The organism is Cecembia calidifontis, assembly GCF_004216715.1.
In the GTDB taxonomy this organism is placed as follows: Bacteria; Bacteroidota; Bacteroidia; order Cytophagales; family Cyclobacteriaceae; genus Cecembia_A; species Cecembia_A calidifontis.
This window is the reverse complement of record NZ_SGXG01000001.1, coordinates 230,069-287,739: the sequence shown is the minus strand read 5'-3', so window position 1 is coordinate 287,739 and position 57,671 is coordinate 230,069. Positions and strand designations below refer to the sequence as shown.

General features: G+C 42.9%; 50 protein-coding genes and 1 tRNA gene (2 of these 51 running past the window's edge). 33 read left to right on the top strand and 18 right to left on the bottom strand.

The features are described from left to right. The 9 genes from ilvD to leuB form a co-directional block, all read left to right on the top strand. Positions 1 to 716 carry the 3' end of a dihydroxy-acid dehydratase gene (gene ilvD / locus BC751_RS01260; protein ID WP_130273963.1) on the top strand. Its footprint begins 961 nt before the window's first position, so only the last 716 of its 1,677 coding nucleotides appear in the window; its start codon lies off the left edge, out of view; the stop codon is at positions 714 to 716. A gap of 22 nt (positions 717 to 738) precedes the next feature. After that, entirely contained in the window at positions 739 to 2,421 is a 1,683-nt protein-coding gene (ilvB, locus tag BC751_RS01255; protein WP_130273962.1) for a biosynthetic-type acetolactate synthase large subunit, read from the top strand. Between the two features lie 16 nt (positions 2,422 to 2,437). Continuing rightward, a complete protein-coding gene (ilvN, locus tag BC751_RS01250; protein ID WP_130273961.1) occupies positions 2,438 to 2,956 on the top strand; it encodes an acetolactate synthase small subunit in 519 nt (172 codons plus the stop codon). A gap of 4 nt (positions 2,957 to 2,960) precedes the next feature. Then, complete coding sequence (gene ilvC / locus BC751_RS01245) at positions 2,961 to 4,004, top strand: ketol-acid reductoisomerase (RefSeq protein WP_130273960.1); 1,044 nt, start codon at positions 2,961 to 2,963, stop codon at positions 4,002 to 4,004. Positions 4,005 to 4,011: 7 nt separating this feature from the next. Next, positions 4,012 to 5,523, top strand: a complete 1,512-nt coding sequence (locus BC751_RS01240; RefSeq protein ID WP_130273959.1) for a 2-isopropylmalate synthase — start codon at positions 4,012 to 4,014, stop codon at positions 5,521 to 5,523. Between the two features lies 1 nt (position 5,524). Further along, positions 5,525 to 6,925, top strand: a complete 1,401-nt coding sequence (leuC, locus tag BC751_RS01235) for a 3-isopropylmalate dehydratase large subunit (protein WP_130273958.1) — start codon at positions 5,525 to 5,527, stop codon at positions 6,923 to 6,925. A gap of 20 nt (positions 6,926 to 6,945) precedes the next feature. Continuing rightward, positions 6,946 to 7,536 (top strand): 3-isopropylmalate dehydratase small subunit, encoded by a 591-nt coding sequence (leuD, locus tag BC751_RS01230; protein WP_130273957.1) that lies wholly within the window; start codon positions 6,946 to 6,948, stop codon positions 7,534 to 7,536. Positions 7,537 to 7,858: 322 nt separating this feature from the next. Next, a complete protein-coding gene (locus BC751_RS01225; protein WP_130273956.1) occupies positions 7,859 to 9,478 on the top strand; it encodes an alpha-isopropylmalate synthase regulatory domain-containing protein in 1,620 nt (539 codons plus the stop codon). Next, complete coding sequence (leuB, locus tag BC751_RS01220) at positions 9,447 to 10,508, top strand: 3-isopropylmalate dehydrogenase (RefSeq protein WP_130273955.1); 1,062 nt, start codon at positions 9,447 to 9,449, stop codon at positions 10,506 to 10,508. Before BC751_RS01225 ends, leuB begins: the two co-directional genes overlap by 32 nt. A gap of 1,153 nt (positions 10,509 to 11,661) precedes the next feature. On the opposite strand, the gene tnpA is transcribed toward leuB, so the two are convergent. Together tnpA and BC751_RS01210 are read right to left on the bottom strand one after the other, a co-directional pair. Next, positions 11,662 to 12,123 (bottom strand): IS200/IS605 family transposase, encoded by a 462-nt coding sequence (gene tnpA / locus BC751_RS01215; RefSeq protein WP_130273954.1) that lies wholly within the window; start codon positions 12,121 to 12,123, stop codon positions 11,662 to 11,664. Between the two features lie 1,136 nt (positions 12,124 to 13,259). Next, positions 13,260 to 14,795: an immunoglobulin domain-containing protein gene (locus BC751_RS01210; protein WP_130273953.1), complete on the bottom strand. Its 1,536-nt coding sequence runs from the start codon at positions 14,793 to 14,795 to the stop codon at positions 13,260 to 13,262. A 423-nt stretch (positions 14,796 to 15,218) separates the two neighbouring features. On the opposite strand from BC751_RS01210, the gene truA reads away from it, so the two are divergent. Next, a complete protein-coding gene (gene truA / locus BC751_RS01205) occupies positions 15,219 to 16,004 on the top strand; it encodes a tRNA pseudouridine(38-40) synthase TruA (protein ID WP_130273952.1) in 786 nt (261 codons plus the stop codon). Here truA and BC751_RS01200 read toward each other — a convergent pair. From BC751_RS01200 to ade, 4 genes are all read right to left on the bottom strand, one after another. Further along, on the bottom strand, positions 15,999 to 16,871 hold the full coding sequence (locus BC751_RS01200; RefSeq protein ID WP_130273951.1) for a geranylgeranylglycerol-phosphate geranylgeranyltransferase: 873 nt from the start codon (positions 16,869 to 16,871) through the stop codon (positions 15,999 to 16,001). The two genes, truA and BC751_RS01200, sit on opposite strands and share 6 nt — an antisense overlap. Positions 16,872 to 16,964: 93 nt before the next feature. Continuing rightward, entirely contained in the window at positions 16,965 to 17,759 is a 795-nt protein-coding gene (locus tag BC751_RS01195) for a glycoside hydrolase family 16 protein (protein ID WP_130273950.1), read from the bottom strand. 1,301 nt (positions 17,760 to 19,060) lie between these two features. Continuing rightward, positions 19,061 to 20,203 carry an acyl-CoA dehydrogenase family protein gene (locus BC751_RS01190; protein WP_130277457.1) on the bottom strand — a complete coding sequence of 381 codons (1,143 nt, stop codon included), beginning with the start codon at positions 20,201 to 20,203 and terminating at the stop codon, positions 19,061 to 19,063. 230 nt (positions 20,204 to 20,433) lie between these two features. Beyond that, the gene (ade, locus tag BC751_RS01185) at positions 20,434 to 22,068 is read right to left on the bottom strand and encodes an adenine deaminase (protein WP_130273949.1); all 1,635 of its coding nucleotides are present in this window, start codon (positions 22,066 to 22,068) and stop codon (positions 20,434 to 20,436) included. A 157-nt stretch (positions 22,069 to 22,225) separates the two neighbouring features. Between ade and cmk the strand changes: the two genes are divergently transcribed. From cmk to nqrE, 7 genes are all read left to right on the top strand, one after another. Next, entirely contained in the window at positions 22,226 to 22,933 is a 708-nt protein-coding gene (gene cmk / locus BC751_RS01180) for a (d)CMP kinase (protein ID WP_130273948.1), read from the top strand. Continuing rightward, positions 22,917 to 23,819 carry a 4-hydroxy-3-methylbut-2-enyl diphosphate reductase gene (locus BC751_RS01175; RefSeq protein ID WP_130273947.1) on the top strand — a complete coding sequence of 301 codons (903 nt, stop codon included), beginning with the start codon at positions 22,917 to 22,919 and terminating at the stop codon, positions 23,817 to 23,819. The genes cmk and BC751_RS01175 overlap by 17 nt, the downstream gene beginning before the upstream one ends. A 131-nt stretch (positions 23,820 to 23,950) precedes the next feature. Continuing rightward, the gene (locus BC751_RS01170) at positions 23,951 to 25,315 is read left to right on the top strand and encodes a Na(+)-translocating NADH-quinone reductase subunit A (protein WP_130273946.1); all 1,365 of its coding nucleotides are present in this window, start codon (positions 23,951 to 23,953) and stop codon (positions 25,313 to 25,315) included. A gap of 5 nt (positions 25,316 to 25,320) precedes the next feature. Next, complete coding sequence (locus tag BC751_RS01165; protein WP_130273945.1) at positions 25,321 to 26,535, top strand: NADH:ubiquinone reductase (Na(+)-transporting) subunit B; 1,215 nt, start codon at positions 25,321 to 25,323, stop codon at positions 26,533 to 26,535. Beyond that, positions 26,522 to 27,298: an NADH:ubiquinone reductase (Na(+)-transporting) subunit C gene (gene nqrC, locus BC751_RS01160; RefSeq protein ID WP_130273944.1), complete on the top strand. Its 777-nt coding sequence runs from the start codon at positions 26,522 to 26,524 to the stop codon at positions 27,296 to 27,298. The genes BC751_RS01165 and nqrC overlap by 14 nt, the downstream gene beginning before the upstream one ends. Positions 27,299 to 27,323: 25 nt before the next feature. Continuing rightward, entirely contained in the window at positions 27,324 to 28,004 is a 681-nt protein-coding gene (locus tag BC751_RS01155; RefSeq protein ID WP_130273943.1) for an NADH:ubiquinone reductase (Na(+)-transporting) subunit D, read from the top strand. Between the two features lie 11 nt (positions 28,005 to 28,015). Next, complete coding sequence (gene nqrE, locus BC751_RS01150; RefSeq protein WP_130273942.1) at positions 28,016 to 28,627, top strand: NADH:ubiquinone reductase (Na(+)-transporting) subunit E; 612 nt, start codon at positions 28,016 to 28,018, stop codon at positions 28,625 to 28,627. 78 nt (positions 28,628 to 28,705) lie between these two features. Here nqrE and BC751_RS01145 read toward each other — a convergent pair whose 3' ends face one another. Together BC751_RS01145 and BC751_RS01140 are read right to left on the bottom strand one after the other, a co-directional pair. Beyond that, complete coding sequence (locus BC751_RS01145) at positions 28,706 to 29,560, bottom strand: pirin family protein (RefSeq protein ID WP_130273941.1); 855 nt, start codon at positions 29,558 to 29,560, stop codon at positions 28,706 to 28,708. Between the two features lie 96 nt (positions 29,561 to 29,656). Beyond that, the gene (locus BC751_RS01140) at positions 29,657 to 30,658 is read right to left on the bottom strand and encodes an acyl-ACP desaturase (protein WP_130273940.1); all 1,002 of its coding nucleotides are present in this window, start codon (positions 30,656 to 30,658) and stop codon (positions 29,657 to 29,659) included. Between the two features lie 274 nt (positions 30,659 to 30,932). On the opposite strand from BC751_RS01140, the gene BC751_RS01135 reads away from it, so the two are divergent. Next, on the top strand, positions 30,933 to 32,177 hold the full coding sequence (locus BC751_RS01135) for a dipeptidase (RefSeq protein WP_130273939.1): 1,245 nt from the start codon (positions 30,933 to 30,935) through the stop codon (positions 32,175 to 32,177). Positions 32,178 to 32,203: 26 nt separating this feature from the next. Here BC751_RS01135 and BC751_RS01130 read toward each other — a convergent pair whose 3' ends face one another. After that, positions 32,204 to 35,386 carry a histidine kinase N-terminal 7TM domain-containing protein gene (locus tag BC751_RS01130; RefSeq protein WP_130273938.1) on the bottom strand — a complete coding sequence of 1,061 codons (3,183 nt, stop codon included), beginning with the start codon at positions 35,384 to 35,386 and terminating at the stop codon, positions 32,204 to 32,206. Between the two features lie 161 nt (positions 35,387 to 35,547). Here BC751_RS01130 and BC751_RS01125 point away from each other — a divergent pair, with 161 nt between their 5' ends. The 7 genes from BC751_RS01125 (at position 35,548) to BC751_RS01095 (ending at position 42,724) form a co-directional block, all read left to right on the top strand. Further along, the gene (locus tag BC751_RS01125; RefSeq protein ID WP_130273937.1) at positions 35,548 to 36,018 is read left to right on the top strand and encodes a hypothetical protein; all 471 of its coding nucleotides are present in this window, start codon (positions 35,548 to 35,550) and stop codon (positions 36,016 to 36,018) included. Between the two features lie 201 nt (positions 36,019 to 36,219). Further along, positions 36,220 to 38,832: an ATP-dependent chaperone ClpB gene (gene clpB, locus BC751_RS01120; protein WP_130273936.1), complete on the top strand. Its 2,613-nt coding sequence runs from the start codon at positions 36,220 to 36,222 to the stop codon at positions 38,830 to 38,832. A 201-nt stretch (positions 38,833 to 39,033) separates the two neighbouring features. After that, positions 39,034 to 39,606, top strand: a complete 573-nt coding sequence (locus BC751_RS01115) for a Pycsar system effector family protein (protein WP_130273935.1) — start codon at positions 39,034 to 39,036, stop codon at positions 39,604 to 39,606. Positions 39,607 to 39,691: 85 nt separating this feature from the next. Continuing rightward, positions 39,692 to 40,789: a hypothetical protein gene (locus BC751_RS01110; protein ID WP_207226822.1), complete on the top strand. Its 1,098-nt coding sequence runs from the start codon at positions 39,692 to 39,694 to the stop codon at positions 40,787 to 40,789. A 75-nt stretch (positions 40,790 to 40,864) separates the two neighbouring features. Continuing rightward, entirely contained in the window at positions 40,865 to 41,440 is a 576-nt protein-coding gene (locus tag BC751_RS01105; RefSeq protein ID WP_130273934.1) for a pyridoxamine 5'-phosphate oxidase family protein, read from the top strand. A gap of 169 nt (positions 41,441 to 41,609) precedes the next feature. Continuing rightward, a complete protein-coding gene (locus tag BC751_RS01100; RefSeq protein ID WP_130273933.1) occupies positions 41,610 to 41,939 on the top strand; it encodes a hypothetical protein in 330 nt (109 codons plus the stop codon). Then, complete coding sequence (locus BC751_RS01095) at positions 41,936 to 42,724, top strand: DEAD/DEAH box helicase family protein (RefSeq protein WP_130273932.1); 789 nt, start codon at positions 41,936 to 41,938, stop codon at positions 42,722 to 42,724. The genes BC751_RS01100 and BC751_RS01095 overlap by 4 nt, the downstream gene beginning before the upstream one ends. On the opposite strand, the gene BC751_RS01090 is transcribed toward BC751_RS01095, so the two are convergent. The 4 genes from BC751_RS01090 to BC751_RS01075 all read right to left on the bottom strand — a co-directional run bounded on the left by BC751_RS01090 (position 42,639) and on the right by BC751_RS01075 (position 44,089). Continuing rightward, positions 42,639 to 42,920, bottom strand: a complete 282-nt coding sequence (locus BC751_RS01090; RefSeq protein WP_130273931.1) for a GIY-YIG nuclease family protein — start codon at positions 42,918 to 42,920, stop codon at positions 42,639 to 42,641. The genes BC751_RS01095 and BC751_RS01090 overlap by 86 nt on opposite strands. A 41-nt stretch (positions 42,921 to 42,961) precedes the next feature. Further along, positions 42,962 to 43,035 (bottom strand) — tRNA-Ala (locus BC751_RS01085). A 130-nt stretch (positions 43,036 to 43,165) separates the two neighbouring features. After that, positions 43,166 to 43,783, bottom strand: a complete 618-nt coding sequence (gene recR / locus BC751_RS01080) for a recombination mediator RecR (RefSeq protein ID WP_130273930.1) — start codon at positions 43,781 to 43,783, stop codon at positions 43,166 to 43,168. Between the two features lie 12 nt (positions 43,784 to 43,795). Next, the gene (locus tag BC751_RS01075; RefSeq protein WP_130273929.1) at positions 43,796 to 44,089 is read right to left on the bottom strand and encodes an ATP-dependent Clp protease adaptor ClpS; all 294 of its coding nucleotides are present in this window, start codon (positions 44,087 to 44,089) and stop codon (positions 43,796 to 43,798) included. Between the two features lie 54 nt (positions 44,090 to 44,143). On the opposite strand from BC751_RS01075, the gene BC751_RS01070 reads away from it, so the two are divergent. Then, positions 44,144 to 45,589, top strand: coding sequence for a sodium:solute symporter (locus BC751_RS01070; protein ID WP_130273928.1), 1,446 nt, complete (start codon positions 44,144 to 44,146; stop codon positions 45,587 to 45,589). A gap of 16 nt (positions 45,590 to 45,605) precedes the next feature. Here BC751_RS01070 and BC751_RS01065 read toward each other — a convergent pair whose 3' ends face one another. Next, the gene (locus BC751_RS01065; protein WP_207226820.1) at positions 45,606 to 45,806 is read right to left on the bottom strand and encodes a hypothetical protein; all 201 of its coding nucleotides are present in this window, start codon (positions 45,804 to 45,806) and stop codon (positions 45,606 to 45,608) included. A 184-nt stretch (positions 45,807 to 45,990) separates the two neighbouring features. On the opposite strand from BC751_RS01065, the gene BC751_RS01060 reads away from it, so the two are divergent. Next, a complete protein-coding gene (locus BC751_RS01060; protein WP_242617319.1) occupies positions 45,991 to 47,877 on the top strand; it encodes an IS1634 family transposase in 1,887 nt (628 codons plus the stop codon). Here BC751_RS01060 and BC751_RS22170 read toward each other — a convergent pair. The 3 genes from BC751_RS22170 to BC751_RS01045 all read right to left on the bottom strand — a co-directional run bounded on the left by BC751_RS22170 (position 47,787) and on the right by BC751_RS01045 (position 49,359). After that, positions 47,787 to 48,038 carry a helix-turn-helix domain-containing protein gene (locus BC751_RS22170; RefSeq protein WP_242617323.1) on the bottom strand — a complete coding sequence of 84 codons (252 nt, stop codon included), beginning with the start codon at positions 48,036 to 48,038 and terminating at the stop codon, positions 47,787 to 47,789. The genes BC751_RS01060 and BC751_RS22170 overlap by 91 nt on opposite strands. A gap of 123 nt (positions 48,039 to 48,161) precedes the next feature. After that, the gene (locus BC751_RS01050; RefSeq protein ID WP_165389777.1) at positions 48,162 to 48,494 is read right to left on the bottom strand and encodes an MGMT family protein; all 333 of its coding nucleotides are present in this window, start codon (positions 48,492 to 48,494) and stop codon (positions 48,162 to 48,164) included. Beyond that, on the bottom strand, positions 48,478 to 49,359 hold the full coding sequence (locus tag BC751_RS01045) for a mechanosensitive ion channel family protein (protein ID WP_130273926.1): 882 nt from the start codon (positions 49,357 to 49,359) through the stop codon (positions 48,478 to 48,480). Before BC751_RS01045 ends, BC751_RS01050 begins: the two co-directional genes overlap by 17 nt. A 45-nt stretch (positions 49,360 to 49,404) precedes the next feature. Between BC751_RS01045 and BC751_RS01040 the strand changes: the two genes are divergently transcribed. The 6 genes from BC751_RS01040 to thrC all read left to right on the top strand — a co-directional run bounded on the left by BC751_RS01040 (position 49,405) and on the right by thrC (position 56,369). After that, positions 49,405 to 50,082, top strand: a complete 678-nt coding sequence (locus BC751_RS01040) for an SDR family NAD(P)-dependent oxidoreductase (protein WP_130273925.1) — start codon at positions 49,405 to 49,407, stop codon at positions 50,080 to 50,082. 18 nt (positions 50,083 to 50,100) lie between these two features. Further along, the gene (locus BC751_RS01035) at positions 50,101 to 50,787 is read left to right on the top strand and encodes a head GIN domain-containing protein (RefSeq protein ID WP_130273924.1); all 687 of its coding nucleotides are present in this window, start codon (positions 50,101 to 50,103) and stop codon (positions 50,785 to 50,787) included. After that, a complete protein-coding gene (locus BC751_RS01030) occupies positions 50,787 to 51,239 on the top strand; it encodes a nuclear transport factor 2 family protein (protein ID WP_130273923.1) in 453 nt (150 codons plus the stop codon). Before BC751_RS01035 ends, BC751_RS01030 begins: the two co-directional genes overlap by 1 nt. Positions 51,240 to 51,650: 411 nt before the next feature. Continuing rightward, on the top strand, positions 51,651 to 54,104 hold the full coding sequence (gene thrA / locus BC751_RS01025) for a bifunctional aspartate kinase/homoserine dehydrogenase I (protein ID WP_130273922.1): 2,454 nt from the start codon (positions 51,651 to 51,653) through the stop codon (positions 54,102 to 54,104). Positions 54,105 to 54,106: 2 nt separating this feature from the next. Then, complete coding sequence (locus tag BC751_RS01020; protein WP_130273921.1) at positions 54,107 to 55,039, top strand: homoserine kinase; 933 nt, start codon at positions 54,107 to 54,109, stop codon at positions 55,037 to 55,039. Between the two features lie 25 nt (positions 55,040 to 55,064). After that, positions 55,065 to 56,369, top strand: coding sequence for a threonine synthase (gene thrC, locus BC751_RS01015; protein ID WP_130273920.1), 1,305 nt, complete (start codon positions 55,065 to 55,067; stop codon positions 56,367 to 56,369). 54 nt (positions 56,370 to 56,423) lie between these two features. Here the strand turns inward: thrC and BC751_RS01010 are convergent, their stop codons facing one another. Further along, positions 56,424 to 57,671, bottom strand: partial view of a M56 family metallopeptidase gene (locus BC751_RS01010; RefSeq protein WP_130273919.1) — the 3' portion only. Its footprint extends 663 nt past the window's final position; the window shows 1,248 of its 1,911 coding nt (coding positions 664–1,911); its start codon lies beyond the right edge, outside the window — the gene reads right to left on this strand; its stop codon occupies positions 56,424 to 56,426.

Below are 57,671 nucleotides of genomic sequence, written 5' to 3'. Positions count from 1 at the left end.
AGGGCGGTTTGCCTGCCTTTATGAAATACCTGCTCAATAATGGCATGTTGCATGGGGATTGTATGACTGTGACCGGAAAGACTTTGGCAGAAAACCTGGCTGATATTGAGCCTGTGGTTCCTTCTGTGGTGAATGTGATCCATCCGATAGAGCAGCCTCTCAAAGAAACAGGTCACCTCTGTGTGCTTAAGGGCAACCTCGCTCCAGAAGGTGCTGTCGCGAAGATTTCAGGCAAAGAAGGGAAATCCTTTACAGGCCCGGCAAGGGTTTTCGATTCTGAAGTGGAGGCCAATGAAGGTATCAAGAACAAACTCGTGAAAAAAGGAGAGGTAATCGTCATCCGATACATAGGCCCAAAAGGGGGACCGGGTATGCCCGAGATGTTGAAGCCTACCTCCATGATAATCGGAGCGGGTTTGGGTGCTGATGTCGCCCTGATTACCGATGGCAGATTCTCAGGTGGTACCCATGGTTTTGTGGTGGGACATGTGACACCCGAAGCTTATTCCGGAGGGCCAATAGCGCTGATTCATGACGGTGATGTCATTACGATAGATGCTGATACACTCACTTTGAATGTTGCATTGACAGATGAGGAATTGGCGGAAAGAAAGAAAAAGTGGAAGAATAAAGACCTTTCAGATCTTCAGGGAACCCTGAAAAAATACAACAAACTGGTTGCCTCCGCTTCTGAGGGATGTGTGACCGACAAATAAAATCATAACTCAAAAGAAAACCATGATTAGAGGAGCAGATATCGTTGTCAAATCCCTGATTGCGGAAAACGCCGAATACATATTCGGGTATCCAGGGGGAGCGATCATGCCGGTTTATGATGCGCTGTATGATTACAGTGACCAGATCAAGCATGTGTTGACCAGGCACGAGCAGGGTGCGATCCATGCAGCACAGGGCTATGCCCGTGTTTCAGGTAAGGTTGGAGTGGTATTGGTCACATCCGGACCCGGGGCGACCAATCTCATTACAGGTCTTGCAGATGCCCAGATTGACAGCACTCCTTTGGTCTGTATTACCGGTCAGGTAGCTGCCCACCTGTTGGGCTCTGATGCTTTTCAGGAAACAGATGTGGTAGGTCTTTCCATGCCCGGTACCAAATGGAACATTCAGGTTAGAAAGGTGGAGGATATCGCTCCGGCTATAGCCAAGGCTTTCCACATCGCCAGGACGGGAAGACCTGGGCCAGTTTTGGTGGATATTACCAAAAATGCACAAGTGGAGTTTGGAGAGTTCAATTACGTTCCCTGTCATTCGGTAAGGTCATACAAACCTTATGTAAAGATTGATGAAAAAGCTGTAGCGGATGCCGCTGCCCTTATCAATCAGGCCCAAAAACCTTATGTCCTTTATGGTCAAGGGGTAGTGTTGGCCAAAGCAGAGGCTGAATTGAAAGCATTCCTGGATAAAACAGGTATTCCTGCCGCCTCGACTTTATTGGGTTCGGGGGCACTGCCTCAGGATCATCCTTGTTATGTAGGCAAATTGGGCATGCACGGAAATTATGCACCCAATTTATTGACCAACCAATGTGATGTGTTGATTGCGGTTGGCATGCGCTTCGATGACAGGGTAACCGGTGACCTGAAACGTTATGCCAAGCAGGCCAAGGTAATCCATTTGGAGTTAGATCCTGCCGAAATTGATAAAAACGTAAAAACTACAGTAGCCATTCAGGGAGACTGTAAAGCCAGTCTGGCCTTATTGACCCAGGCGGTACAGCCTAACGCGCACCCGGAATGGATGCAGAAATTCAGGGAACTGGAAAATGAAGAAAAAAGGGCCGTCATGGCCAATGACCTTCATGCTACCCACGGGGGCCTGCACATGGGGGAGGTAATCCGGCTGATCAATCAGTTCAAGGAAGAAGATGCCGTGCTGGTGACGGATGTAGGTCAACATCAGATGATAGCCTGGAGGTATTTTGATTTTAAGACGACTAGGACACAGGTCACTTCCGGTGGCTTGGGGACCATGGGTTTTGCACTTCCTGCTGCCTTGGGTGCCCAATTGTATGATTACAAAAGGCAAGTCATCTGTGTAGTAGGAGATGGAGGGATTCAGATGACCATTCAGGAATTGGGCACCATCATGCAGACCAAGGCGCCTGTGAAGGTGGTCTTGCTCAACAACAATTACCTGGGCATGGTGCGGCAGTGGCAGCAGTTGTTCTTCGACAAACGCTACTCCTTTACTGAACTCGAGAATCCTGACTTTATCAAAATCGCAGAGGCTTACAGTTTCAGGGCTAGAAAAGTTGCCGAGAGGGAGGATCTTGAGGCTGCAGTCGCTGAGATGTTATTGCACCAGGGACCTTATTTCCTCGAGGTTGTCGTGGAAAAAGAAGACAATGTGTTTCCGATGATTGCGACGGGTTGTTCCGTGGAAGAAGTAAGATTGAGCTAATCCATCACCGGCATTTATGAATCGATATACCATCTTAGTTTATACAGAAAATTTCATCGGTATCCTCAATAGGATCACCATAATCTTTACTCGAAGGGGGATCAATATTGATGCCCTGACCGCTTCAGAAAGCCGTTTGGAAGGGATCCATAAAATCACCATCGAGGTTACGGTTACCGAGGAGCAGATTGTCCACCTTACCAAGCAGATTGAAAAAGTGGTGGACGTGATCAAGGCCTATTACTTCAGGGATGATGAGGTGGTCTATCAGGAAATAGCCTTGTACAAAGTGCCTACGGAGAGTCTGGATCCCGGACTTGAAAAAGTGATCAGGCAGTTCAACGCCCATATCATCGCGGCTGAAAAGGAATTTGTGGTCATTGAATTTACCGGTCATAAAGAAGATACCCAGGCTTTGCTGGAAATCCTGAAACCTTTCAACCTGTTGGAGTTTTCCCGCTCGGGAAGGGTAGCCATTGCCAAGCCCAAATTTTCTGTTCAAGAGTATTTAAATAATCAAACCTATAATCAATAACACTATGAAACTGAAATTCGGATCAGTAGAAGAAAATGTAGTAACCAGAGAAGAGTTTCCTTTGGAGAAAGCCAGAGAAGTATTGAAAGATGAAGTCATTGCAGTCATTGGCTATGGCGTACAGGGTCCAGGACAGGCATTGAACCTCAAAGACAATGGATTCAATGTCATCGTAGGCCAAAGGAAAAACTCCAAAACCTGGGACAAAGCAGTAGCGGATGGCTGGGTGCCTGGTGAAACTTTGTTTGAAATTGAGGAGGCATGCCAAAGAGGCACCATCATTCAATTCCTGCTTTCTGATGCTGGTCAGATTGCCCTTTGGCCTACCGTCAAAAAGTACCTGACGCCAGGTAAGGCCCTTTATTTTTCCCATGGATTTGGCATCACTTATAAGGAAAAAACCGGAATCATCCCTCCTCCGGATGTGGATGTGATTTTGGTGGCCCCAAAAGGCTCCGGAACTTCCCTGAGAAGGATGTTTGTGGAAGGCAGGGGACTGAATTCTTCCTACGCGATTTACCAGGATGCCACAGGAAGGGCTAAGGACAGGGTAATTGCCCTTGGTATTGGTGTAGGTTCCGGTTACCTGTTCGAAACTGATTTTTACCGTGAAGTGACCTCTGACCTTACGGGAGAAAGAGGAACCTTGATGGGCGCTATTCAGGGAATCTTTGCCGCGCAATATGAAGTGCTCAGGGAAAACGGACACTCTCCATCTGAGGCATTTAATGAGACTGTAGAAGAATTGACCCAAAGTTTGATGCCTCTGGTGGCGGAGAACGGAATGGATTGGATGTATGCCAACTGCTCGACTACAGCACAGAGAGGGGCATTGGATTGGTGGAAACCTTTCAGGGATGCGACCAAGCCGGTTTTCGAAAAGCTGTACAATAGTGTGAAATCCGGTCAGGAAGCACAAAAGTCCATCGACTCCAACTCAAGGCCTGATTACAGGGAAAAATTGGAAGCTGAACTGAAAGAATTGAGAGAATCTGAAATGTGGCAGGCCGGTGCGACTGTCAGAAAATTAAGACCTGAAAATAACTGATACAACTATGAGTGAAAAGCTATGGATATTCGATACCACGCTCCGTGACGGGGAACAGGTACCTGGATGTCAGTTGAACACCCAGGAAAAGATAGTGGTGGCTAAGGCTTTGGAAGCACTGGGAGTGGACATCATTGAGGCTGGATTTCCCATTTCCAGCCCGGGTGATTTCAATTCGGTGGTTGAAATTTCAAAAGCGGTTTCTGATCCTATCATCTGCGCCCTTTCCAGAGCTGTGGAGAAGGATATAGAAGTAGCTGCAGCTGCATTAAAATATGCCAAAAAAGGAAGGATCCATACCGGTATTGGTGTGTCTCCCTACCATATCCAGTACAAGTTGAGGTCTACGCCGGAAAACATCATCGAAAGAGGGGTGAAGGCTGTGAAATTTGCCAAACGTTTTGTGGAGGATGTGGAGTTTTACGCAGAAGATGCCGGAAGGGCAGAACTTCCTTTCCTGGCCCGAATCATTGAGGAGGCCATCAAGGCCGGTGCTACGGTGGTCAATATTCCGGATACCACCGGATATTGTCTTCCTGAGCAATACGGGGCAATCATCCGCTACCTAAAGGAAAATGTATCCAACATTGACAAGGCCATCATCTCAACCCATTGTCACAATGACCTGGGCATGGCCACGGCCAATACCATTTCCGGTATCCAAAATGGAGCGCGACAGGCAGAATTGACCATCAATGGTATTGGGGAAAGGGCAGGTAATACCTCTTTGGAAGAAGTGGTGATGGCCATCAAGTGCCATCAGAGTATCCCGGTACATACCGATATCAAAACGGAAAAAATCTACGGTACCAGCCGGCTGATTTCCAAATTGATGAATATGCCTGTGCAGCCCAATAAGGCCATCGTAGGAAGAAATGCTTTTGCGCACTCCTCCGGTATCCATCAGGACGGGGTGTTGAAGCACAGGGAGAATTATGAGATCATTGACCCCAAAGAGGTCGGGGTGCATGAGTCTTCCATTGTGCTGACTGCCAGAAGCGGCAGGGCGGCACTGAAGCACCATTTGGATAACCTCGGCGTGGAACTCGAAGGGGAAGACTTAAATAAAGTATATGAAGACTTTCTGGTTCTGGCGGATTCCAAAAGGGATATCGGACCCAAAGACCTGTTGGAGCTTGTCGGGAAGTATATGGATGAATCTTCCTTTATTGAATTGAAGGAAGTAAGCTATCAGTCCAATGGTTCCATCAAAGCCCATGTGAAACTTAAAATCGGCGACAAACCTTACGAGGCGAGCTCTACCGGCAATGGTCCTGTTGACGCCGTATTGAAAGCCATTGAAAAAATAGTGAAGCCCCATTATGTGCTGGAGGAGTTTCTGATTCAGGCCATGACTGCAGGTAGTGATGACGTGGCCAAGGTACATATGAGGCTCATTCAGGGAGAGAAACCTTACTACGGTTTTGCTTCCAATTCTGATATTGTATTGGCTTCCGCCCAGGCTTTTGTGGATGCCTTAAATAAAATCCCAGTCAAAGACAAAGTGACCATCGATTAACATGGAAAAGAAAACATTATTTGATAAAATTTGGGATGCACACGTAGTCCGCTCTGTTCCCAGCGGTCCTGATGTCTTCTTTATCGACAAACATTTTATTCATGAAGTAACAAGTCCTGTTGCTTTCCTTAACCTGGAAAAAAGAGGTATAGGGGTGTTATATCCTGAACGGACCATCGCTACACCGGATCACAATGTTCCCACCGTGGATCAGGATAAGACCATCAAGGACAAATTGTCTCGTATGCAGGTTGAAAAGCTGAGGGAAAATTGTAAGAAATATGGCATTGAACTTCACGATTTGGGTTCTGCCCATCATGGAATCGTCCATGTAATCGGGCCGGAATTGGGGGTTACCCAACCAGGGATGACCATCGTCTGTGGAGACAGCCATACTTCTACCCATGGTGCTTTCGGAGCCATCGCTTTCGGTATCGGTACTTCTGAGGTTGAAATGGTTTTGGCTACCCAATGTATCATGCAATCAAAACCCAAAAAGATGCGGATTACGGTAGATGGGCAGTTGGGTAAAGGCGTGACATCCAAGGATATCATTCTCTATATCATCTCTAAGATTTCTGCTGCCGGTGCTACGGGTTATTTTGTGGAATATGCAGGTTCGGCAATCCGTAATCTCAGCATGGAGGCCCGTATGACCATTTGTAACATGAGTATTGAAATGGGTGCCAGAGGTGGGTTGATCGCCCCTGATGAAACTACCTTCAATTACCTCAAAGGCAGGCAGTATTCCCCAAAAGGTGCTGATTGGGATAAGGCAGTAGCCCATTGGAAAACGCTTAAAACCGATGAAGGTGCAGTTTTTGACAAGGAATACTATTTTGACGGCAATGATATTGAACCTATGATTACCTATGGCACCAATCCGGGAATGGGTATTAAAGTGAAAGACAGAATCCCAACCACAGAGGGGATGGAGGGTAGCAATAAAACCTCTTACCTGAAATCCTTGGATTATATGGGATTTGCTCCGGGTGAGCCGATCAAAGGCAAAAAAGTAGATTATGTTTTTGTAGGCAGCTGTACCAACGGTAGGATTGAGGATATCCGAGCTGTGGCCAATTTTGTCAAAGGCAAAAGGAAAGCCGATAACATTACGGCTTGGATAGTTCCAGGTTCCAGAGAAGTGGAAAAAATGGCCCATGAAGAAGGATTGGTCAAGATCCTGGAGGAAGCAGGGTTTGAACTGCGTCAACCAGGTTGTTCGGCTTGCCTTGCCATGAATGATGACAAGATTCCTGCCGGGAAATATGCGGTTTCCACTTCTAACAGGAATTTTGAAGGCCGTCAGGGACCCGGTGCCAGAACACTTTTGGCAAGCCCATTGACTGTAGCTGCGGTGGCTGTAACAGGGGAAATTACCGATCCTCGTGATATTTTCTAAAACATAAAAATGAATAAACAATGCCTTACGATAGATTTAATGTATTGAGGAGTACTGTGGTGCCACTGCCTACTGAGAATGTGGATACGGATCAGATCATTCCTGCCAGGTTCCTGAAAGCTACAGAAAGGGAAGGATTTGGTGATAACCTGTTCAGGGATTGGCGCTATGATGTGGAGGGCAATCCCAAAAAGGACTTTGTCCTGAACAATCCCACCTATACCGGAAAAATATTGGTAGCAGGTAAAAACTTTGGCTCGGGCTCCAGTAGGGAACATGCCGTTTGGGCCATTTATGATTATGGTTTCCGCTGTGTGGTGTCTTCCTTCTTTGCGGATATCTTCAAAAATAACTGTCTGAATATCGGTGTACTCCCCGTAACGGTGAGTCCCGGATTTTTGGATAAAATATTTGCAGCAGTGGAAGCCAATCCCCAGGCAGAAGTGGAAGTGGATCTGGACAAGCAGACCATTACTTTGATTCCTACAGGTGAATCAGAAACCTTTGATATCAATGCCTACAAAAAGGAAAATATGAAAAACGGCTTTGATGATATCGACTACTTATTGAACATCAAAGGAGAGATAGAGGAGTTTGCGGAGAGAAGGTAAGGGGGGCGGAAGTCGGAAGGAGGATGTCGGAAGTCGGAAGGAGGATGTCGGAAGTGGGATGTCGGAGGTTTTGAGCCATTAAGGAGTTAAGGGAATTAAGGGGTTCATTAAGAAGGGGGATTTAAGAGCCAAGGTAAAAGGAAAAAGAAAAAAGTCGGATTTCGGATAAAATGAGAATCAATGCCTTATTCCTAATGTCACTTCCTAATTAACTAATTACTAAACTTATCCCTAATAGCTATTGACCAATCACTAATAACTCATCACTTCTCACTCAACACTCCTCAATTAACACGCAACACCAAGTAATCAATCAATTAACATGGGTTATCAAAGGAAAATAGAAATCATGGATACAACCCTGAGGGATGGGGAACAGACCTCGGGCGTTTCCTTTCTGCCTTCTGAGAAGCTCCAGATCGCCAAGTGGCTGCTGGAGGAACTGAAGGTGGACAGGATTGAGGTAGCCTCTGCCAGGGTTTCTGAGGGCGAGATGGAAGGGGTAAAAAAGATTACCCAATGGGCCGCAGAAAAGGGATACCTGGACCGTGTAGAGGTACTTGGATTTGTGGATACCCCTGCTTCAGTGGACTGGATCACTGCTGCCGGTGGAAAGGTGCTGAACCTTTTGACAAAGGGTTCTTTGAACCATTTGGTACATCAGTTAAGGAAGACCAAGGAACAGCACTTTCAGGAAATCAAGGATTGCGTACACTATGCCCGATCCAAGGGACAGTCGGTCAATGTCTATCTTGAGGACTGGTCCAATGGCATGAGGAATTCCATGGATTATACCATGGATTTGATCGGCATGCTGGCAGAATTGAGGGTAAGAAGGATCATGTTGCCGGATACCCTGGGGCTACTGAATCCCAGAGAAGTTTCCCATTTTATCCGATTGATCACTTCTGAATTTCCGGATGTACATTTTGATTTTCATGCCCATAATGATTATGACCTTTCGGTGGCCAATGTACTGGAAGCCATTTACAATGGCGTTAGGGGAATACATACCACGGTCAATGGCCTCGGGGAAAGGGCAGGAAATGCACCTCTGGAGTCAGTTACTGCGGTGATCAAGGATTTTACCGATTTCAAACTGAATATCAGGGAAAATAAAATTTACCGGGTCAGCAAACTGGTAGAGCAGTTTTCAGGTCAGCATATTCCTGCCAACAAACCTGTGGTCGGAGAGAATGTATTTACGCAGACTGCAGGAATCCATGCGGATGGGGACAATAAAAAGAATCTTTACTTCAATGATCTTTTGCCGGAGCGCTTTGGCAGGCAACGAAAATACGCCTTGGGCAAAACTTCCGGTAAAGCCAATATTCTGAAAAACCTGCAGGAGTTGGGGATTTCCCTGGAGCCCGAAGAGTTGGCCAAGGTGACCCAAAGGATCATCGAATTGGGAGATAAAAAAGAACGGGTCACGACAGAAGACCTGCCTTACATTATTTCAGATGTCCTGCAGAACAATTCCATTACCCATAACATCTTCATTGAGGGCTATAACCTGAGCCATTCCATGGGGCTGAAACCTACTGTTCAGTTGAAAATGAACATTTATGGCCAAAGTTATGAGGAAGGCTCATCAGGAGACGGGCAATATGATGCCTTTATGAAGGCTTTGAGTAAAATATATAAATCTATCCATAAAGAATTGCCCAAACTGACCAATTACCATGTGACCATACCTCCCGGCGGAAAGACAGATGCCTTTGTGGAAACGGTGATCACCTGGGATTATGGCAGGATTTTCAAAACCAAAGGTCTGGACAGCGATCAGACCGTAGCCGCATTGAAGGCTACAGAAAAAATGCTGAATATCATTGAACAATTGGACAAAGGAAATGCAGGTCCTTTCAAAGGACAGGAAATCAATCCAGAAATAGAAAACACGACATTATATGGAAATGAACATCGCGCTGTTGCCGGGTGACGGCATCGGACCGGAGGTAATTGCACAGGCCGTAAAAGTGGTCAAAGCAGTAGGAAAGAAATTTGGACACACCATTCATTTTGAAGAGGCGCCCGTTGGGGCTACTGCCATCGATCTCACAGGAGACCCTTATCCCGACAGTACCCATGATGTCTGCCTGAGGGCAGATGCGGTGCTTTTTGGGGCTATCGGAGACCCTAAATACGACAATGATCCCAAAGCCAAGGTCAGGCCGGAGCAGGGCTTATTGAGGATGCGCCAAAAGTTAGGCTTATTTGCCAATGTCAGGCCGACTTTCACCTTTCCTTCATTGGTCCATAAATCCCCCCTTAAACTTGAAAGGGTAGAAGGCGTGGATTTTGTGTTTTTTAGGGAACTGACCGGTGGGGTTTATTTCGGAGAACCCAGGGGAAGAAATGAGCAGGGAACCAAAGCATTCGACACCAATGTGTATTCCAAGGAAGAGATCACGCGCTTGGCCAGGATGGGTTTTGAGGCGGCACAGAAGAGAAGGAAATTATTGACCTGTGTGGACAAGGCCAATGTGATGGCCACTTCCAGGTTGTGGAGGGAAACCGTACAGGAACTGGCACCTGAATATCCGGATGTGAAGGTAGAATATGAATTTGTGGACGCGGTGGCCATGCGTTTGATCCAATGGCCAAAGGCTTATGATGTATTGATTACGGAGAACCTTTTTGGGGATATTTTGACAGATGAGGCTTCGGTGATTTCCGGTTCCATGGGATTGATGCCTTCTGCTTCTTTGGGTACGGACAATAAATTGTTTGAGCCTATACATGGATCCTATCCACAGGCGGCAGGGAAAGACATTGCCAATCCTTTGGCGACAGTATTATCCGCGGCCATGATGTTTGATTATGCCTTTGGTCTGAAAGTTGAAGCCCAGGCCATCACCGATGTGGTGAACAAATCCTTGGCGGAAGGTGTGGTGACAGAGGACATTGCAGAAGGAGGAAAAGCCTACAAGACCTCCGAGGTGGGGGATTGGTTGTCGGAGAATGTCTGAGAAGTGGGGTTTCGAAAGGCGGATGTAGAAAAGATGATTTAGGAAGTTTTGAACCATTGAGGAATTAAGGGATTAAGGGGTTCATTAAGGATTTTGGATTTGGCGATTAATGAATAGGAAACCCGGATTTATCCGGGGTTCTTAATTTTTCCATATTTTTTCCATTGAAGAAAAATTAATAATGGGTACAGTTGATCGGTAACCAATCAATTTGTAATCGTGGCCATCAATCCTGTAGGGATTACCCATCGTTAGTCAATAAGCGATTATTTGTGGCCCGATAATCCCATCGGGATTACCCATCGGTAGCAAATTGACAATTGAATTCGCCCGTCAATCCTGTAGGGATTGCCTATTATTATAGGCCATCCCGCTGGGATGGTAGGGTTGATCGATGGGTTGTTTTTTGCTACCGACAGGTTGCGCCTCTGACACAATGCGGTAATAGCCAAAAAGGTGATAGGTTTGTGATGAATTGATAATAACCAAAAATGGGATTAGGTCAATTTCAAATCATGGTTGACAGATGGTTCATGAAGGCACCAATCCCGTTAGGGATTGCCTATCGGTAGCAAGATAACGTGTAATCGTGGAAATCAATCCCGTAGGGATTGCCCATTGTTAGGAGATTGACGTTTTGTTGTGGGGAATAATCCCGTTAGGGATTACCTATCGGTAGCAAGATAACGTGTATTCGTGGACATCGATACCACAGGGATTGCCCATTGTTAGGAGATTGACGTTTTGTTGTGGGGAATAATCCCGTTAGGGATTACCTATCGGTAGCAAGATAACGTGTATTCGTGGACATCGATACCACAGGGATTGCCCATTGTTAGGAGATTGACGTTTTGTTGTGGGGAATAATCCCGTTAGGGATTACCTATCGGTAGCAAAATAATGTGTAATCATGGAAATTAATCCCGTAGGGATTGCCGATCGTTAGCCAATGAATGGGTTGATATCTCCCATCAGTCCCATAGGGATTGCCCATCGGTAGCCAAAAAGCGATTATTTGTACCCAATAATCCCATCGGGATTACCCATTGTTAGCAGGAATTGCGGATAAATCAACCAACAATCCCGTAGGGATTGCCTATTTAAAAATCCCCATTTCTTAATTTCTCTGGATATAAATGGAAAAAATGATCTTTTACACCACTGGCTTGAATAAATATCTTTCCTCAAATGGGATTTGAAATTTGTCCAACATCTCTGTATACTCCTGCAAAAAGGTCTTTTTCTTATGATGTGCCTCCTGTAATTGAATATATTTAATCACCCTGCTGATATGGGACATGCTGTAAGAAAAAGCACCATATCCATCCTGCCATGAAAATTTTGATTTGATAAAACCGGAATCATTAATAAAGTTCATCGATCCGATTTTTGTTTCTTTCATCAAATCAGAAATTGATTGTGAAGGCCTAAGTCCAATTAGAATATGTACATGGTCAGAAACCCCATTGATGGCCAGTAATTTATGTTCTCTTTTTTGAATGATTCCTGTCATGTACCTGAAAAGATCATCTTTCCATTCAGGTCGGATTAAACAAGCTCTGTTTTTCACCGCAAAAACTACCTGAATATGAATTTGGGTAAATGTATTTGCCATAGTTTTTAAAAATTTAGGAAATGAATTTAAAAATGTAGATACATAAATAAAAGAAATTGAGTGAAGTTAATCGGATAAGTTAAATTTTACTGGCCGTCCCGCTGGGATGGTGGGGTTAATCGATCGGTTTTTTTACCAATAGGCCGTCCCTATGGGACGGTGGGGAATGATTAGCCCTTTATTTCTAACAACAGGCCATCCCGCTGGGATGGTGGGGAATAGATGGCCGTTTTTTTCTACCAATAGGCCGTCCCTACAGGACGGTGGGAAATAATTGGCCGTTTATTTCTAACAACAGGCCGTCCCGCTGGGATGGTGGGGTTCATTTGGGCGCTGGATTTGCTACCGACAGGTTGTGCCGCTGGCACTATTCGGTTATAGCCAAGAAGGGGAAAAGGTAGGCGATTAATGTTAACAGCAGCGTTGGAATTTGAGACAATAGCCATTATCGGGATGAATCCGGTTATTTAATTTGGGTTATGTTTTTATCAAAAGCAGGGCAAACATTACCGTAAGCGCCCAATCCCATAGGGATTGCCAATTGGTAGCAGATTAATGTGCAATCGAGTCCACCAATCCCAGAGGGATTGGCCATCGGTAGCCGAAGCGTTTTTTTCGGACATCAATCCCGTTAGGGATTACCCATCGGTAGCAAATTGACAATTGAATTCGCCCGTCAATCCTGTAGGGATTGCCTATTGAAATATGAAAGGTGTGTATAATATAGGCCATCCCTACAGGATGGTATTGTGGGTCGATCGGGATTTGGCTAGCAATAGGCCGTCCTTACAGGATGGTTGGGTCGATCGGGGGAATAGGCTGTCCCTATGGGATGGTGGGGAATAGATGGCCGTTTTTTTCTACCAATAGGCCGTCCCTACAGGACGGTGGGAAATAATTGGCCGTTTATTTCTAACAACAGGCCGTCCCGCTGGGACGGGGGGGCATTTGGGCGTTGGATTTGTTACCGATAGGTTTTGCCTCCGGCACAATTTGGTAATAGATAGGAAGCGTGAAAAAAGTAGCAAAATTATAATTTACGATAAGGGAAAGGTTCAAATCACAATTCTAAGACAAACAAAAACCCGGTAACTTAAGCTACCGGGGTTTGGTTTTTTATTGGTTAAATATTTCTATTAATCTTTACATTCTATAATTCTCTCAATATCTCCGTGAACGAAGTAGAAAGCTCTATCTGGAACACGGATTGTAGCAGTGTTTCCATTGATTGTTGCATTGTTTAGAGCACCAGAGAAACCACTAAATCTCGTAAATTGAGTATTAGATGCTATGACTTTAAGAGCACCGCTAACATCTGCAAATCTAATTCCTTCATTAAGGGTAACAGTTATGGTTCTCATGCCTCCCGCATCAGGATTAGAAATGGTAACTCTGCCTATTGTTGTCAAATTTCTGCCATAAACCAGATCAACTCCAGCTATTAATTGAGCTCTAGTATTCCATTGGAACCAGGTATTTGGACCTGTTGGGAATGCACTTCCTTTACCGGTTGCAGACTCACCTGTCCAGCATTCTTGAGGAGGACAAGGATTTAAGGTCAAGGTAACCACAGTCCTTGTTGCGCTTACGCATTCTGTGACGTCATTTACAGCTTCGGCATAGAAAGTCTTAGTCTGAATGCCGCCTACCGTCTTATCATAAGTCAAGGAAGGGTCTTCAACTACATTACCGCCTGTTGGGGCATTATACCATACGGTGCTGATTCCATCCGGAACATCTTTAACAGTTGCTGTAAGTGTATCATCACAGTCCCCTTCTTGATCTCCGCCGGATATCGGTGCATCGGGCAAAGCCCAGATTGTCAAAGTGGCGGCTCCTGACATTTCACTTGAACAACCGTTTACAAAGGCAGCATAATAGTCAATAGTTCCTACTTTATCCAATTTTGGATCGTTACCTGGAACTGGTACAAATTCTCCCTCATCATTTTTTGTGTACCATTGTAATGTATATCCCGCAGGAGCAGCATTAGATGTGGCTCTTAGTACCAATCCTTCTTCAAAACATGCTTCGTCACCTTCCACTACTGGTGCATCTGGTGCTTTCTCCAAGGTGTAACAAAAACGAAGGTTACTTAATCCAGCGGAACCTCCACTTGCATTTACTGGTGAAGCTAATCCCGAGTCACCTCTAACATCTCCCTCATAGAAATAAATATTGGCATCGTTAGAACCTTTAACAACCGCCGCAAGATATTTCACACAATACCCAGCAGGAACAACAATGCTCCAAGTGACAAAAGTGCCATCAGTGGTTGCTGTAATGACTGCGCCATCTGATCCTGTGTAGGTTGCCTTATTTTGAGGAAATGGTGTGTCAATTTGGCCAAATGAAGTGCCAAAACCAGAAATGCCGTAGGCAGTAGCTACTTCTGCACAGGTTCTATTGCCACCTGGATTTTCACCAGGGATGATATAAGGCGTAATACCACCATTGGACTTTGGTGTAGAAGCAGTTCCTGTTAAAGGAACCCTCGCATTCTCCATTCCATTACCGAAAGGACTCAATCTAAAAAGTTCTTCACTTTTACCGTCTAATTTTGTGCTATCTGGCTCTAGGCCATCCATTTGATTACATGCTGTAAAGAAAAATGCAGCAAGTGCAAAGGCCCAAACCCAGTTCAGGTTCCTTGCAAAATTTTGTGTTCTCATTGGGTTAAGTTTAAATTTCAATTAATGTACATAAAAGTTAATGAAAAGCAAAAAAAAGCATATAACATGCAAAAAAAGTACTTTTAAATAAACAATACTTATTTAAAAAAAATTGATTTTCTTTTGCATCGATAGAGTTAATTGTCAGAATACCAATAAATTGTAGTTTTTTTTTGATTTTACCCAGACAAAAATAATGATGAAAATCAGTTATTTTTTATCATAATTATTTTTTATGATTTATATAAAAATTTGTTTTATTGGGTTTTTTCAAAAAAAATAATATCCATTTCTAATTTATATGGGCAATTTCGAAACATTAAAGCGCTTATCTATTGGATTGCCGATCTTGGCTGGGATTGGAAATTTATAAAACAGCTGTTAATAAATTGTCTTCAAAAATATTTACTCGATTTTTGCCATATGCAATCAAAACCCTATACTTATCTCTTTTACCTACAGTACCTGGGACCCCGCTATGCGGGTTGGCAGCAACAAAAGGGCGTCAAGACGGTTCAGGGAACCATGGAAAGGGGTATCCGTTATGTCCTGGGGCATGAAGATTTTACTGTATTGGGTGCAAGCCGCACAGATTCAGGGGTATCCTGTGAAAGGGGAGCTTTCCAGCTTTTTTTGAGAAGCCCTTTGGAGCAATCAGACTTTTTAGACAAAGTCAATGAAAATCTTCCCGCTGATATCCGTATCCTTTCCTTTCAACAGGTCCCCAAGTCTTTCAATATCATCCAGGACATTGCCTGGAAGGAATACCATTACCACATGGCTTTTGGAGAAAAATTCCATCCTTTCGCTTCGGCCAATCTGGGCTATTTCCCCGGTAATCCTGATCTTGAAAACATGCAGAAAGCAGCCAGGCTTTTTACAGGTCAGCATGATTTTAGAAATTTTTGTTCTATTGATAAGGTGACGGACAATTACCGAAGGGATATCCTGGTATCAGAAATCATTCCGCACCCCTTGGCGGGCCAAGCCCTGATTCCGGAAAATGCCCTGATCTATAAAGTCAGAGGAAATGGTTTTTTGCGCTACCAGGTCAGGATGATGGTGTCGGCACTGGTGGAGGTAGGGATAGGGAGGCTAAGTATTGAGGCTCTCTCTCAGGCCTTACTGTCTGAGGATAAGGGTCCAATTGTCAGGCATGCTCCCGCCAATGGATTGCTGCTATTTGACCTAAGCTTTAAAAGCCTATAAAAATACCATGCTGAAAATACCGGCAAACATCAGCACTTTGTTGAGCAGGCTGAGCTGGCTGAAGTGCTTTTTCCTGTCGGCAAGATAAATCTTGTACATAAATATGAGGAAGAGTATGCTCAGGATGCCAAAATAATAGTAGAGTTTGGGGTTGTTGATCTTGAAGGTCACCACCAGGATAGAGCAGACAAATACAAAAGCAATGGCAAAGATCACCCTTTTGGTATTTCTGAAACCCAGGACAATGGGAAGGGTTTTGCAGCCGTGCTTTCTGTCCCCATCCCGGTCTTCAATGTCTTTGATGATTTCCCGGATCAGGTTCATGAAAAAAGCAAATATGGCATAGGTCAATACCAGAAGTTCGGACTTTTGGTAATAGTAGCTTACCAGCCAAATAGAGGCCCCTGTCAATAAGGCCACGGTAAAATTCCCAACAAAGGGTAGTCTCTTTAACAAATTGCTGTATAACCATAACAGAAAGGCGGCAATAAAGATGATCAGGCCAATTCTTGGACTGATCATCCATCCCAGGGCTATGGCGGCAAAGTTCAGTAAAGAATGGTAAAACAAGGCCACCCGTCTTTTCATGGTCCTGCCGATGATGACTTCATCGGGCTTGTTGACATAATCGATTTTGACATCATAGTAGTCATTGATCATGTAGCCTGCCGCAGCAATCATCAGGGTGGCCAGGATCAAAAGGTACAGCTTAAAATCCTGTTGCACGGGTAAACCCTGTCGATTGGTCTCTACCAGAAAAACTGCAGTCATGATCTGGGCAAAGGCAAGGATAAATAAATTTACGGGCCTGCTGATTTTCAGTAAGCTCCATAAATTGAAATGCTTAGCCATTGCCTTTACTTCCATGACGCAAAATTAGGATAAATACCTCTATGGATGGAACCTGAATTCCCAATTTCATGAATTTACGAGTTTTTTCATGAAGCCTTTGAAAATGGCTTATTCCGGTTTGTCTGCATAGACTCTAACGTAGTCTATTTCCATTCGTTGGGGCCAAATATCAGGAGCTACGCCCTGGGCACCACCCCAATTGCCGCCAACAGCGATATTGAAAATCAAATGGAAGGCATGGTCAAAAGGCCATTCTTCCCTGCCATTTCCGGTGTTTTCAAAGGTATGGTATTTTTCCCCGTTGAGGTAAAAATCAATTTTGTCTTCCTTCCAGTCGATGGCGTAGATATGGAAGTTTTCTGAACAATCCGCTACCATGACCTGAGCGCCTTTTTGCGTGCCTTTGGTATGGTTAAATGCTTCGGTATGTACCGTTCCATGGACGGTGCCCTGATCAAAGCCTACGTGTTCCATGATGTCAATTTCCCCGCTTTTTGGCCAGCCGCCGTATTTGTTTTCTTCCGGCAGCATCCACACCGCTGGCCATGTCCCCACGCCTTTGGGAAGCTTGGCTTTCACTTCTATATAGCCATATTGCCAGGATGCTTTGCCTCTGGTCAAGAGACGCGCGGAACTGTAACCTTTTTCATAGGTGCTGTCCTGATGGGCTTCAATGATGAGCAGCCCATTCTCCACCCGGGCATTCTTAGGGTCATTTTTTGTATAGTACTGGAGTTCATTGTTTCCCCAGCCATGGTCTCCTACATCATATACCCATTTGTTAGGATCGGGCAGCCCTTCATAGTCAAATTCATCGTGCCAGACGGTTTGGGTTTGTTCTTGCTTGGTCTGACAGGCAAAAACTATCAGCAGGGATAGGAGGAGGAGTGTTGTGTTTTTCATGGTTTGATTTTGAAGCTTAAAGATATGGCATGGGGAAGATAATGGTAAATCGGTAGCTTGTAAAGGTTTAAGTGAAGAATGGTATGGAGGGGATTTTTTTTGTCCAGGATTTTTTAATGACACAGAGATTCACGGAGGAGGCACAGAGATTCACGGAGGGAATTGGTTGGAATTTGAGGAAAAGAAATATCAGGAAAAAGAGGACTGGGTTTCAGAATATATTTTCAGGGCTAAAACTATGGTTTCTGAGCATCTGGCTCAAAAGTTTTTTTGTCCACGAATTTCACTGATTACACAAATAGGCTGGGTGATGTTTTAATGTCCACTTTTGGTCTTGTAAGAAAGCTTATGGGGTAAGATGAGAGCGAATTAAAGACTTCGTCTTAATGGCGGGACTGATAAGGCGGAGCCTGAATTTGTAAAAATTTATTGTCTTGATTTTCCGGGACCAGGGTAATGAATAGGAGAAGGTAATTGGTGGAAATTGGTGTAATTAGTGGACGATTATCTTCCAAGGGTTAAGCAGAGGGCGCAAAAGAGGGGATTTTTTTGTCAAAGAATTTTTTTAATGACACAGAGATTCACGGAGAAGGCACGGAGCTTCACAGAGGGAATGGGTTGGAATTTGGGGAAAGGAAAAATCAGGTAAAAGAGCACTGGGTTTTCACAATATATTTTCAGGGCTAAAACTATGGTTTCTGCGCATCTGGCTCAAAAGTTTTTTTCCACGAATTTCACTGATTACACGAACAGGTTGGGTGTTGTTTTAATATCTACTGTTGGGCTTGTAAGAATCCTTATGGCCCTGAATTGGAGCGAATGAAAGACTAGGTCTTAAGAGCGGGAAATATTAGGCGGAGCCTGAATTTGTAAAAATTTATTGTCTTGATTTTCCGGGACCAGGGTAATGAATAGGAGAAGTTAGTTGGTGGAAATTGGTGTAATTAGTGGGCAGTTTACTTCCTGTCGGTTATGGTAGGATTTTTTTTGGGGTGGGGGATTTAGCCGAAGATAACGCAATGGGGCCAGAGGGCACAATGTATTTTTGTCCAAGACTTTTTAATGACACAGAGATTCACAGAGGTTCAGGGAGATTCACAGAGGGGATGGGAATGGGTTGGAATTTGAGGAAAGGAAAAATCAGGAAAAAGAGGGCTGGTTTTCACAAAATATCCAATGGCTTAAAAAATGGCCTCAGACAAAGGATACAATAGCAAACGTAACGTTCGCGGCATTTTTGGCCGCGAGCGCTGCGTGAAATCTGTTTTAGTCCATCTGCCTCATAAGACAAAAAAATAAAATTATTTTTTTAGCACTTCTCTGGAAATCACTATTTTTTGTATTTCTGAGGTACCCTCCCCAATGGTACAAAGTTTGGCATCCCTGTAATATTTTTCCACCGGATAATCCTTGGTAAAGCCGTAACCCCCAAATATCTGTACCGCTTCATTAGCCACAGAAACGGCGACTTCTGAGGCATAATACTTGGCCTGGGCACCTTCAAGGGTGACTTTTTGGCCCCTATTTTTAAGGTCAGCAGCCTTGAAAGTCAATAACCTTGCAGCTTCTACCTGTGTCGCCATATCAGCCAATTTGAAGGCAATGCCCTGAAACCTGCTGATGGGCTGGTTGAACTGCTGTCTTTCTTTAGAATATTGGATGGATTCTTGCAAAGCCCCTTCCGCAATTCCCAAAGAGAGGGCGGCGATAGAAATCCTGCCCCCGTCGAGAATTTTCATGGACTGGATAAAACCTTCTCCCACTTCTCCCAAAACCTGGCTCTCATGCACCCGGCAGTCTTCAAAAATAAGTTCCGCAGTCTCGGATGCCCTCATCCCCAGCTTGTCCTCTTTTCTTCCTCCCCTGAATCCTGGGGTTCCCTTTTCGACAATGAATGCCGTCATGCCATGGGAATCTCCCACCTCTCCTGTCCGTGCAATTACCACGGCCACATCTCCCGAATAGCCATGGGTGATGAAGTTTTTGGCACCGTTGATAACATAATGGTCTCCATCTTTCACCGCGACCGTACGCATATTGCCTGCGTCAGAACCGGTATTGGGTTCGGTCAGTCCCCAAGCGCCCAAATATTCACAGGTAGCCAGTTTGGGAAGGTATTTTTGCTTTTGCTCCTCATTGCCAAACATCATGATGTGTCCGGTACAGAGGGAATTATGTGCCGCCATGGAAAGACCAATGGCGGGGTCCAACTTAGCCAGTTCGGCGATGGCCGTTACATATTCAAAATATCCGAAGCCGGAGCCTCCGTATTGCGTGGGAACCAAAACGCCCATAAGGCCGAGTTCTCCGAGTTTTTTAAACAAATCGAGCGGAAAATGCTGGTTATCATCCCATTCTTTTCGGAAGGGCGTTATCTCTTTGGCTCCAAAATCGCGTATCATCTGAGCAATCATTACCTGATTCTCATTGAGCTCAAAATTCATCATAATTAAGTTTATTTGGGTTTATTCCTTACCAAGATACTAACTTGTTGTTAAATGGAATGGTTTTGCCCGGTTAAACACTTTATGGATAGCCTTTTGCTCCTTTCCTCAGTTATTCAATAAAGGGGAGCCAAGGCTTCTGAATCCCAAATACAGAACCTTAAATTTCCAGGTTGTCCAAATTTTATTTGGTATAAAATTTTTCAAAAATTTTTGCAAAAGGTCTGGTTTCAGGATAAAAACACTTCTGTGAATTCAAATCTTTGCCCACTGAAAAGCCCTTTGTCGCTTAATTTGAGGTCAGGGATGACCAATAAAGCCATAAAGCTCAGGGTCATGAATGGGGATTGCAGGTTGGATCCCAGGTTTTTGGCGAATTGATCGATTTCTGTATAAGCTTTGGCTATCTCATAACCGTCTCCTGGGGACATGAGGCCCGCCACCGGCAAGGGCAGTACCTTTTCTCCATCTGGCCCCACTGCCGCTATTCCTCCCTTTTCGGCAATGAGTAAATTCACTGCCCTGCAAAGAGAGCTGTCATCTACGCCTACCGCTATGATATTGTGGGAGTCATGACCGACGGATGAGGCGATGGCTCCTTTTTTTAATCCAAAGTTTTTGATAAAGGCAATGGCGGGAGTTGCCTCTTGATAGCGGTTGACCACGGTAATCTTCAGGATGTCTTTATCAGGATTGGACTTAGCGAGCCCATCCTCTATCTGCACCTCTCCCCTGATTTCTGGAGTGATAAGTTGGCCATCTAGTGCTTCAATGACCCTGATAGATTTGCTTTTGGCGGGAAGATGGAAATCACTTTCTTTCTTGAGCCCTGTATTGAAATTATTGATGATTTCATTTTTGATAGAGGGAATAAGGGTATGGCCATTTTCGGCTACTTTTTCACCCTCTATAAACGTGGCCAAGACTTTAAATGACTTCAGGTCTTCCACCAGGATAAAGTCAGCAGGATCACTGACCCTTAACTGTCCTACTTCGAGGTGGTAATGTTCTATAGGTGTAATACATGCTGCTTTCAGTACATCGAAAAGGTTTTTTCCTTTGGCGATTGCCCGGGCTACGAGTTCATTGATATGTCCCAGGGCGAGGTTGTCAGGATGCTTGTCATCTGAACAGAACATGACCAGCTCAGGGTAAGTGTCAATGATGTCTATCAGTGCCTCAAAATTTTTGGCAGCACTTCCTTCTCGTATGGCTATTTTCATGCCCAGTTTGGCTTTGTCAAGGGCTTCTTCCAGGCTGAAGCATTCGTGGTCTGTGGTGATTCCGGCACTGGCATATTTGGCAGCGGTTTCTGCTCGGAGCCCGGGAGCATGGCCGTCCACGGGTTTCCCGTATTTTTGGGCGATATGGATTTTTTCCATGACCTCTGGGTCCCTGTTTACGGTTCCTGGCCAGTTCATCATTTCAGCGAGGTAAACAATCTCTTTTCTTTTTAGGAGTTCATTGATGTCATGGGCGTTTATCTCTGCACCGGCCGTTTCAAAAGGAGTGGCGGGCACACAGGAGGGGGCGCCAAAGTAGAATTTGAAAGGGACTTTATTGCCATTTTCCACCATGTAGTTGACCCCTTCCATCCCGCAGACATTGGCAATTTCATGGGGATCTGAGATGGAAGCTACTGTCCCATGGCATACTGCCAACCTGGCAAATTCTGAAGGTACCAGCATGGAGGACTCCACATGTACATGTGCATCAATGAATCCCGGAAGGATGAATGGTAAGCCTGGAACAGCATTTATTTTTCTGATGGATACGATTTTTTTCCTGTCCACTTCAATTTCTGCCGGAAAAATCACCTTGTTGTGGATGTCCACAAGTTGCCCTGTAAGCTTAAAATTGTCCATAAATGCCTAATGATTAAATTCTTGATTTTCAAATTTCAACGCAAAAATGAATTACCCTTACAAACAAAAGGAATACATTTCATTCTGTCTTATTTTAGATTTAAAACTACTATATTTGCGGCTATAATTAAAAAAAGCCTTGGGCTACTTTTATTTCATGCAGAAAATTGTGATTGCCATAGATGGTTATTCGGGGTGTGGAAAAAGTTCTACTGCCAAAGCAGTGGCGAAAATTTTGGGCTATACTTATATAGATTCCGGGGCCATGTACAGGGCTGCAACTTTGTATTTTCTTAAGCATCAAATTGATCTTTCCGATAAAGCAGCAGTCAATAAAGCATTAAAGCATATCCAGATTTCTTTCCAAACGGATAAGGCAAGCGGGCAGCAGGAAACCTACCTCAATGGTGAAAATGTGGAGCAGCAAATCCGGAGCATGGAGGTTTCCGATTTTGTCAGCGAAGTCAGTAAAATCAAGGAAGTCAGGAAGGAATTGGTTTCCCAACAGCAGCAACTTGGAAAAGCCAAAGGCGTGGTCATGGACGGCAGGGATATCGGTACGGTGGTTTTTCCCGATGCAGAGTTGAAGGTTTTCATGACTGCTGATCTGGAAATCAGGGCGAAGAGAAGACAAAAAGAGCTTATAGAAAAAGGTCAGGAGGTAACTTTAGAAGAAATCATCCGTAATCTTGCTGAAAGAGATAAAATTGACTCCACAAGGGCTGAAAGCCCCTTGGTCAGGGCCGAAGATGCGGTTGATGTGGATACAAGTTACCTTGATTTTGATGACCAGGTAAAAAAAATTGTCGAACTGGCCAACGAAAGGATAGGCCTATACAGTAAAGCATATGGAAGTAACCATTGATAAAAATTCCGGCTATTGTTTTGGGGTCGAGTTTGCCATCAAAATGGCAGAAGATGAGATGGAAGTATCCGACAGACTGTACTGTCTGGGGGATATTGTGCACAATGATATGGAGGTCAAGAGGTTGAGTGACAAGGGGCTGGTAGTGATCGACAGGGAGCAGCTTCAGGAACTGAGTGACTGTAAGGTCCTGATCCGGGCGCATGGAGAACCGCCTGAAACCTATAAACTTGCCATTGAAAACAATATTGAACTCATAGACGCTTCCTGTCCGGTGGTTTTGAAATTGCAGCACAGGGTCAAGACCGCCTTTGACAAAATGGAAAAGGAAGACGGACAGATAGTGATCTATGGAAAGAAAGGCCATGCAGAAGTGATCGGGCTTACCGGTCAGACGCTTGAGAAGGCCATCGTGGTCATGGAAGACAAAGACCTGGATAAAATCGATTATTCCCGTCCTGTTACCCTGTTCAGTCAGACAACAAAAAGCACCAAGGGATTTTATGAACTGAAATCCAAGATAGAAGAAAGGATTGTGGCAGAAAAAGGGGAGTTGAGTGAGGTGGATTTCAATGCCAATGATTCCATTTGCCGTCAGGTGTCCAACAGGGAGCCCCAATTGCAGCGTTTTTCCCAGGAAAATGACGTCATCATTTTTGTTTCCGGTAAGAAGAGTTCCAATGGAAAGGCCTTGTACCAGGTATGCAAAAGTGAAAATGAAAGAAGTTATTTCATAGAAAATGAAACCGAGATCGATCCTTCCTGGTTTAAACCAAATGACAAAGTAGGGATTTGCGGAGCCACCTCTACACCCATGTGGCTGATGGAGCAGGTCATGAACCATATCAATTCTTTGGAGCAGGGTCTGATGTTGGAAAATTCCTGAGATTACCATTAATCAAAAAAATGGAATGTCTGTGCCTTTTGGTACAAATATTCCCGAAATAATATTCTAATAAAATCTATTTTATTAGATTTGAGGCGTTTTTCAAAGGACCATACAGTTTATAAAATCATATGTCAAAAACAGTAAAGCTTAAGAAGGGATTCGATATTAAGCTCGTAGGTGAAGCTGAAAAGCAGCTTGCGGACTTCAAGCCCGCTAAAACTTTTGCGATTAAGCCTACCGATTTTATCGGTATGCAAAGGCCAAAAGTAACTGTAAATGAAGGTGATACAGTCAAAGCAGGGACTCCGATTTTATTTGACAAGGCCATGGAAAAGGTGCAGTATGTTGCCCCTGTTTCCGGTGAAATTGTAGAAATCAAAAGAGGGGATAGAAGAAAGCTTTTAGAGATCAAAATCCTTGCTGATTCATCCATCAGCTATGAATCATTCGATAAATTCTCGGAGGATGCTTTGAGATCTTTGAGCAAACAGGACGCTATCGAGCAAATGTGCAAAGGCGGTGTTTGGCCTCAGATCATTCAAAGACCATTCGGCATTGTAGCCAATCCGGAAGATACTCCAAAATCCATTTTCATTTCCGGTTTTGATTCCCATCCATTGGCGCCGGATTATGGTTTTCTACTCCAGGGAGAAGAGAAATACTTCCAGGCAGGTATTGATGTGTTGTCCAAGCTGACCTCCGGTAAAATTCATTTGAATGTGAAAGGTGAAGGGGCAGTTCCTGCAATTTTCGCCAATGCAAAGGGGGTGGAGCTGAACAAATTCAGCGGACCTCATCCGGCAGGAAACGTGGGTGTTCAGATCCATCATATCGATCCCATAAATAAAGGTGATATTGTTTGGACAATCCATCCTTATGGAGTAGTTCAGATTGGTAAACTGTTTTTGGAAGGAAAATATGACGCTTCCAAGCTTGTGGCAGTGACAGGTTCTGAAGCGGTGAAAAAAGGATATGTGAAAACCTACATAGGTGCCTGTGTTGATCCTTTGGTGGCCGGCAATATCAAGCAGGATAACATCCGGGTAGTTTCAGGTAATGTGCTTACCGGGGAAAAAATCAACAGAGATGGGTATATTGGTTATTACCACCATCAGATTACCCTACTTCCTGAAGGTAATCAATATGAGTTTTTGGGCTGGATGAAACCGACCGCCAGCAGACTCAGCTACCATAGGGCCTTGGGACTTTTGTCCTTCCTGAGCCCTAATAAGGAATATGTGCTTGATACCAATACCAATGGGGAAGAAAGGGCATTTGTTCAGACAGGTGTTTTTGAAAGCGTTACCCCAATGGATATTCTTCCTGTCTATCTGTTGAAGGCCATTTTGGCCGAAGACTTTGACGAAATGGAAGAACTTGGAATTTACGAAGTCGTTGAGGAAGATTTGGCACTTTGTGAGTTTGTGGACGTGTCCAAACATCCGGTTCAGGAAATAGTTAGAAAAGGGATAGATTTAATTCAATACAGTTAATCAATATGAAGTTTCTAAGAGATCTGTTGGATAAGCAGAAACCGCTTTTTCAAAAAGGTGGGAAATTAGAGAACCTGTACTATCTGTATGAGGCGGGAGAAACATTCCTGTTCAAGCCGAACCATACTGCAGGTATAAAAGGAACTCAAGTAAAAGATGCCATTGACCTGAAAAGGATGATGATCACCGTAGTGATTGCCATGATTCCTTGTTTGTTGTTCGGTATCTATAATACAGGCCATCAGCATTTTCTGGCAACCGGTCAGACCGCTGGATTATGGGAAGATTTTGGTCCAAAACTTCTTGTAGGTCTTAAACTGGTACTGCCAATCGTAATTGTGGCCTATGCTGCGGGAGGTTTGGTAGAAGCTGCGTTTGCCGTAATCAGAAAGCACCCTATCAATGAGGGTTTCCTTGTTACCGGTATGTTGATTCCTTTGGTGGTACCTGCTACTTTGCCTTTATGGCAAGTTGCTTTGGCTACCATCTTTGCAGTTGTGATTGCAAAAGAGGTGTTTGGAGGTACAGGTATGAATATCCTTAATGTGGCCATGACTGCCAGGGCATTTTTGTACTTTGCCTATCCTGCACAGATTTCCGGTGACCAGGTTTGGACTTATTTGGGTGACAAAGCTCCGGTAGATGGATTCTCAGGTGCGACAGCTTTGGCGGTGGCTTACACTGCCGGTGTAGAAGGACAGCCTGTGACCCAGGCTTTAGCGGAGCATAACGCCGCTTTGGGAGAAGGTTTGTTCAGTTTCATGAACCTATTTATAGGATGGATTCCCGGATCTATCGGTGAAACATCTACTTTGATGGCATTGATAGGTGCTGTCATACTTATTGCCACTGGAGTAGCCTCCTGGAAGATCATTGTAAGTGGTTTTGCCGGTGCTTATGTGATGGGCTTGGTGATGAACCTTTTTGCGGTGAATGAATACATGGCAATGGCTCCTGAGTACCACTGGGTAATAGGAGGATTGGCATTTGGGGTAGTATTTATGGCTACTGATCCGGTTTCTGCGGCACAGACCGAAGTTGGAAAATGGATTTATGGTTTCTTGATCGGTGTACTGACTGTAATCATCAGGGTGACCAACCCAGCTTATCCTGAGGGCATTATGTTGGCAGTTCTGTTCATGAACGTATTTGCCCCATTGATTGACTATTATGTAGTAAAAGCAAATAAGAAAAGGAGGTTACAACGTGCAACAGTCTAACGCTTATATCATTACCTTTTCAGTAATCCTGACCGTTGTCCTTGGGTTACTGTTGTCAGGTACTTCACAGGTTCTGGCTCCGATCCAGAAAAAGGCTGTGGAACTGGATACAAAAAAACAAATTCTTGGTGCGGTATTGGACGCTTCCCAATTGCGTGCCATGAAAGCAGATGAAATCCTTGCATTTTACGATAAAAGAATCAGCTCCAAAGTAGTAGATATTGAGGGAAATGTTCTTGAAAAAGATGCGGACGGTAACCCGATTATTGCTGAGAACGTAAATGTCGCTAAGAATTATAAAATGGCACCTGAAAAAAGGCAATACCCAATCTTTATTTTCCACAAAGAAGGAAATCCAGATGATGTGGAAGCTTACATTGTTCAGGTTTATGGAGCGGGTCTTTGGGATGAAATCTGGGGTTTCCTGGCTTTGGATACAGACTTGAATACCATTGCCGGTGTGACATTTGGTCACAAGTCTGAAACCCCTGGTCTGGGTGCAAGAATCACTGAGGGAGCTGTTCAGAACCGTTTTCAGGGAAAAAAGATCTTTGATGAATCCGGAAACTTTCAATCTGTAGCCATGCAGAAAGGCGAAGGAAAAGATTATTCTGATGACTTGCATAAAGTGGATGGTCTTTCCGGTGCTACCATTACTGCAAATGGCGTCAATGCAATGTTGAACAACTATTTAAGGTACTACAAAGCATATTTTGACAAGTTGAAAGCTTCTAAGTCCTCAGAAGTTGTTGCTTTAAATTAATTTCGAACATTATAATTTATCTATAATGAGTACAGAAACAGCACAGGCAGAAGTTAAAAAACCCGCTGAGGGCTTACTGTCTAAGAGAAGAAAGAAATTTATTACCGATCCTTTGGTTGATAACAATCCGATTACCATTCAGGTATTGGGTATCTGTTCTGCCCTGGCGGTAACAACCCAGATGCAGCCTACTTTGGTAATGGCGATTTCGGTAATTTTCGTAATGGTGATGGCCAACCTGACCATTTCTTTGATGAGAAATACCATTCCAACCAGGGTAAGGATCATAGTCCAGTTGGCCGTAGTAGCTTCTTTGGTTACTTTGGTAAACGAGGTCTTGAAGGCTTTTGCTTTTGACATGTACAAAGAACTTTCCGTATTCGTAGGTTTGATCATTACCAACTGTATTGTAATGGGTCGTCTAGAGGCCTTTGCTTTGGGGAATAAGCCTTATGATTCCATTTTGGACGGCTTTGGTTCTGCCTTGGGCTATTCCTGGATCATTTTGGCAGTAGCTTTCTTCAGGGAGTTGCTTGGATCCGGATCTGTTTTTGGTGTGCAGGTTTACGATGCCATTTCCGGTTTGTTTGGAGAAGGTTTCAGCCTGGCTACCAATGGCCTGATGGTTTCTCCGGTTGGAGCCTTCATCATCCTTGGCCTGATCATTTGGGTACAGCGTACAAAAACCGGTTATGTTGAACACTAAAAAGTACTGTCATGGAATTAATTAGTCTTGGAATTAAATCGATCTTTATTGATAACATGGTATTTGCTTACTTCTTGGGAATGTGTTCCTTCTTGGCCGTTTCCAAAAAAGTAAGTACAGCCTTGGGATTGGGCGCTGCGGTTATCTTCGTATTGACAGTAACTGCTCCGACCAACTGGTTATTGAATGAATTTGTATTGAAAGAAGGGGCTTTGACCTGGTTGGGTGCTTCATTTGCCACTGTAGACCTTTCCTTCTTGAGATTTATCATGTTTATTGCCATCATCGCTGCTATGGTGCAGTTGGTTGAAATGGTCGTGGAGAAGTTTGCTCCTGCACTTTATGGTGCTTTGGGTATCTTCCTTCCTTTGATTGCGGTAAACTGCGCCATCTTGGGCGGCTCTCTTTTCATGGCCCAGCGAGATTATACTTTGGCTGAAGCTACTGTTTATGGATTTGGTTCCGGAACAGGGTTCTTCTTGGCCATTGTAGCTTTAGCTGCCATTAGAGAAAAATTAAAATACTCCAATGTACCAAATGGATTAAAAGGTTTGGGTATTACCATGCTTTTGACTGGATTAATGGGGATTGCCTTCATGTCCTTCATGGGTATCGACCTTTAATCTTGTTCATACAATAAAGAAAAAGCCTTGGGTAATCCTCAAGGCTTTTTTCATTTTACAACCAAACCTGAAAAATATTTAATGATTCCAAGTACCGAATTTCCCTGATTGGTAATCCCGGTAAGCCTGCATAATTTCTTCTTGGGTATTCATGACAAAAGGTCCTTGGGCAACCATTGGCTCATTAAAGGGTGCTGCATGTCCCAAAATTACAACCGCATCCTCTGTGGCTTCAATAGAAATACTTTCCCCATCTTGATTGAATTCAACCAAATTCCGGAATGGGATTTCCTCACCCAAAACTTTCACTTTTCCTCGGACTACATAAAAGAATATGTTTTCAGTAGAAGGTATGTTTTTTTGGACCCTTCCGGATTTTTGCATGTAAATTGTACTCATGAATATAGGGAAGAGGGTAGGAAAAGAGCCCTTTTTGTCTTCCCATTCACCAGCGATCAACTGAACTTTGACTTTCCCTACGTCTGATTCGAAAGCAGTAATTTCTTCTTTTTGTAATCCTAAATACCTGGGCTCTGTCATTTTCAGCTTTGCCGGTAAGTTTACCCAAAGTTGGAGTATCTCTAAATTTCCCCCTTCTTTCTTAAACTTGCTAGAAGATACTTCTGCATGGATAAGTCCTTTTCCAGCTGTCATCCATTGAACTCCTCCTGACTCTATTACCGATTCATGTCCTCCTGAATCCATGTGCATGATATCTCCTTCCAAGATAAAGGTTACCGTTTCCATCCCTCTGTGCGGATGGGGTCCAAATGGCAGTCCATGGTTATTGGGCGCGTATTTTTGGAAACCGTGATGGTTCAGAAAAATGAAGGGATCAATCTGCCTGAGTTTGGGAGAAGGTAATGGATTGTAAGTGATCAGATCCGCAATAGGATGATAACTTGCTTTATGAATTGCTTTGATAGTCCTCATATATGAATAAATGTATATACATGTAATTCAATTTTAGCTGAAATTGTTCCACAATCCTTAAAAAAAAAGCCTGAATTGATTCAGGCTTGTCGTTTTTTATTTTAACCAGGCTAAGGAAACCTCATCAGGGGCTTTCATTCGGTCTGCCAGTCTCATGTATCTTTCTGATAAGTTGGAAAGATAATCTTGTGCCTTAGCAGCCATATCGGATAAGCCTGTCAGGTTTTCAATTTTCCAGAGTTTAACCAAATGGTCAATGATTCTCGCATAATCCCAACCTGTATAGATTCCGATTTTTTGGGTAATTGCGGAAAACTGGTCAAAAAGCGTGGGGTTGGAACTTCCCTGACCCATTAATACGGCAGGCATAACGATCTGTTTTCTCATCATTTTTTCGAAAGCCAGAATTGCTCCGCTTGGGTCGATTTCAAAGATTTGGGACATGAAATTTTTGTAAGCTTTTTCATGTCTTGCCTCATCTCCGGCAATGGTTTTACATATTCTGGAAAGAACATCATCTCCTGCTTTATCGGCAAGTTTGCCCGTATTTACATGGGAAATTTTGGTAGCTCTTTCTTGGAAGGAGGTATATATGATGGCCTGATAAGGATCTTTTTCAGATCTTGGATCAAAGCCATTATAAATCAGCCTATGAATGGTCTGCTCCACTTTTTTCATATCTGCCCTTCCTGAGAGGTAAAGGTATTTGTTGAGCAGGTCACCGTGCCTGTTTTCTTCTGCTGTCCATGCTTTGGACCATTTTACCCATCCTGAGTTGCTCAAAAGGCTTCCTTCTACATTGATGCCTTCCAATAAATTGAAATATGTCTGGTAACTTGGAAGGGCCTCTTCGGTGATCATGTTCCCAATGAGGGAGGTTATGACTGTGTCGGGAATGTTAGCGGCTCTTTCTTGAAGTTTTTTAACCTCATCGAAGGCATCAGGCTGACTCATATCCGGCAAAAAATCCGAAGGCTGCCAGCATTCATCTGGATTGACCAGAATGTTTTCAACTGCGTGATTGACATAGCCATCCAACTGTGAGATGACTTCCATGTTTTTTTCTAATTCGTAATCTATTTTATCCGGCTTGTTCATGCTAAGGGTTATTTTTCCTACACACCGGAATAAAATTCCGTAGGAAAATTTAATGGTAAAGATTGATTTTCCCTAAAGGTAAGGACAATAAACGAATTTAAGCGCGAAGAAACCCGATTTCTGTTTTGGGTTTCTTCTTGCACGCCACATTTAATATAGTCTTTTATTTTTAGCTAACTTTTACACGTTCCATCGCCAGTATTTGACCGTTTATAAATCTTCAGGCAATTTGGCCATGTCAAAACAGTATTTTGGTTCTTAAACTCTAAACGCCATGAAGAAAAACATATTATTTATCCTTTTGCTAGGGATTGTATCTGCATGCAGTTCCCCACAGGCTGAAAAAGTAGATTACACGGTATTAACCGATGAGGAGAGGTTGGAAATTGCCAAAGAAATCGCTCAAAATACCATCATAGTGGATGGCCATATGGATCTTCCTTTTAGGATGTACAATATGGGGCACCACATGAGAGGCGAGGTGTTTGATTTTATGAGCAGGAGCGATCAGGGGAATATTGATTATGTAAGGGCAAAAGAAGGAGGGGTGGATGCTCCGTTTATGGCAATATATATTCCTGCATCATACCAGGAAACGGGTGGCGCCAAGGGCTTGGCAGATACCCTGATTATGATGGTAGAAAGGATGATCAATACCTGGCCTGACAAATTGGCTTTTGCCAGATCCCCGGAAGAAATTGAATCAAACTTTAAAAAAGGCCTATTATCCCTTCCAATGGGAATTGAAAATGCAGCAGCCATTGAAGACGACTTATCCAATGTAGCCTATTTTTACAATAAAGGCATTAGGTATATGACCCTTACCCATGGAAAAGATAATCTGGTGGGGGATTCCTCCTATGATGATGCGGAGACGCATGGAGGATTAAGCGAGTTTGGCAAGGATGTAGTCAAGGAGATGAACCGATTGGGGATGATCGTGGATGTGTCCCATGTTACGGACAAGACATTTTTTGATGTGGCTGAAGTATCCAAAGCCCCGGTAGTCGCTACCCATAGCTCTGTGAGGGCTTTTACTCCTGGATTTGAAAGAAATGTGTCTGACGAAATCATTCAAAAAATTGCCGAAAAGAATGGTATGGTCATGATCACTTTTGGAGGAAGTTTCCTGGATCAAGCGTACTCTGATGCCAATTCGGCCATAAGGGAACATGTCCAGGAGTGGTTGAAGGAAAATAACCTGAGCTATAGGGATGAAAAAGCCCAGGAATATATCAGGGCTTATTCTGCAGATAAAAAACCAACAGTACATGTGTCCAAAGTAGTAGACCATATTGATCATGTGGTGAAATTGGTCGGGATTGATCATGTGGGCCTGGGATCGGATTTTGATGGGGTTGGGGATACCTTGCCGGAGGGATTGAAGGATGCTTCTATGTATCCCAATATTATTGCAGAACTGCTCAAAAGAGGTTATAGCAAAGAAGATGTCGAAAAGATCTGTTATAAAAATTTCTTCCGGGTCTGGAAAGATGTGGAAGCGGTGGCAGGTAAATAAAAAAGGGAGCCGGAGCGCTCCCTTTTTTATTTTTTCAGTACTTCGAGTTCCTTTTTCAGTTCAGCCACGGTTTTATCTGATTCTTCCAGGATTTTTTCGAAAGTTGAACGGTTATTTTCCTTTTCCAATTCTTCAAATAATTCAACAGAGGTACATAATTCTGCCAAATGTTTAAAGTCAAGGTTCAGGGCTACACCCTTAAGGGCATGGCAAGCTTGTTTGACTGATTTCAGATTTCCTTCTTTCAGGGTTTTTGCAAGGTCGCCTTTTATCTTTTCAATATTTTGGAGGCTGACTTCCAGTAATTGCCTGAAAAATTCAGGATCCGATTTCCTGAATTCATCCAATCTGGACAAGACTTTTTTATCCTCTTCTATTTTCTGGGTTCCTATATATTTGTCCAGCATTTCCTGGATATCAGCCACTACCACTGGTTTGGAAAGATAGTTGTCCATGCCAACTTCAATACACCTCTCAAATTCCCCTTTGACTGTTCCTGCAGTTAGGGCCACAATGGGAACTCTTCTTGTATTGTTTTCAATTTGGCGAATGGCAATAGTTGCCTCATACCCGCTCATCTCAGGCATTTGAATATCCATGAAGATCATCGAAGGATTTTCATTGGAAAACAATTCGACAGCTTCCCTGCCGTTTTTGGCTTCCAATATTTTACATCCAGGGAGAAGGTTTTTGACAATAGTTTTTGCCAATAACATATTTACTGGATTGTCATCTACTAAAAGGATTTTTAAAACACCATTTGTTTTTTGTGGATTTGGATGCACAATTGGTTCAGGTTTTTCCGCTTTAGCAGAAGCTTTATCTTCCTCAAGCATTTCTTCCGTTTCTGCAATTGGCAGGCTCAGTTTAAAAAAGAAGCGGCTTCCTTTACCAAGTTCTGTTTCAAGTTCCAGATGGGATTCCATCAATTGCAGGATTTTGTTACTGATGGTAAGTCCTAAACCTGTTCCCCCATATTTTCTTGTCGTGGAATTGTCTTCCTGCGCAAAGGCCTCAAAAATCACTTTTTCTTTCTCTTTAGAAATACCAATTCCAGTGTCCCTTACAGAAAATTCCAGATCAATATATTTTCCGTCATGGCTATGGCCGAGTTTCTTGATGGATAATTCAATTTCACCTTCATGGGTAAACTTAGAGGCATTGCTCAGTAGGTTGATCATAACCTGCTTCAACCTGGTGGCATCCACCCAGACGGTACCGGGCAAAACATCAGTCATACTGAGCTTTAATCCAATGTTCTTTTTATCGATAGATGGTTCAATCAATTTCAAGGTTTCTTTGGCCAAACCTTCCAGCTTAACTTTTGTTGGACTAAGCTCCAATTTTCCGGCCTCAATTTTTGAAAAATCCAGGATGTCATTGATCAGGTCCAAGAGGAGTTTGCCGGATTGCATAATGGATTGAATGAATTCCTTTTGGGTTTCATCTAGATTCGTTTTCATTAATAAATCAGAAAAACCGATTACCCCGTTTAGTGGTGTCCTGATTTCATGGCTCATGTTTGCCAGAAATTCTGATTTGGCAACACTGGCTTCATTCGCTTGTTGCATGGATAACCTGAGGTTTTGTTCCATGTTTTTCCGCTCCACAGCATTGGAAATACTTTCAGCGAAACTGATGAGCAATGCTGTCTCCGCCTCGCTCCATTCCCTTTCCTTCTGACAGTCATCGAATCCCACAAAACCCCAAAATCTCTTCTCAACGAAAATTGGTATAAGCAGGATGGATTTAATTCCCTGACTTTCCAAAAGCCCTTTGAGACCTTCATCTTCAATTTTTGAAACTATATTGAAATAAACCTCATTTTCCAACAGGAATTTCATGGACTCTCCGAATAAGCTGATGGGAAGGTTTTGAAGCTCTGGATTATCAATTTCCGGGGGGACCCCCAAGGCGCTCCATTCAAACCGCTGAGAGCTAAAATAGTTGCCTTCTTCATCCATGCTATTTTCAAAAAGATAAGCGCGGTCAGCACCTGCACCGTCCCCCAGAATGGTGATGGCTTTCTGGGTAGCTTTTTGGAAATCGGCATTGGATAACAATTCCTTTGTAGCAAATGCTATAGAAGTGAGCATTTTCTCATTTCTTAACAGGGAGGTATTGATGCTTTGGAGCTTTTGTTCATTTGCCCGGATCCTTTCTTCAGCTTGTTTTTGACTGGTGATATCCCTGAAAAACAAATATTGGGTTCTTTTAATGTTAACATCTTCCCCTTCCGTGATTTTTTTCAAAAATGCCAAGTAATACCTGCCATCCTTCTCCAAGTAAAATTCAAATAGTTTTTTGGCTTGTTCAGGAAGGAAAAGTTCGGCCAGGTCAGTCCAGCTTTGGGTAATCTGATGTATTGCAGTAAACTTCTTGTTTGGCAATATTGTATCCAAAATATATTGTGCACGTCTGTTTTGGGCGATAATCTCCCCGCTTTCATCAATGATCAAAATACCATCTGAGAGGTTGTCAAAGATGGTTTTGAATGCGATTGGATTAATTCTGAAAAGCTTGTATTTGAATAAAGCCCAGTACAACAGGATAGCACTGATGGCAAGGAAAAAAGGAACCGGGTCCAGCCCGTAGGGATAAAAGCCAAAAATCATCATGATGTAGGCTATCCATGGAATAAATGTTCCAAGAAGCATGATCAGCACTTGCCCCCTGTAAATGGTTGGCACAGAAAAAATCATTCTCAATAAGAGGATGTTAGAGGTTATGATAAGCAGGGTATTGTAAATTACATAAAGCCAGTGAAGGATGTTGGGGTCAATAGATACAGAGGTAAAATAACCATTGAATTTTGTGCTGATTTCATAATAAAAAAGCTGGTGCCAATCATTGGTTAAAACGAATATCAAAAACAAGCCGGAAAGCGCAAAAAGTATATTGATCCAAGTCTTATTGATTATGTCTGATCGGTCAGAATATTTTAGGACAAAGAGTAAAAGCAAAGGGGAAATGAAGACATCCCCAAGAAATTCCAAAGAATAAAAAAGTTTGATGGTGCTGGGCGTAGCCCCCAATAGTTCAACTCCATAAAAAAAAGAGTAAAAAAAACAGCCCACCATAAGGTAGGAAAAATATTTTTCTCCAAGCTGATTCGATCTTTTTGTTGAAAGCAGGAATAGTCCAAGAAAAATAATGCTCGTTAAAAATATTGGGATTGCGAAAGGGTTATAAGCAAATTGAATGTCCATAATTATCAATTTCAACAAGCAAATTAATATTTATCTTTTTAAATTAGAGGATAAGTCTATGTAAAAATATCAGAATTAATTTTTGAAAAAAATCATACGGTGTCAAAGCTGATTTTTGGAAAATTATTCTGAGGTAAATCTAAAAACCAAAATGTATTGTTATGAGAAAATTTGCAATTGCCTTATTTACGTTTTTTTTAATTTCATCAGCCGGCCACCTTTTTGCCCAAGAGGTAGATGAAAAGAGCCAACAGGAATTGGTGGATGCCAAAAAAGTAGTCCAGGAAGAAAAGAAAAGGCTTGCCCAAGAGAAGGCAGAAATGAAAGCTCAGGCAAAAAATGAAAAGGAAATCATGGCTAGAGAAAAGGCAGAGCAAAAAAGAATCGCCAATTATGAGAAGGCCATAAGTAATTATGAAAAAGCTTTGAATAATAAGCATAAAACAGAAATCAAACTTGCCAAGCAAAGATTGAAAATGGAAAAGGCTATCAATAAAGGGAAGGTTTCCAGTGCTGATATTTCGAAAATGGAATTGGGGATTAAGAAAACAGAAATTTCTGTAGAAAAACTAAAAATGGATATTGATAGGTACCAAAGGGAAATGGAAAGGTATGCCAAACCAAAAGACTAATAATTCCGGCAAATAATTGTAGGATTCCCCTGGCCGGTTTAGGGTTCTTCTGTCAAATAGTCCTGTTTAAGACCGTGAATCTGCATGAATCGGACAAATTTTCCGTTTTTTGGCTGTTTTTTGCTTTGGTAAAAAATTTGATTTAAGAAAATGGACTTCCAAGTGGAGTCTCTAAATTATCATAATTAACCAACTTTAACCATGGATTTCAAACAATTTACCATCAAATCACAGGAAGCCATCCAAAAAGCGGCGGAGCTTGCTATGGCAGAGCAACAGCAGGCCATAGAACCTGCTCATCTGCTCAAAGGCATTTTTTCCGAGGATGAAAATGTCACCGACTTTCTTCTTCAAAAACTTGCCGTGAATAAGACTTTGGTGGTTCAAAAAACTGACGAAATCATCAGGGGGCTTCCCAAAGTGAGCGGTCAGCAACCCTACTTATCCAATGCGGCCAATCAGGTGATGGTAAAGGCTAAAGATTACCTTAAGACCTTTGGGGATGAGTTTGTAGCCATTGAGCATTTGCTCTTGGGTATTTTGGCAGGTACCGATAAAACTGCCCAGCTATTGAAAGATCAGGGAATGAGTGAAAAAGCACTGATCGAAGCTATCAAGGAATTAAGAAAAGGAAATAAAGTGACAGACCAAAACGCAGAATCCAAATACAGGGCTTTGGAGAAATATTCCAAAAACCTGAATGATCTGGCCAAGAAGGGAAAGATTGACCCTGTAATCGGCCGGGATGAAGAAATACGAAGGGTTTTACAGATATTGGCCAGAAGGACCAAAAACAATCCTATCCTACTGGGTGAGCCAGGTGTGGGTAAGACTGCCATAGTCGAAGGACTGGCCCAGAGGATCGTAAGTGGTGACGTGCCGGAAAACCTCAAATCCAAAACCATTATATCCCTTGACATGGGCTTGCTTGTGGCAGGCGCTAAGTACAAAGGTGAGTTTGAAGAAAGGCTGAAAGCAGTAATCAAGGAAGTGACTGATTCAGAAGGAGAGATCATTCTCTTTATTGATGAGATCCACACCCTGATTGGTGCCGGAGGAGGAGGGGAAGGGGCCATGGATGCGGCCAACCTGTTGAAACCTGCCCTTGCAAGGGGAGAGCTTCATGCCATTGGAGCAACCACACTCAAAGAATACCAAAAGTACATCGAGAAAGATAAGGCTTTGGAAAGAAGATTCCAGGCAGTCATGGTCGATGAGCCTGATGCAGCGGATGCCATTTCCATCTTGAGGGGGATCAAGGACAAGTACGAACTCCACCATGGGGTAAGGATCAAAGATGATGCAGTCATTGCAGCAGTCGAACTTTCCCAGCGGTACATTTCCGATCGTTTCCTTCCAGATAAAGCCATTGACCTGATGGACGAGGCGGCAGCCAAGTTGAGGATGGAGATTGATTCCCTGCCTCAGGAACTGGATGAACTCAACCGTAGGATCATGCAGCTGGAGATTGAACGTGAAGCCATCAGAAGAGAAAACAACAAGGATAAGGAAGCTATCCTAAGCAAAGAAATCGCTGAATTGTCAGAAAAAAGGCAGTCTGTGAAAGCCAAGTGGGAGTCGGAAAAATCAGTGATCACCGGTATTAGGACAGAAAAAGAGAATATTGAAAAGCTGAAGCTTGAGGCCGAACAGGCAGAAAGGGCGGGTGATTTTGGTAAGGTGGCCGAAATCCGATACGGAAAGATTGTAGAGGCAGAGCAAAAACTTGAAAACTACAAAAAGCAGTTGGCTGAAATGCAACAGGGTTCGCCATTATTGAAAGAAGAAGTGGACCATGAAGATATTGCTGCTGTGGTTTCCAAATGGACAGGAATTCCTCTTTCCAAAATGATCCAAAGTGAGAGGGAAAAACTCCTCCACCTGGAAGATGAGTTGGGCAAACGTGTCGCGGGACAAAGAGAGGCTATTGCTGCACTTTCCGATGCGGTAAGAAGAAGCAGGGCTGGGCTACAGGATCCCAAGCGTCCGATAGGTTCATTTATCTTTTTGGGTACCACCGGTGTGGGTAAGACAGAATTGGCCAAAGCTTTGGCAGAATACCTCTTCAATGATGAGAATGCCATGGTGAGAATAGATATGTCCGAATATCAGGAAAGGCATGCGGTATCCAGATTGGTGGGAGCGCCTCCGGGATATGTAGGCTATGATGAAGGAGGGCAATTGACTGAGGCGGTCAGACGCAAGCCTTATTCTGTAGTCCTGTTGGATGAAATCGAAAAAGCCCATCCGGATGTGTTCAATATCCTGCTACAGGTGCTGGATGACGGAAGGTTGACAGACAATAAAGGTAGGGTGGCCAATTTCAAAAACACCATCATCATCCTTACCACCAATATCGGTTCGCACCTGATTCAGGAGAGGTTTGCCGAAATGGAAGAGTGGAACAAAGAAGAGGTAATGGAAAAAACCAAAGCCGAGGTCTTTGACCTGTTGAAGAAATCCGTGAGACCGGAGTTCCTCAATAGGATAGATGAGGTGATCATGTTTGAACCGCTCAATAAAGAAGTCACCAGAAAAATAGTGGATATACAGTGGAGGGAAATCCAAAAACGACTGGCAGAAGCCAATATTGAGATTGAGGCGACACAGGAGGTACTGGATTATCTAGGAGAAGTAGGCTTTGACCCACAGTTTGGAGCAAGACCACTTAAGAGAACCATGCAGCGATTGATTCTCAATGAGCTGTCCAAACAAATTTTGGCAGGTTATATAAAGAGCGATTCTGCAGTATTGGTGGACCTAGATGCTGACAAGCAGGTTTACTTCAAAAATGTGGATACCATAGCGGTATAACAAAGCCAACACATTTTATCTAAGGCTGTCCCAAAAATAGGGACAGCCTCTTTTATTTTTTTATGTGAATACCAAGAGGAAGCCCTGATGTATAAAAAAAAGGTTTACTCATATTTTTAAAGTTCTCCATCCATCTTTATTTTACAATTCAGTGGTTGAGGAGAAATTTTTTGTAAATTAATTACCCGAAACCAAACTTATATGCAGGAAGAACTATCGTCTAAAAAAGAAAAATCTGAACGGGAGAGGCAGACATTTTTTAGGGTGGCATTTAAAAACAATTGCAATCTGCTGCAGATCGCAGACAACAAGGCCAATATGGTTATCAGTATCAATGCCCTGGTTATTTCATCTATTATTGCCATATCGGGATATGGGACGATTTCCAATAAAATTGATCTGTATGGTTCTAAATTGATTATACCTCTCGTATTTATTTTAATAACCTGTTTCATTTCTACAATTTTGGGGGTGCAGGCTGCTAAGCCTAAAATAGTGGATGATAAAACAGTGCCCAGTAATCCAAACCAAGGTAGTCTTTTGTTTTTCGGTGAGAGTTCAGCTTATTCCAAAGAAGGATTTTTAAAGGAACTCGAAAAAATACTTCCTTCCCGTAGCGAGCTGAACAGCCACATGGCAGTCACCTTATATTACCAAGGGAAGGTCTTAAAAAACAAGTATAATCTCTTGGGATATGCTTATAATGTCTTTCTTCTCGGTCTGGCTATAGGTGTTTGCTCATTTTTGGCCTATCTCCTTTTTGATATTCTTTAACTGGGGGGCGTTGATTTGGGCTTGTAACCCTTTGATTTGTTGTGGTTTTTGTTTAATTTTTGATTGAACTTAAACCTTTTCTACCATGAGACTTTTCCCATCTTTTTTATGTCCATTAATGAAAATGATTTTAAGGGATATAAAGTGGGGGAAAGAACTCCTGTTTTTCATTCTTCTTTTCACTTTTTTGGGTGCAGTTAACTTTTCCTTGTCCCAGCAGGAGTCTAAAAAATCAATATTATTCCAAGAGGATGAGCTTTTGGATGTAAGGTTAGGCTATTCTTTCAAGGAAGTGAAATCCAGGAAATCAGATGAAGAGGGTAAATCAGGATATCTTTTTTACGGTAAGGAAGATCAAGGTTGGGATTCCATACCGATAATTACCCGTGGTCGGGGTAATTTCAGAAGGGATCAGTGTTTCTTTACCCCGTTGAAAGTACATATGAAAAAAAAGGAGGTGAAGGGGACCCTTTTCGAGGGAAATAAAACCTTGAAAGTGGTTTTGCCTTGTCAAAATGCCAAGGATGCCAGTGATTTTTTGGTAAAGGAATACATTTGTTACAAATTATATGAACCGCTAAGTCCTTACCATTTTAATTCAAGATTAATCAATCTCAATCTGACTGATGAAGGATCTAAACAGCAAAAGGCTTATGATGTTAAGGCAATATTTATAGAAGACGATGGTTTGGTGGCAGATAGGTTTGGGGCCAAGCTGCATAAGGGGAGGGAAATGAATCCCATGAGACTTCAGGATACTGCCTCTGTGGTTCATGACTTTTTTCAATTCTTCATAGGGAATACAGATTGGTCAGCGGCTGTTCAGCATAATGTGACCATCATGCAGCTACCCAATACAGCTTATATTCCTTTGTGTTATGATTTTGATATGACAGGGATGGTCAATGCTCAGTATGCTACAGTAAGTGAAAAGCTGAATATCAATTCTGTGAGGCAGAGACTATACCGGGGTTTTTGTAGGGATGAGGCCCTTTTTCAATATGTAAGGGCTTATTACCTCGAGCGGGAGCCAATGGTTTGGGAAGCTTTTCATCAGGCCGCAGTGCATCTTAGTCCAAAAGAAGTTCCTGCAATGAAACAATACATGAAAGAATTTTTCGATATTTTAAAAAATGACAAGAAGTTTAAAGATGAGATTTTTTCCAGGTGTAGAGGCGTATAATTTCTTAACAATTGGGTTGTTTGGAAGGTTAGATCAACAATCGTCTTAATCTTATCGCCAATTCATTTCTAAGTAATGTTATTCAAAATTCAGAACAGTCCAAGTGAAGTTTTTTCCATCGTAAAACATGAACTGCACCGTGGTGCTTTGGATAAAAAGCATCCTTTCAGGTATTTGGTTTTCGGAACTCAAGGGGATGCAGCGCCAGATTTGCGCCATGTGGTTTTAAGGAAAGTGGATGAAGACCTAAACATTTTCATGTATACGGATTCCCGGACCCAAAAAGTAAAAAGCATACAAGCTGACCCCAACGTGTCCCTACTTTTCTATCATCCCCAAAAAAGAGCACAGATTCGGATAAGTGGTCAGGCTTATCTGCATCATCAAGATGTACTAGCTGCAGCTCATTGGAACAGGGTGCAGGGAGAAGCAAGAAAAGCATACAACTCCTTAATTGCTCCGGGCCTGTCTATTTTTCAGCCTGAAGATGCTTTTTTTTGGAATGAGGATTTGTCAAGCAATCAGTATTTTATGCTTGTCAGGATTATTCCCTATTCTATTGAAGCCCTGCAACTTAATGTATTGGAGCATTTGAGGATTAGGTTTGATAGAGAGGAAGAGAGCTGGACAGGTTCTTGGATAGCTCCATGAAATAAATTAATTATTGACAATATGTGTCAATAATTTCGTGACCAGATTTTTTTTGAGTAATTTAGTCTTGTTGTCAGGTTGAAGAAGTAATCCTTCGGGCTTAAGATTTGATTTTTAAAAATGAAGATTTTTTCCTGACACGCAGTGTAAGCAACCAATTAATTAAAATATGTGGATCGCGTCGACTGATGGGTTTTTGTCCATCGTACAACACCGTGACCTGGAGGACACTTTGATGGTCCGTGCCCGGGTCAAAAAGGATCTCCTTGGCATGTTTTCAGAGGAGAGGATAGTGGAAACTCCGAAAGCAGATTACCGCTTCAGGGTTTTGGTTCCCAAAAAGGAAATGGCAGAAATGCTTGCTGCAAAAATTATGGACATTAATTATCCCAATTTCAAAAATAAGATTGCCGAAGTTGAGCTTCAAAGGGATAAGTTGTCTGCTTACCATGACATTTGGTATATCATGTGGAACTATGGAAAACAAATAAAACAATGAGTAAAATTATTTTCGTGACCGGAATTCCCGGAGCGGGCAAGAGTACTTATATCAAGAATAAGTACTCGGATAAAGAGAAATACTTTATTATGGATATGGCAGAGCATTGTCTTGGTAGGTTTGGTAACCTGGAGCCTCTGAAGGATGAAGATTATGGAGAGGACAGGCTGTCCATAATCAATGGATTGACGGATGAAGGTTTTTTTGCCCTTTTTGATGGAAAGGATTTGGTAATAGAGCACAATGTGGTAAGTGATGATTTGGATGAATTCTTTGACCTGGTGTATAAAGCAAATGGTTTGGGTTTTCAGACGGAATGGGTCCATCTGTATGTCGAATTGGAGGTCGCCCAAAAAAGGATTCAATCCGCGGGGGACTCCTATTACTTCTCTGAGGCTTTGGCTTTGGATGTGCTGATGGTATTGGAAGGGATTTTGGAGGATTATCAGCTTAACGTTCAGTTGGAAGAACTTGCAGTTTTTACGGGACCCAAGGGGAATATCCGACTTTTCAAAAAACAGACAGAACAAGAAATCGTTTTCTTTTTTGTCGAAGAGCATGCCGGTTATTCCGGATTTATCGGATGTGAGGATCTTGAAGGAAAAGTGGCAACAGATTCTATGGTGTTGTACAACAACTTCAATGATGTGGTAGCATCAATTTATGACCAATATGGTGCTGGTAAATTGTCCCTAATTTCTATAAAGGAAAACTTAAAACCTGTTCTGAAGAGGTTTCTTGACGGGAGAAAGGATATACCTTATTGGGATCAATTTTTGAATTGATTTCAAGTTCCCGTTTCAGTGCGGAAGACTTGTCGGGCAATATTTCTTTATGTACGATGCGCCAATTTGGAGCTCCAGATTTGGTTGAGGGTGTAGCTCCGTAGTTGTGGTGTTTTAGACGGGATTCCAGATCATCAGTAGATCCGATGTAAAATTTATCGGTCTTTGAAGAGTAAAGGATATAAACAAAGTACATGTTTAAAAATAAAAAAGGCTTGCGAAAACCGCAAGCCTTAGTGGAGAATAACGGATTCGAACCGATGACCTCTACACTGCCAGTGTAGCGCTCTAGCCAACTGAGCTAATTCCCCAATATGTCAATTTTGTAGAATTTGAACAGATGGCCTTCCCGACAGGTGTCGGGACGCTCTAGCCAACTGAGCTAATTCCCCTTTCGGACTGCAAATATAGAAAGTGATTTGAAATGCGCAAAATAAAAAATTAATCTGCGGAATAATTTACCCTCGTAAGGATACTTCTACCCAAGGTGATTTCATCTGTATACTCCAATTCGCCGCCAATCGGGATTCCTCTGGCAATGGTACTCACCTTAATGCCAAACTCTTTCAATTTTCTGGTGATAAAAAAGGAGGTAGTGTCCCCTTCCATAGTAGCAGGCAATGCCAAAATTACTTCTGATACTTTTTCTTCTCCTGGCTCTTCAATTCTTTGGAGCAAGGCCTCTATTTTCAGATCATCTGGGCCAATACCCTGGATGGGGGAAATTACACCGCCCAAAACATGATAGAGGCCATTGTACTGTGCCGTATTTTCAATGGCCAAAACATCAGGGATGTCTTCGACCACACAAATGATGCTTTTGTCCCGTCGGTTACTTGAACAGATGGAACATACTTCTGTGTCGGAGATGTTATGGCATTTTTGGCAATACCTGACTTCCTTCCTTAATGCTGTCAGCGCAGCTGTCAGATCATCCGTGAAATTTTCTTTTTGTTTCAAGAGGTGTAATGCAAGCCTAAGCGCAGTTTTTTTTCCTATGCCCGGCAGCTTGCTGATTTCATTGACAGCATTTTCAATAAGTTTGGAAGGGAAGTTCACTCCTTTGGTATTTTAAATGATTGCGGCTTGGATGCCGGCATCCAAGATAGCCTGGCACATGGGCTTTAATTTAGATCTGCTGCCCTTTTTTACGGTGCATTTGCCTTTATAATGAATGATCAGGGTACATTGTTCTGCCTGCTCCGGCGTATGTTGGCAAACTTTGATCAGCACTTTGATCACATGGTCAAAGGTATTGATGTCGTCATTGAATACCACCAACTCACATTCATCGGTATCGATCAACTCTTCCAGTAATACTTCTACTTCTTCCAACATGGGATATGCTTCTGTATGGTAATTCATTTTGCAAATTTAATTATTATAGACAATTTAGCACGATGCTCACCTGAAGTTACTATGGATTCAAAGTTAGTTTTAATCGTTATAACATCATATTTTGCCCTCTTGTTTTTGATTTCCTGGTTTACTTCCAGGAAGGTCTCTTCCGAAACATTTTTCACAGGTGACAGGCAATCCCCTTGGTTTCTGGTTGCTTTTGGGATGATCGGAGCCTCCCTGTCAGGAGTTACTTTTGTCTCTGTTCCCGGAGAAATTGGAAATACACAATTTCATTATTTTCAGGTAGTTTTGGGCTATACCCTGGGTTACTTTACCATTGCCAAGGTTTTGCTTCCTTTGTACTACCGGCTGAACCTGGTTTCTATTTACAGTTACCTGGAAGACAGATTCGGCTTTTGGTCATATAAAACCGGTGCCTTCTTTTTTATTTTGTCCAGGACCCTGGGTTCTTCGATCAGGGTTTTTTTAGTAGCAGGGGTCTTACAACTTATATTATTTGATTCCTGGGGCATTCCATTTTGGGTTTCTGTTTTAATTACGGTTTCTCTGATATGGCTTTACACGCACAGAGGGGGCATCAAGACCGTGGTATGGACGGATACCTTGCAGACCCTTTTTATGCTTTTGGCGGTGGTGGTCAGTATTTACCTGGTCGCGAAAGATCTTGGGATACTTGGAGTGAGTGAGCTTGTGTCCAATATTGTGGCAGATCCCCGCTCTGAAATTTTCAATTGGGATTGGCAATCCGGCACCAATTTTTTCAAACAGTTTGCCTCGGGTGCATTTATCACTATCGTCATGACCGGCCTGGATCAGGATATGATGCAAAAAAACCTGACCTGTAGAAATATCGGGGATGCACAGAAAAACATGTTTTGGTTTACGGTCATCCTGGTTTTTGTCAACCTCCTTTTTCTCTCTTTAGGTGTTTTGCTTTATCAGTATGCCGAAATCAAGGGTCTGACTGTTCCTGCCCGAACCGATGATCTTTACCCGTTTCTTGCTACCCAACATTTTACTGCATTTGCTGGGATTATTTTTGTCCTGGGAATTACAGCGGCAGCCTATTCCAGTGCTGATTCTACTTTAACAGCACTTACTACTTCTTTTTGTTTTGATTTCCTGGAAATAGAAAAGAAATATCCAAAAGAAAAACAAGTGGCAGTCAGGAAAACCGTGCATCTTGGCTTTACCTTCTTGATGTTTTTTGTCATCCTTCTTTTCCGCTGGATCAATGACCAAAGTGTAATCAATGCGGTATTTATCATTGCAGGCTATACCTATGGCCCATTATTGGGATTGTATTCCTTTGGTCTGTTTACCAAGTGGAAGGTAAAAGACAAGGTAGTGCCTTACTTGGCTATTGCTGCTCCTGTTTTGGCTTTTGTAATCAGTAAGAATTCTGAAAAGTTGCTTTGGGGCTATAAGTTTGGATTTGAGGTCCTGATATTAAACGGTCTCTTGATGTTTTTGGGTCTGTATTTGTTCAGACAGAAAAACTAAAGCTCATGTCTGGCTATCAGGTCATTGATTTTTTTAACCTGGATATGCTGTTCTCCAAACTGTTTGGGCTGCCATCAAGGTCCACCAATACAGAGATCTGACCATTTCCATTTGTTTTTTTATGGTTTTCCTGAGTGAATTGTACACTTGGCGCCACAGCAATCAATTCCTGTACATCCACCTCATACAACTCTGCCAACCGTATCGCGTCTTCCATCTTAACCCAGATTGCAGCTTTTAGGGGTTAAAAAAGAAAATTTCGGGAAATTTTCTTTTTTTTAGCTCCGATTATCCGTACCCCCCTACGTGATTTTTTTTCTACGGGCTGTATAAGGCCATTTTTCGGTTTGTAGTACACAAGGGGTATTGCATCTTGGGGTTCAATACCAGTACTTTACACCATGTATTTCAAGTTCTCTTTACGTAAACATCCCGATACGGGAATACTCAGCGGATACTACCGGCTGGTGGAAAGTTACCGTAATGCGGACAACAGGGTGTGTCATCGCACTATCCTGAATATAGGTTTCATGGAGGATGCTGCACCCGAGCAGCTCAACAAAATACAGAAACACCTTACCGAGAAGTATGAGCAGAAGGCTTCTCTTTTTGACCTGGAGGAAGATCCAATCGTCAGACGCTATGTTGAAGACTTCTGGAATCGGATCGTATCTTCCAAGAAGCTGGATATCAAGTCGGAACAGCAGCTGTCACGGATGGTGGATATGGATACCATCCAGCACAGTAATGCCAGGGAAATAGGAGCTGAGAATATTGCTTTCCGGACATGGGAGAAGCTACAGCTTACACCTTTATTACTTTCGGCGGGATTCAGCGCCGAAGATGCCAGTCTTGCAGCCACACAGGTTGTATCCCGTGCGGTATACCCCGCTTCCGAACTCAAAACTGTCCGTTGGATAAAGGAAAACTCGGCAGTCTGTGAGCTTACGGGCTATGATATGGATAAAATAACCAAGGACAAGCTGTACAAAAGTGCGCTTGAGCTGTACAAAGTCAAAGATTCACTCGAAAAGCACCTTTCCAAACGTACCAATGAACTCTTTGATCTGCAGGATAAGATCATCCTTTATGACCTGACCAACACCTACTTTGAGGGAGAAAAGCCGAACAGTAAGCTGGCACAATACGGAAGGAGCAAGGAAAAAAGAAAAGATGCGAAACTTGTTGTGCTGGCACTGGTAGTGAATGTGGAAGGGTTTATCAAGTACTCCTCAATCCTGGAAGGAAACATAGCAGACTGCAACACACTTGCCGCAATGATTGAAAAGCTTTCCGTCCACACCTGTACAGGACCTGCGGTAGTGGTACTCGATGCGGGCATAGCCACCGAAGAAAACCTGCATCTTATCCGGAACAAAGGATACAGCTACCTCTGTGTAAGCAGGACAAAACTCAAGGATTATAGCTATGTGCCCGACAGGCTTACAACTCTGCTGGAAACAAAATCAAAGCAGAACATCAGACTCAGAGCCGTGTCCACAGAAAAAAACACAGACTATTATTTAGAAGTCAAAAGCCCTTCCAAAGAGAAGAAAGAGGAAGGTATGAAGCTACAGTTCGAAGAAAGGTTTGAACAGGAGCTGCAAAAAATACACCATGCCCTCAACAGCAAGGGAGGAGTCAAAAAAACCGATAAAGTCCACCAGCGCATCGGGAGGGCCAAAGAAAAGTATCCATCAGTCCAGTATTATTATGAGATCACTGTTGAAAGTGACCCTAAAACAGAACAGGCAACAGCAATGTCATGGAAGAAAAACCCGGAACGGGAGCAGGCAAAAACCGATAATCTGGGCGTCTATTTTTTACGGACAAACCTGAACGTGCAGGAGGAGTACATCATCTGGAATATCTATAACACTATCAGGGAAATAGAAAATGCCTTCCGTACCCTCAAAACCGACCTGGACCTCAGACCGATTTACCATAAAAATGATGATGCCGCCATGGCACATCTACATCTGGGAATCCTTGCATATTGGATAGTCAATACAGTAAGGTACCAGCTCAAACAGAATGGAATAAAAAGCTGCTGGCGTGAAATAGTAAGAGTAGGCAACACACAAAAGGTCATCACTACTTCAGGGAAAAACACCTATGACAAAATCATTACCACACGCAAGTGTACAGTTCCAAACAAAAACCTAAAAGAAATCTACGACATCCTTAAGGCCAAATATCAACCGTTTAAAAAAAGAAAATCCGTAGTACACAAACTTGAACTCAAAAAAACAGAAATACCCAAATTACAGCTACTTACAGGCGGATAGCTGCAATCTGGGTTAAGATTGGATCTGCCCTGTTCGTACCTCGAATAAGCTGTGTAGTCTTTTTTGCCCAGGTATTCTGCGATATATTCCTGTGTGTAGCCCCTCAATACCCGGTGCTTGCGGAGGTTCTCCGCAATATGGCTTTTCAATGCTGTATCCATAAGTCAAACAATTTGTACTTTTGATGCTTTCACAAAAAGCATACACATTTGCTCGGTTTTCTGAAAAAATGTTAAAAAAAGTCAGATTTTATCAATAAGCGCCTGATTTTGGTAAAAAACACCTCAGATTTCCAAGTTATTTGGGTCCCAGAATATTTTTTCGAACTCAAGGATTTTATCATTTCTTACCTTAATGCCTTCTGATTCCAATTGTTGCTGCATGAATTCAGGGTGCGGGAAATGATGTTTGCCGGTCAATACCCCGTTCCTGTTGACTACCCTATGTGCAGGGATGTCCGGCTGACTATGGGAGGCATTCATGGCATATCCTACCATGCGGGCCCCGCTTTTGAGGCCAAGGTAATTGGCAATGGCCCCATAGGAAGTTACCCTTCCTTTGGGAATGAGTTTTACTACCTGATATACCAGATCGAAGTAATTATCCCTGTTTTGCATACAATAGTTCCAATAAGATTTCATCAAACTCTTCCCTGATCTCAGGCTCTCTTTCAGGTGCAATTCCCACGATTATTTTGAAGGCGATTTTTTCTTCGAACACACCGCCCAATCCTACCACGAATTTTGAAATTTCTTTTGATTCCAGCCTTTTTGATAGTTTGGGCTCGATTTTTTCTTTGATTTCTTTCAGTCCCATTTTATATTCAATGGGTACCTCAAACAAAAACTCCACATCCTTACGGTCCGTAAACCTGTAATTGATGACGTGGGTACTAAGCATCAGGTTGTTGGGAATCATCATGGTCAGTCCATCGTCTCTTTTGAGCACAGTGTTCATCAAAGTGATATCTTTTATGATCCCCTTTTGGTCATTGATTTTGATGGTGTCACCCAATGAAAACTGATCTGTAAACATGATGATCAGTCCATTGATGGTATTGGTGATGTAATCCTTAGTAACGATGGCTATGGCGGCAGCAACAATGGTCAAGCTTGTCAAGAACTCTACTGGCTTTAAACCAAAAGCCATAATGAGTGCAGAGATGAATACGATCGAATTTAGTATATTGGAAATCCAAGCAATTCCCAGGAGGAAATTGGGATGCAGTTCTTCGTCTTCTTGTTTTCTAAGATAGATTCTTGCTGTAATTATTCTTGCCAAAGAAATGAGGATATTTGCACCAAGAAGGAAAAGAATCGCAGTAATGACATTGGAAAGCCCTGGTTTGGCAGAGACCCAATCCATAAAAGGAACAGAAATCGTGTTCAGGAGGAACAAAGCAAGATAGATCAGCAGCTTGACTATAAAAATGCGGAATTTCTTTGTTTCGGCAAGTCTAAAAACTGATTTTGATTGGGGCATGTTGGTTGAAATTTGAATGATGACTAAAAACAAACAAAAGTAAATATGGAAAGGAATATTATCATCACGGGTGCTGCAGGAAATTTGGGTTTGGAGGTGGTAAGCAAATTTAAGAGAGAAGGTTACAGGATTATAGCCATTATTCAGCCTGATTCCGGAGACGAAGTGGAGGAGGCAGATGATGTCTATGAAGTAGATGTAATAGATCCCGAAGCTGTTCTTGAATTTGCCAGTGAATACCAAATGCAATATGGGGAAGTGGACGCTATCGCACTATTGGTGGGCGGTTTTGCTATGGGTGATATTGAACACACCACTGTCGAAGACTTGGAGAAGATGATCCGGCTGAATTTTTATTCGGCCTTCAACATGGTCAAAAACTTCCTTCCCTTTATGAAAAAGGCTGATTTTGGTAGTTTTCTCTTCGTTGGGGCCCGTCCTGCACTTCAGCCACAAGATGGGAAAAACGTTGTGGCATACGCTTTGAGCAAGAATATGGTGATGGGCTTGGCCAATTACGTAGCAGAAGAATCAAAAGGCACCAGGATAAGGGCGCATATTTTTGTCCCCAGTATCATTGATACGCCTCAGAATAGAGAGGCCATGCCGGATGCGGACTTTACGCAATGGGTAAGTCCCTCAGATATTGCAGAGGCTATGCATTATGCGGTCAATAACCCCGCTTTGAGAAACATGACCTTTAAGCTTTATGGAGGTATTTAAACAAAATGATTATCAAAAATGAAAACAAAAACCACACTGTTGATTTTATCTTTTTTCTTGACTTTTGGGCTTTTACAGGCGCAGACCCAAAGGGAAGTCAGAAGTCTTGGTGCATTCAATGCAGTCAAAGTATCCAATGCCATCAAAGTTGAACTGGTCAAAGGGAGTGAAAATAAAGCTGAACTAACGGTATCCGGGATAGAATTGGGCAAGGTGGAAACCTCCATTGTGGATGAAACCTTGGAGATTCGATTGGCGAGAGGGAATTTCAGAAACCACAATGTCGAGGTTAAAATTACCTACAAGGACATTCAGGGCATAGAAGCCTTGACAAGTGCCAGAGTTATCGCTAAAAGCCCAATCGAAGCATCTGAAGCCTATTTGTTTGCATCTACCAGTGCTTACCTTGAAGCAGAAGTCGAAGCGGATGTACTGAACATAGAGGCAGCCACCAATGCCAAAATTTTTGTAACAGGAAAAGTGGAAAAACTCGGACTAAGGGCCTTTACCAATGCAGAGATAGACGGACAAAATCTAAGGGCCAATCAGGTGGAAGTAATGGCAAATACCGCGGCAACGGTTTACTTTAGAACCACCGGCATTATTGAAGGTTCGGCGGCCACCGCAGCAAAAATTTATTACAAAGGAAATCCTAAAGAAATCAATGTAAAAACCAGTACCGGTGGTACTATCTCCAGACACTAATGAAAAAAGTCCTAATTCTTGTTTTATCCATCGTTTTATTAACGCCATCGTTACAGGCCCAAGAGGAAAAAGAAGTTGAAAAAGTCATCGCTTCCCTGTTTGTAGGCATGAAAAACAAAGATCCGGAGTTGGTCAGGCAATCTTTTCATCCAGATGCCAGTATGCAAACCGTGATAGCAGGGGAGCAAGGTGCTACCTTAGGCTCCAATTCTGTTGCCGATTTTATCAATAGAATCGCCACTACCCCGGTTGGAACTACCCTTGATGAAAGGATTTTAGATTATCAGATAAAAATCGATGGGCAAATGGCATCTGCCTGGACCAGCTATGAATTTTATGTGAATGATGGATTTAGCCATTGTGGGGTGAATTCATTTCAGCTTATTAAAACAGCTGATGGTTGGAAAATCACTTATGTGATTGATACGAGAAGAAAAGAAGGCTGCAAGTAAGCCTTGGACGGCCGGAGTTACTCTAAACTCCGGCTTTTTTCAAGATTGATAGGGTTTGGGCTAAATCTTTTTGAACTTCTAAAAACGAAACTATATTTTTGACGTATTGGTAAAAAATATCTCCATTGTTTGCGAATAACATAAAAATATTTTTTGCTTTTTGGAATTTTGTCCTTAAGATTGCTGTATAAAGTTTTAGGAGATGTTTTACACAGCAGACAAGTTCAGGTTTATGAATGCATCCGGGAGTTTTTCCGGTATGGGCTGTGAAGTTGGTATGGTGTTTACCATGTTTTTTACCACAACTACCATTACGGGGTAATCCCGTATCAATCCATCATATAGCCCCTTACAACAGGACCTTTTTAGGTCAATATTATCTATATTTATATCATTCAGCCTGTTTCATCTATGAAGATTTTAAAATTTGGAGGTTCTTCCGTCGCTAACAAAGAAAATATTCTCAAAGTATTTAAGATTTTAAGTTCCCAGCAAAAGAAGGGTGAGTTCGCCGTTGTATTTTCAGCCTTTGGGGGAGTTACAGAAATTTTATTGAATTCCGCAGAAAAGGCGAGGCAGGGTGACCGCTCTTATGTGGATGAAGTAAAAGCTTTGGAGGAGAGACATTTTGAGACAGTCAAGCAGTTGATCCCCATACAGCTGCAATCGACTGTGCTCACTTTTGTCAAAGTCAGGTTCAATGAATTGGAAGACCTCTTTCACGGGATATTTTTGATCAAGGAATGTTCTCCAAGAACCTTGGATTATGTAGCAAGTTTTGGAGAGAGGTTGTCTGCTTTTATCCTGACAGAGGCCCTGAAGGTGGAAGGTTTTCCAGCAGTCTATTTGGATGCGAGGTCTGTAATCCGCACCAATGACAGGTTTGGCAATGCCAAAGTGGACTTTTCCGCTACCAATGACCTGATTTTGGATTATTTTCATCAAAATCCAGGTCTTAAGGTCATTACCGGATTTATAGGTTCTACTGAAAAAGGCGAAACAACCACGCTGGGAAGAAGTGGGTCTGATTATACTGCTGCCATATTTGCTTCTGCTTTACAGGCTGAAAGCCTGGAAATCTGGACAGACGTTTCAGGGGTTCTGACATCAGATCCAAGATTGGTTTATACTGCTTTTACCATTCCCCAGCTTACTTACAGTGAGGCGATGGAGTTGTCCCATTTTGGCGCAAAGGTGATCTTTCCTGCCACCATGCAGCCTGCGATGAAGAAGGGTATTCCTATTTATATCAAAAACACATTTGATCCGGCCAATCCGGGAACTCTGATCAATGGCGAGGGACCAAGTGGTAAACTCATCAAAGGCATATCTTCCATGTCTGGTGTTTCCTTGTTAAATATTGAGGGCTCAGGTCTTATTGAGGTAGTGGGTGTGAGCAGAAGGGTCTTTGGTGCGCTTGCGGATGCCAATATCCATGTCCTGCTGATCAGCCAGGCTTCTTCTGAACACAGTATTTGTGTGGCAATACGTACTTTGGAAGTGCCCAGGGCCAAGGAAGCCATCGAAAAGGAATTTCTCTATGAAATAAAAAACGGAGAGATGGATCCTGTGGTAGTGGTACCCAACATGTCTGTAGTGGCAGTAGTGGGGGAAAATATGAAACATAACCCCGGTGCCAGCGGAAGGATGTTCCAGTCTTTGGGTAGGAACAATATCAACGTATATGCTATCGCCCAGGGAAGCTCCGAACTGAATATTTCTGCTGTGGTGTCCCAGGCAGATCTTCAAAAGGCATTAAACGTGCTGCATGAAGCCTTCTTCCTTTCTGATAACAAAGTACTCCACGTGTTTTTGGTAGGTGTAGGGTTAATTGGAAAGGCATTGATCAAGATGATCGCCAATCAAAGGGAGAAATTGCAAAGGGAAAATGATTTGGATATTCAAATCCATGGTATAGCCAACTCCAGGTATATGGCCTTTCATGAAGATGGATTTGATTTGAAAAATTGCCCAAGTCCAGAGGATGCGGAGGGCTCCAGACCCATGGACCTGGAAAAATTTATCCAGCAAATGGAAGAAATGAATTTCTCCAATTCGGTTTTTGTGGACTGTACAGCCAGTCAGGATGTTGCTGATGTATATGACCGGGTCTTGGAGGCCAGTATACCAATTGTAACCCCCAATAAGAAGGCCAATTCAGGGTCATTGGATAACTATAAAGCTCTCAAGAAACTGGCTTATAAGCGTGGTGTGAAATTCCTCTACGAAACCAACGTAGCAGCCGGACTTCCTGTAATCAATACCTTACAGGACCTCATGCTCAGTGGGGATAAGGTCATCAGGATTGAGGCGGTTTTGAGCGGATCCATGAATTATATTTTTTCGGAATTTGAAAACGGTCTCGCCTTCAGTGAGGTGGTGAAATTGGCAAAAGAAAAAGGATACACAGAACCTGACCCAAGAGATGACCTCAGTGGCATGGATGTAGCCAGAAAAATCCTCATCCTCGGGAGGGAAGCTGAACAGGATCTGCATTTTGAGGACATCAGCATACAAAGTATGGTACCGGAGGATTGTGTAGAAACAAAAGATATTCAGGAGTTTTTTGACAGATTAAAAAAACATGATGCGGCCTTTTCGGAATTGCTTCAGAAAGCCCGCTCCGAAGGAAAAAAACTCCGGTTCATGGCCACTCTGGAAAATGGAAAAGCAAAGGTAGGGCTTAATGCTCTTGATAGCACCCATCCTTTTTATACCTTAAAAGGAAGTGACAATATGATCCTGTTTACTACCGAACGCTACCATGATTTCCCCATGATCATACGTGGGCCTGGTGCAGGAGCAGATGTGACAGCAGCAGGGGTTTTTGCTGATGTAATCAGGTTAGGTAATTATTCCAGATAGCCATGAAACAGGTAACCGCCTTTGCACCTGCTACTGTCGCCAATGTTTCCTGTGGCTTCGATATCCTTGGTTTTGCCATCGATGAGTTGGGAGATTGGGTACAGGTGACCCAATCTGATTCCGGTATCCTTAGGGTGGTAGAAATCCAAGGGGATGGGGGGAAATTGCCTTTGGAACCTGAAAAAAACACCTGTTCTGTTGCCATTCAGGCCATGTTGGATGAAATGGGGCTCAGGCAAGGTTTGGACATCCATCTTTTCAAAGGTTTGCCTTTGGGATCAGGAATGGGATCCTCAGCAGCAAGTGCTGCCGCAGCATTGGTTGCTGCCAATGAAATCCTTGGTAATCCATTTGAGAAAAAAGACCTGGTTCCTTTTGCGATGGAAGCAGAGCGTATAGCCTGTGGCGCTGCCCATGCAGACAATGTTGCCCCTTCTATCATGGGCGGATTTGTATTGATAAGGGGCTATGATCCCCTCGATGTGGTCAAACTCCCGGTTCCTGAAGGGTTGTATTGTACCCTGGTCCATCCCCACCTGGAGTTGAAAACGGCAGATTCACGGTCTGTTTTGAGGCAACAGATTTCCCTGAAAGAGTCCACTGTACAATCAGGAAATATTGCCGGCCTTATTGCCGGGCTCTTTCAAAGCGACTTTGAGCTGATCAGCAGGTCTTTGAAGGATGTGATAGCAGAACCATCCAGGGCTTTGTTGATCCCCGGATTTTATGAATTAAGGGAATCGATCCGGTCAGTAGGTGCATTGGGATCAGGGATATCCGGTTCGGGGCCTACCATTTTTATACTGTCCCAAGGGAAGGAAATTGCCCTTCAGGCAGGGGAAGCAAGTAAAGAAGTCTTCAAAAAGATTGGCCTGGGAGTAGATGTATATGTCTCCGAAGTCAATGACAGAGGGGCTTATATACAAACTTCTTAATATATCAACCGATTCATCTTCGTATATGCAGTATTATAGCACCAACAACCCCAAGTATAAAGTAACTTTAAAAGAAGCAGTCATTAGGGGGCTTGCACCAGATCAGGGACTGTATATGCCGGAAAACATTCCGGTATTGCCAGATTCCTTTTTCCAACGACTTCCCACCTTGACTTTTCGGGAGTTGGGTTATGAGGTGATGGAAGCACTTTTTGGGGAAGATTTGAATAAGGAACAGATCAGGGAGTTGGTAGATCACACATTGGTTTTTGATGCACCTCTGGTAAGGGTTGAAGAGGATATGTACAGTCTGGAATTGTTTCACGGACCTACTTTGGCCTTTAAGGATTTTGGTGCCCGATTTTGTTCCAAACTCATGTCCATGTTGATGGAAGGGGAAAAAAGGAAGGTAAAGGTTTTGGTAGCTACTTCCGGAGATACAGGTTCTGCCGTAGCCAATGGTTTTTATAAAGTGCCCGGAGTAGAGGTAATCATTCTGTATCCCAAAGGCAAGGTCTCCGAACTGCAGGAGAAGCAGTTTACCACTTTAGGGGGGAATATCCATTGTCTGGAAGTGGAGGGGGTGTTTGATGACTGTCAGCGGATGGTCAAAGAGGCTTTTTTGGATAAGGAACTGAATCAAAAAATGCTTTTGACTTCCGCCAATTCTATTAATATTGCCAGGTGGATTCCCCAATGCCTTTATTATTTTTATGCTTGGTCCAGACTTCCGGAAAAGCATAAAAAGTTGGCTGTTTCTGTTCCCAGTGGGAATTTCGGGAATTTAGGTGCGGGGATTTTGGCCGAACGTATGGGTTTGCCTATTGATGTGTTTATAGCCAGTACCAATGTCAATAAGGTTGTTCCTGATTTCCTGCATGGGCTGGATTTCAAGGCCATGCCATCTGTATCCACCATCAGCAATTCCATGGATGTAGGTAATCCCAGCAACTTTTACAGGCTTCTGGCCCTGTATGGGAATGATCAGGCCTTATTCAGGGAAAAAGTCAAAGGTTTTTATTTTGATGATGAGGATACAGCGAGGGCTATGAGAGCTGTAAAAGAAAAAAGTGGCTATATTTTAGATCCGCACGGAGCTGTGGGATATTTAGGGCTTAGGAATTTCTTAAGAATGAACCCCGGCCAATATGTAGGCATCTTTTTGGAAACAGCCCATCCAGGCAAATTCAAGTCCGTGGTGGATGAAGTCCTTGGGATTGATTTGGAATTGCCCGAACGCTTACAGCAGTTTTTGAAAGGGGAGAAGAAAGCTGAGCAAATTCCTATTGACTATCTTATATTCAGGGAGTATTTGAATAAAAGCATGTAAGAAAAATTGAGGGCCGTGGATAATTACCCGGCCCTTTTAATTTTAACTGCCGGATTAGTTTTTTCTGGTATCTGCTTCTTTGAGTTTTTGTTCAAGTGCTTTCATTTCTGCTTCATGCTTCTTTTGCCAAGCTTCCATTTTTTCCTGGAAAGCTTTCATCTTTTCTTCATTAGCCTTTTGCCATTCTTCCATTTTTCGCTGGAATTCTTCGATCTTTGGCTGGTTTTCTTTTTCCCAAGCCTTCACCCTGGCCTGATATTCCTCGATTTTGGGTTGGTTTTCCTTTTCCCATTTTTTCATTTTCTCCTCAAACTCCTTCACTTTGGGTTCGAAGGATTTTTTCCATTCTTCGGTTTTGGCAATTCTTTCCTGCTGCCAAGCTTCTATTTGTTCAGCATGTTTTTCCTTCCACCTGGCCAATTCCTCATTTTTCAGTTTTTGATATTGCTCCCATTCTTCTACAGAAAAGTTGTTTTTATTGGCTAATTTTATTTTGAATGTGCTATCAGCAGGAGTAACTCTGATCGAGGCTAATTCTTTTAACATGGCAGAGTCAGGCAGAAGTTTTTTGAAAATTTCAGGGCTCATTTCCCACTTGGGCATATTGTCAAAATTAAAATGGGGCATAGGGATATCCCTTAATTCCAAGTGTGGCATGCTGCTGAAATCTCCCAAGTCAAAATCCAGGTCTCTGAAGAGCATTCCCAAATCTTTAAGGGGTTCCATGTTTATTTGAAACAGTTCAAAAAGGTCTGGGCTGATTTCTCCTGTGCGGATAGAATCCTTATGCAAAAATTCTGCTTGAGGTGGGGGGACTGTGTCTTGTTCTTTTTCCCTTAAATCCAATTGGAAAAGGGGATCAAGAGATTGTGTTTTCGATTGGGTTAAAAACAAATCTTCAGAGGATTGGCTGCTTTGGTCAGTAGCTCCCACCAGGAGCGATGCGCCAAGTATTAAGGTAATCATCATGGTAATTGTGGTTAAAGTAGTTGGTTGTGTAGGGGAGGGGCTTATCCCCATAATTTTCTTGATTCTATCCAAAGTAGGATTAGGCTTTTTGGTGGCTGCCATGGCCATTTCAGGAGCATGTTTTTGCGCATAATTGATGACATTGGCCAAACCATATGCCAGGTCTTCTGGTTTGGCTCCTAGTGCTATTGCCATTTCATCGCAGGCCATTTCCCTTTGTTTTTTGATTTCATGGTTGATCCACCAAAACACAGGATGGAAGAAAAACAGCATTTCCAAAATGGATTGGATCAGGTTTACCAGGTAATCATTTCTTTGGATATGGGCCATTTC

What these genes read in the sequence shown, in the direction of transcription:
- ilvB (WP_130273962.1), top strand. Translation starts at nt 739, where the DNA reads ATGATTAGAGGAGCAGATATCGTTGTCAAATCCCTGATTGCGGAAAAC.
- ilvN (WP_130273961.1), top strand. Translation starts at nt 2,438, where the DNA reads ATGAATCGATATACCATCTTAGTTTATACAGAAAATTTCATCGGTATC.
- ilvC (WP_130273960.1), top strand. Translation starts at nt 2,961, where the DNA reads ATGAAACTGAAATTCGGATCAGTAGAAGAAAATGTAGTAACCAGAGAA.
- BC751_RS01240 (WP_130273959.1), top strand. Translation starts at nt 4,012, where the DNA reads ATGAGTGAAAAGCTATGGATATTCGATACCACGCTCCGTGACGGGGAA.
- leuC (WP_130273958.1), top strand. Translation starts at nt 5,525, where the DNA reads ATGGAAAAGAAAACATTATTTGATAAAATTTGGGATGCACACGTAGTC.
- leuD (WP_130273957.1), top strand. Translation starts at nt 6,946, where the DNA reads ATGCCTTACGATAGATTTAATGTATTGAGGAGTACTGTGGTGCCACTG.
- BC751_RS01225 (WP_130273956.1), top strand. Translation starts at nt 7,859, where the DNA reads ATGGGTTATCAAAGGAAAATAGAAATCATGGATACAACCCTGAGGGAT.
- leuB (WP_130273955.1), top strand. Translation starts at nt 9,447, where the DNA reads ATGGAAATGAACATCGCGCTGTTGCCGGGTGACGGCATCGGACCGGAG.
- tnpA (WP_130273954.1), bottom strand. Translation starts at nt 12,123, where the DNA reads ATGGCAAATACATTTACCCAAATTCATATTCAGGTAGTTTTTGCGGTG.
- BC751_RS01210 (WP_130273953.1), bottom strand. Translation starts at nt 14,795, where the DNA reads ATGAGAACACAAAATTTTGCAAGGAACCTGAACTGGGTTTGGGCCTTT.
- truA (WP_130273952.1), top strand. Translation starts at nt 15,219, where the DNA reads ATGCAATCAAAACCCTATACTTATCTCTTTTACCTACAGTACCTGGGA.
- BC751_RS01200 (WP_130273951.1), bottom strand. Translation starts at nt 16,871, where the DNA reads ATGGAAGTAAAGGCAATGGCTAAGCATTTCAATTTATGGAGCTTACTG.
- BC751_RS01195 (WP_130273950.1), bottom strand. Translation starts at nt 17,759, where the DNA reads ATGAAAAACACAACACTCCTCCTCCTATCCCTGCTGATAGTTTTTGCC.
- BC751_RS01190 (WP_130277457.1), bottom strand. Translation starts at nt 20,203, where the DNA reads ATGAATTTTGAGCTCAATGAGAATCAGGTAATGATTGCTCAGATGATA.
- ade (WP_130273949.1), bottom strand. Translation starts at nt 22,068, where the DNA reads ATGGACAATTTTAAGCTTACAGGGCAACTTGTGGACATCCACAACAAG.
- cmk (WP_130273948.1), top strand. Translation starts at nt 22,226, where the DNA reads ATGCAGAAAATTGTGATTGCCATAGATGGTTATTCGGGGTGTGGAAAA.
- BC751_RS01175 (WP_130273947.1), top strand. Translation starts at nt 22,917, where the DNA reads ATGGAAGTAACCATTGATAAAAATTCCGGCTATTGTTTTGGGGTCGAG.
- BC751_RS01170 (WP_130273946.1), top strand. Translation starts at nt 23,951, where the DNA reads ATGTCAAAAACAGTAAAGCTTAAGAAGGGATTCGATATTAAGCTCGTA.
- BC751_RS01165 (WP_130273945.1), top strand. Translation starts at nt 25,321, where the DNA reads ATGAAGTTTCTAAGAGATCTGTTGGATAAGCAGAAACCGCTTTTTCAA.
- BC751_RS01155 (WP_130273943.1), top strand. Translation starts at nt 27,324, where the DNA reads ATGAGTACAGAAACAGCACAGGCAGAAGTTAAAAAACCCGCTGAGGGC.
- nqrE (WP_130273942.1), top strand. Translation starts at nt 28,016, where the DNA reads ATGGAATTAATTAGTCTTGGAATTAAATCGATCTTTATTGATAACATG.
- BC751_RS01145 (WP_130273941.1), bottom strand. Translation starts at nt 29,560, where the DNA reads ATGAGGACTATCAAAGCAATTCATAAAGCAAGTTATCATCCTATTGCG.
- BC751_RS01140 (WP_130273940.1), bottom strand. Translation starts at nt 30,658, where the DNA reads ATGAACAAGCCGGATAAAATAGATTACGAATTAGAAAAAAACATGGAA.
- BC751_RS01135 (WP_130273939.1), top strand. Translation starts at nt 30,933, where the DNA reads ATGAAGAAAAACATATTATTTATCCTTTTGCTAGGGATTGTATCTGCA.
- BC751_RS01130 (WP_130273938.1), bottom strand. Translation starts at nt 35,386, where the DNA reads ATGGACATTCAATTTGCTTATAACCCTTTCGCAATCCCAATATTTTTA.
- BC751_RS01125 (WP_130273937.1), top strand. Translation starts at nt 35,548, where the DNA reads ATGAGAAAATTTGCAATTGCCTTATTTACGTTTTTTTTAATTTCATCA.
- clpB (WP_130273936.1), top strand. Translation starts at nt 36,220, where the DNA reads ATGGATTTCAAACAATTTACCATCAAATCACAGGAAGCCATCCAAAAA.
- BC751_RS01115 (WP_130273935.1), top strand. Translation starts at nt 39,034, where the DNA reads ATGCAGGAAGAACTATCGTCTAAAAAAGAAAAATCTGAACGGGAGAGG.
- BC751_RS01110 (WP_207226822.1), top strand. Translation starts at nt 39,692, where the DNA reads ATGAGACTTTTCCCATCTTTTTTATGTCCATTAATGAAAATGATTTTA.
- BC751_RS01105 (WP_130273934.1), top strand. Translation starts at nt 40,865, where the DNA reads ATGTTATTCAAAATTCAGAACAGTCCAAGTGAAGTTTTTTCCATCGTA.
- BC751_RS01100 (WP_130273933.1), top strand. Translation starts at nt 41,610, where the DNA reads ATGTGGATCGCGTCGACTGATGGGTTTTTGTCCATCGTACAACACCGT.
- BC751_RS01095 (WP_130273932.1), top strand. Translation starts at nt 41,936, where the DNA reads ATGAGTAAAATTATTTTCGTGACCGGAATTCCCGGAGCGGGCAAGAGT.
- BC751_RS01090 (WP_130273931.1), bottom strand. Translation starts at nt 42,920, where the DNA reads ATGTACTTTGTTTATATCCTTTACTCTTCAAAGACCGATAAATTTTAC.
- BC751_RS01075 (WP_130273929.1), bottom strand. Translation starts at nt 44,089, where the DNA reads ATGAATTACCATACAGAAGCATATCCCATGTTGGAAGAAGTAGAAGTA.
- BC751_RS01070 (WP_130273928.1), top strand. Translation starts at nt 44,144, where the DNA reads ATGGATTCAAAGTTAGTTTTAATCGTTATAACATCATATTTTGCCCTC.
- BC751_RS01065 (WP_207226820.1), bottom strand. Translation starts at nt 45,806, where the DNA reads ATGGAAGACGCGATACGGTTGGCAGAGTTGTATGAGGTGGATGTACAG.
- BC751_RS01060 (WP_242617319.1), top strand. Translation starts at nt 45,991, where the DNA reads ATGTATTTCAAGTTCTCTTTACGTAAACATCCCGATACGGGAATACTC.
- BC751_RS22170 (WP_242617323.1), bottom strand. Translation starts at nt 48,038, where the DNA reads ATGGATACAGCATTGAAAAGCCATATTGCGGAGAACCTCCGCAAGCAC.
- BC751_RS01050 (WP_165389777.1), bottom strand. Translation starts at nt 48,494, where the DNA reads ATGCAAAACAGGGATAATTACTTCGATCTGGTATATCAGGTAGTAAAA.
- BC751_RS01045 (WP_130273926.1), bottom strand. Translation starts at nt 49,359, where the DNA reads ATGCCCCAATCAAAATCAGTTTTTAGACTTGCCGAAACAAAGAAATTC.
- BC751_RS01040 (WP_130273925.1), top strand. Translation starts at nt 49,405, where the DNA reads ATGGAAAGGAATATTATCATCACGGGTGCTGCAGGAAATTTGGGTTTG.
- BC751_RS01035 (WP_130273924.1), top strand. Translation starts at nt 50,101, where the DNA reads ATGAAAACAAAAACCACACTGTTGATTTTATCTTTTTTCTTGACTTTT.
- BC751_RS01030 (WP_130273923.1), top strand. Translation starts at nt 50,787, where the DNA reads ATGAAAAAAGTCCTAATTCTTGTTTTATCCATCGTTTTATTAACGCCA.
- thrA (WP_130273922.1), top strand. Translation starts at nt 51,651, where the DNA reads ATGAAGATTTTAAAATTTGGAGGTTCTTCCGTCGCTAACAAAGAAAAT.
- BC751_RS01020 (WP_130273921.1), top strand. Translation starts at nt 54,107, where the DNA reads ATGAAACAGGTAACCGCCTTTGCACCTGCTACTGTCGCCAATGTTTCC.
- thrC (WP_130273920.1), top strand. Translation starts at nt 55,065, where the DNA reads ATGCAGTATTATAGCACCAACAACCCCAAGTATAAAGTAACTTTAAAA.